Consider the following 57,007-nt stretch of genomic DNA (forward strand, 5'->3'; position numbering starts at 1 on the left):
GATGATAGTGAGTTGTATTTCTTGCGAAAGTAGGTAGTCTCCGGGCTCTCCATAAAAGACAAACCTCTTGGACCTAACCGTTCAAGAGGTTTTTGTTTATCTGTAGCCGAGAAAATAAAACCTCGGTTTTTAGGCCGAGGTTTTGAGTTAATCAGTTTTTGAGCGCTTCACACTGCGAATCTTTCTCTTTAGGTTTGGCGCCAATCTTTCAAGAGCGTCGATGGTATTGAATACGGAAACCTTTCCTTTTAGAGAAAGAGAGCGGAATTTCTGAAGAAGCAGATCTTCTTCTAATCCGGGAATATGCCTCTCCTCCGTGATGATGTAAAGAACATCAAAGCCAATGGAAGACAAACGAGGCATACGGTAAATTCCGGGATCAGCTAACCCTTCCTCAAATCGAATATAAGCGTCAATAGGAATTCCGAGGAGCTGAGCAATTTGAATCTCGCTGTAGCCCAGCCGCTCTCGTTCCTCTTTGAGGCGATTGCCGATTTCCTGTCTTTGTTTAGTGCTCGTGAGGGCCATATTAAACGTTGAATAAGAAGTTCATGATGTCGCCATCCTGAACAACGTAATCCTTACCTTCTACGCGGAGTTTTCCGGCTTCTTTGGCGCCTGCCTCACCTTTGTACTGTACGAAATCATCGTAACTGATGGTTTGAGCGCGGATGAAACCTCTTTCGAAGTCCGTGTGAATGACGCCTGCAGCCTGCGGTGCTAAATCGCCTTTATGGATCGTCCAAGCTCTTACTTCTTTAACGCCGGCAGTGAAGTATGTCTCCAGTCCGAGAAGCTGATAAGCGGCTCGTATGACACGATTCAGACCAGGCTCGTGCATACCGATATCTTCAAGGAAAATTTGTTTTTCTTCATCCGGAAGATCGGAAATTTCTGCCTCAATCTTGGCGCATACAGCAACCACAGGAGCTTTTTCCTCTACACCGACTGCTTTAACTTCTTCAAGAAGGGCATTATTCTCAAAGCCGTCCTCTTCTACATTGGCAACATACATGACCGGTTTCATCGTCAAGAGACACAGCTGCTTGATGACAGCTTTCTCGTCTTTAGAGAGGTCCACGCTTCTTGCCGGTTTTCCTTCATTGAGGACAGGACGAATCTTTTCTAAAACAGTGACGAGTTTCAGAGCCTCTTTGTCACCGCCGGAACGAGCCTGCTTAGTGTATTTATTCAGCTGCTTATCCACAGAAGCAAGGTCAGCTAAGGCAAGCTCCATGTTGATTACAGAGATGTCTTCGAGAGGGTCGACGTGGCCTGCGACGTGGACGATATTATCGTCATTGAAACAGCGAACGATGTGAGCAATAGCATCGCATTCACGAATATTGGCCAGGAACTGGTTTCCGAGGCCTTCGCCTTTGCTTGCACCTGCAACTAAACCTGCAATGTCTACGAATTCGACCGTTGCCGGGACAATTCTTTGCGGAGAAACAATTTCAGCTAACTTTGCTAAACGAGGGTCAGGTACTTCAACAATACCGACATTAGGCTCAATCGTGCAGAAAGGATAATTCTCTGCCGCAATTCCAGCTTTTGTTAACGCGTTGAATAATGTGGACTTACCAACGTTAGGTAAGCCTACGATTCCGCATTTCAAACCCATCTTTATTCCTTTACAGTTTTGAGCCACGCATCAAGTTCTGACTCATTAATGACTTTAACGCCGTTTTTAAGCAGTAAATCGGAAGTGATTCCGTTTCCGTTAATTAAGCAACCGGAAAACGTTCCGTCGTAGATTTTTCCAAATCCGCAAGACGGACTTTTAGACTTTAAAACAGCAAGTTGGATGCCGTAATTCTTGCAGATATTCAGAGCCTCGTGGGCTCCTTTTAAGAAAAAAGTTGAAAGAACCTGTCCGCTTTGCGTTAAGACTTCGCGATCTCTTGAAATTTCAGCCGGTTGGCGGGGACAAGGGAGACCGCCCAAAACTTCCGGGCAGACTCCGACGAGATTAAATTTTTCTTCAAGGGCTATAAGCTGCTCTTTTGGCAAAGGTTTTGAAGTTTTGTCGTAACGTACCTTGCGGCCCAAAAGGCAGCTACTTACGAGGATCGTTTTTTTCATTAAGAATTGACATAGCACGGGAAAAATCTCTCTCAACAATTTCATCTATGCAGCTCAAGGCCTTTTTGATTGCTGAAGAGATAAGTTCCTGATCTTCTTTCGGGGGACGAGATAAAACATAGTCAGCAACAGGAATTTGAAGCTGCCTGTCCCGCGGGTGGCCGATACCGATTCTTAGACGAACAAAGTCGGAGCTGCCGAGGCAGGAAACAATACTTTTGAGACCGTTGTGTCCTGCAGAGCCTCCGCCGATTTTTAATCTGGCCGTTCCCGGGAGGAGATCAAGCTCGTCATGCGCGACAAGGATTTCCGAAGGAGTTATTTTGTAAAAAGCGCTGACAGCCGCAACTGCTTTCCCTGATAAATTCATCAGGGTGGAGGGTTTTAGAAGGATGACTTCCACCCCTCCGATCCTAGCCTTTGCAACATCACCAAAAAATTTCCGATCCGCCTGAAATCGTGCCCCGTACTCATTAGCAACTTCATCAACAAAATGAAATCCTGCATTATGTCTTGTGCCTTTATAGGCGTCTCCGATATTCCCCAGCCCGACAATCAGACGGATACTTGTATTGCTCATTTGTATGCTTTCTTGTTCCCTTTGCCTTTGCGTGAAGGTTTCTCAGAATCTTTTCCTTCCTTTTTACTCGGATAGGATTTCGGAGAGCCTTCCCGGTCGTATCTTACTACGCACTGGCGTCCTTTGATGAAGGCATCCCTCAGAGCGTAAATAACATCCTGAGCGACATTCTCATCAACTTCAACAAGCGAGAATCTGTCTGCAATATCAATTGAACCGATCAACTTAGAAGGTATTCCGGCTTCATTAGCGATCGCGCCGACAAGGTCCTGAGGACGGACTCCGGCATCACGACCGGCTCCGATGAAAAGACGCACCATACCTTGAGAGAGCTCGCGTGGACCTCTCTCTTTGCGCGTACGTTCGCCTCTTTCACCTCTGTCGCGTCGGTCTTCTCGAGGCGCTTTCTTCCAAGAAAGATCATCAGGAAGTTCGATTTCGGATACATCCTTCCAATTTGCTTCATTCGCAAATTTCACGGCTGCAGCGGCCACGTCGAGGATATCAAATTCGTCTGCGAGGTTTTCAACGACAGAGCGATACTTGCCTAAGTCGGACTCATTAACCAGAATTTCGTGGATGGAACTTCTTGTAAGATCCAGTCTCTTTGCGTGTACGTCGGTAGCAGTCGGAACGGACAGTAAAGTAATTTTTCTCTTTGTTAAGCGTTCAATGTTCTTGAGCAAACGGCTTTCGCGAGGTTCCAAAATCGTAATCGCAGTGCCTTCTCTTCCTGCGCGTCCGGTTCTACCGATACGGTGGACGTAAGTTTCAGCAGAAGACGGAATGCCGAAATTAATAACATGAGTCAGGTGATCAATGTCAATTCCTCGTGCAGCGACGTCGGTTGCGACGATAACGTCAACCTGTTCTGCTCTTGCGCGTTTCATCACGCGGTCGCGCTGTGCCTGGTCTAAGCCGCCATGGAGAGGCTCAACGCTGTAGCCTCTGCCGCGGAGGGATTCAGCAAGCTCATCGACTTCGTTTCGTGTACGTGCGAAAACAATGGCAAGTCGAGGACTTTCAATATCCAAAATTCTGCCCAATGCAGCGGTTTTGTGATTTCGTCCGACGATGTAGGCAGACTGTTTAACCTTCGGCTGTTCTCCTTCCGGAACTTTTTCTTTCGGAATGAGGATATGGAAGGCATCATGCAAATGGTTTTCGGCAATCTTTGCGATTTTCGGCGGCAAGGTGGCTGAGAAAAGTGCGGTCTGACGTTTTTCCGGAAGAGCTGCAAAGATCGCTTCCAGATCTTCCGCAAATCCCATATCCAGCATTTCGTCGGCTTCGTCCAGCACGACCGCTTTAATTTCAGTCAGGTTAAGTGTTCCTCGCCGGATATGGTCAAGAGCTCTGCCAGGTGTTGCTACAACGATCTGAACACCTCTGGAAAGAGCTTTGATTTGGCGAGAGTAATCTTGTCCGCCGTACACCGGCAAAACGTAAACGCCTGAGCTTCTGGCAAAGCTATTGATAGCTTCTGAAACTTGAATACAAAGTTCTCGGGTAGGTGTGAGAATCAGCACCTGAGGTTTGCCGGGCTCGGTATCCAAACAATAACGCTGAATCAGCGGAAGAGAGAAGGCAGCAGTTTTTCCGGTACCGGTGGCAGCCTGACCCAGAACGTCTCTCCCTTCTAAAAGAACAGGGATAGCTTTCGTTTGAATTGGGGTCGGTTCTTCAAAACCTAATGAAGAAAGGGAATTAACAAGATTTTCTGAGAGCCCTAACTCTAAAAAAGGATTGGCGGACAATTATCTACTCCGAACTTGTGCATTATTAAGTGACTGCACATTATGGATAAAAAATACGCCGCAGACTTCTGCGGCGTACATTTTGAGCAACCTAAAGCTTATTAAATTAAGCCTTTTCTGCGCCTTCCTCAGCGGATTTCTCTGCAGTAGCAGGAACAGCGTCAGCCGGTACGGCAGGAGCTTCGTCAGAGGTGCTTTCTTCAGCAACGACAACAGCAGAAGCAACTGTCGGATCTTCTTCAGGCTTCAGGACGGCTGTGACGCCTTCCGGAAGAACGAGGTCAGAAACGTGAACCGGTTTATCAACTGTAAGACCGGAGAGGTCGACTGTGATGAATTCGGGCAGCTGGTCGGGCAAGCAGGAAACCAGAAGCTCTGTGAGAGCGTGGTTAACGTTGGTCTTATCAACTGTAACAGCCGGGGATTTTTCCTCACCGACGAAATGCAGCGGTACATTCATGCGGATCTGTTCATCAGCGGAAATACGCTGGAAGTCGATATGCAGAACCTGCGGTTTGTACGGATGCATTTGGAAAGAACGAAGCAGGACACGTTCGGACTTACCATCGAGGACCATCTCAAGGATGGAGGCATGGAATTTTTCCTTGCGGAGAGCGTGGAAAATTTCGTTGTGATCAAGTTCGATAGGGGTAGCAGCAACCTTACCACCGTAGACGATGCCAGGAAGCTTTTCCGCACGGCGAAGGCGGCGGCTCGCACCCGTACCTTGCGCTTTACGTGTGACAGCAGTGAATTTCATTTAAATAAACTCCAAAAATAAAACTGTCAGCCGCGACCAGCCGACAGTGGGGTATCTATTCGGCAAACAAACTGCTTACCGAGGACTCGCAAGCAATGCGAGAAATTGTTTCGCCCAGAAGAGAAGAGCAGGACAACTGTCTGATCTTCGGGCAGTCAAGTGCATCTTGACGAAGCGGGATTGTATCAGTAACGACCACTTCATCGAGAGCAGAATTTGTAATTTTTTCTACGGCGTTGCCGGAGAAAACGGGGTGTGTTGCGTAAGCAAGCACTCTCTTGGCGCCGCGGGCTTTAAGAGCATCTGCAGCATGGCAAAGGGTTCCCGCAGTATCAACGATGTCATCGACGATCACGCAAGTGCGACCTTCGATTTCTCCGATGATGTTCATTACTTCAGATACGTTGGCTCTGGGACGGCGCTTATCAATAATTGCGAGATCGCACTCCATGCGTTTGGCGACGGCACGTGCGCGAACGACACCGCCGACGTCCGGAGATACGACAACCAAATCAGAATAGTTATGCTTCCACAAATCGCCTAAAAGGATCGGGCTGGCATAAATATTGTCTACCGGAACATCAAAGAAGCCCTGGATCTGGTCCGCATGAAGGTCCATCGTCAGAACTCGGTCGATGCCTGCAGCCTGGAGCATATTGGCAACAACTTTCGCGCTGATAGCTACACGAGTTGAGCGGGGACGTCTGTCCTGGCGTGCATAGCCATAGTAAGGAATAACTGCAGTAATACGAGCGGCGGAAGCTCTGCGGAGCGCGTCGACCATAATGACTAATTCCATCAAATTGTCATTTGTCGGCTGGCAAGTAGGTTGGATGATGAAAACGTCGCGGCCGCGAACATTTTCATTTAATTCGACCTGAACTTCCCCGTCAGAGAAGCGGCTGACCGTTGCACGGCCAAGAGGAATATTGAGGTGTTGAACTACAGCTTGTGCTAATTTCGGGTTAGCGTTGCCTGAAAAGACCATCAGGCTGTCTGGAACCATTTGGACCATGATTGTGCTCGATCAACTGAGTGAAAAAACGCAAAAATAAAAGACGAGAAGCTCGTCCGAAAATTGGCAGGGGAGGAAGGAGTCGAACCTTCGCGTGCCGGGATCAAAACCCGGTGCCTTAACCACTTGGCTACTCCCCTACGTACAGCAGACCTAAATCAGACCCAGTCGTAAAGCGGGTGAAATTTAAGACTCCTGAATGCCCATTGTCTCCAACCTATGGGTAGATTAGAAATCAAACGCACTTCTGCGCCCGATTTTACCGCGTAAAACACTGCTGAACCTGAGCCGGTCATTCGGGCTTTTCCTAACTGCTTCAAGCAGTTAATCGCCTCTTTCACTGAAGGACAGATATCTGCCGCCACAGGTTCGAGATCGTTGTGCCCGAAATCTAGCGGCAGGCGAAGCAAAGCCGCGCTAGAGGAATTCGTAATTCTGATGGAATCCGTGTTTCTTGTCAAATTAGGACTTTTGAACACTTCAGCGGTAGGAACACTCATGCCGGGAAAAACAACAGCCCCCTCGAAATCGTCAATAACGACAGGCCTCAGGACTTCTCCGACACCTTCAGCAAAAGCTGTCTGTCCGAAGATAAAAAAGGGGACATCAGCCCCAAGCGTGACAGCCAGATTTAAAAGTTCGTTACGCTTTTTGTTGATGTTCCACAATCTATTGAGCGCAATCAGACAAGTCGCTGCGTCGGAGGAGCCTCCGCCCATGCCCGCTCCGTCGGGTATGTTCTTGCGGACAGTAATGCGGACGCCCAAATTCGGGGCAAATTGCTGCATGAGCTTTGCTGCTCTATAACAGAGATCTTTTTCCAAGGCCCAGCGGGTGTCACCTTCTCGAATGATTTTGGGTTCATTGAGAACTTCAAAATCAAGATAATCGCACAAGTCGATCATGCTGAAGACAGATTCCAGCAGGTGCATACCGTCCGGTTTTCTGCCGACGACATGCAAAAACAAATTAAGCTTTGCCGGGGCGGGCAGATTCAAGCAGCATTTCACGGCTCTCTCCTTGGCAGGATTGTCAGCGTCACTCGAGAATCGGTCGAGGGTACGTAGCCTTCGGCTCTAATGCGCAGCGCTCCTCCCTTATCTTCGGATTTCACATTCCAGTCGTAGGAATTGAAGTCATCCGCGTTTTTATCGTTTTTAAGCCAAGCCAGAAGGCGGTCGAGACTTAAAGGTATTCCAATGACCTGATTAACCAGGGCAGATGAATTTCGTGCCTTGTAAGTTTCATTATCGGAGTTAACCAGTGTGCATTCTTCCGGCGTTTCTTCGATGGAGGCGATTTTGGTTCCGAAAGGTCCGTTTATGTTCAGAACCTTTTTCTCAGGCAAAACGATCAGCCGAAAAGATCCGCTGTGTCTGTCCACCGAGATTCCGGATTTAGAGGCAACCGAGAATCGTCCCGTCCACACCTCTGCATTTTGAGGGATGAGAGTAGTACAGGAGCACAGTACAAGAAGGCAGAGAAGCGCTAGGAAATTAATTTTGCGCATTTGGCATCTTTAGGCATTTTTTCAATGTGGTGAGCTCTGTCGCATCAGGCCAAAGCTTTTCGGCTTCTTTCAGAACTTCGGCAGCTTTGCGTTTATTGCCTTGTGCCCAATAAACCTCAGCAAGGTGCAGATAAATATCGAGCTCTTTCTGAAGTTTTAATGCATCGTTCAAATACTCAACTGCTTTAGCGTATTTTTTCTGCTTGAAGGCCAGCCAGCCTTTGGAGTCCAGAATGTACGGATTCCTCGGATCAAGCTGATAAGCCTGGTTGATGTACCGTTCTGCCTCCTTGATGCGTTTAGTCTGCTCTAAGAGCGTGTAACCAAGCGAGTTATAAGCGTTGGCAAAGCCCGGATCGATTTCTATGGCTTTCTTTAAGTGGAATTCCGCCGTTTTAATGTCGTCAAGCCGCTCGGCAAGCAGGGCAGCTTCGTAATGAAGCGCTTTTGAATAAGGCGTGGTGATTAGCGAAGCATTCAGGGCATCAAAAGCGGCTTTCTCTCCATTTGTTTCCAGAAGGATGCGTGCCTTAAACAACGCTGCTTCCTCGACGATGGCAGGTTCCTGATCCTCTTTTATCGTCTTGAGCGCTTTCAGGGCGTCATCCCATTTAGATTCTCGAGAATAAATATTTGCCGTCTGAAGTGCTGAGGCAGCCGATAACTTTCCTTTGACTTTAGAAGCGTAGTCCAAAGCTTTTGGCAGCTCTTTTTCATCAGCGGCAATATCACTCAGCAGCAGATAGGCGCGTGAGAGATTTTCATCGTCCGGATTGTTTTTCAGGCGTTCTACGACAGACTCAAGAATGGATTTTGCCTTCTTGGTGTCGGAAATTTGCACATAGCTAATTGCAAGGGCAATCAGGTAGCGATCATCATCCCTGTATTCCCTTTCCAAAGAGTCTAGAGCAGAGAAATTTTTTGTCTGGAAAAGCAGCTGTGAATAGGCGTCGCGAATACGAACGGCTTTCGGATTTTTCTTTAAGTACCGAGCTAAGATTTGCTCAGCCTCTTTTGGATTGGTCCGAAGCAGGGCACTTCCGTAAGTTAAAGCGGTTTCTTCATTCTCAGCGAGTTTGAAAGCGTTTTTAGAGTATTTTTCCGCGGCGGCTACGTTGCCGTTTAAAGCCTCTAACCGAGCCAACCCAAGCTGAGTTTGATAGAGTTTGGAATACTTTCCGGTAACCGTTCGGAAAAAGGATAAAGCCTTTGCCTTGTCCTTCATTAAAGCCAGCTGGGTCTGGAGTTTAATAATCTCAGCTCCTCTGTCTTTAGATTTAGCTAAGAAGGCCCCGGCGGTCCCGGCGACTTTATCCAGCTCGTTGGAAACAATGCCGCTGGCAATAAATGCTTCCTGGGCTTTGGGGTTGTCAGGAGAGAGCTTGATCCACTCGGAGACGGCTTTTTGGAATTCTTTCGGAGCGTTTAAGGCAAGCGCGATTTGTGCAGCGCGCTCGGCAATTCTCGGATCGCCGGTTTCTTCAGCGAGCGTAAGGTAGGTCTGGTAAGCCGCACCGGGCTGACCTCTCTGGAGGGCAATTTCGCTTGCGATAAGCTGAAAAAGAATGCGGCTCGTCAGATTGACTTCGGGGATTGACGGGTCGGCAGACGCACTCTCATTTTCTTTGGCGGCAGATTGTTCTGCCGTAGTCTTCGCAGGGGCGGCCGCCTGAGGTGTCGCTGCGGAATGTTCTGCGGCAATCGTTCGGTTCCCGGACAAAGGAACACCAAGCGCGATTAATAACGCCGAAACGAGAATAAATTTCAATTTGCCGGACACACCAAACACCATTTCTCAGAAAGAAGTTATTGATTCGGGAAGTGTAGCCGAAACAAAAGAAGGCTAGCCTTTTCGCTGCAGCTTTGTTCCCAAAAAGCAAAGAACTCGCCTCCGTTGAGAGGCGAGTTCAGATCGGCTAATAAAAAAGCTGTTAGGAAGCCGTGCGCTTCGGAAGAAGCGGCTTAGTCTGACCTTCTAAACCGACGAGCGAGAGAACCGTCATGAGGGCTAACTGCGGGCCGAGGTAAGAATCGGTCGAGTCATACCATTCCGTCAGGCTGTGGTTGTGTCCTTCGGATCCGCCGCCACCGATCGTGGTTGCGGGGATGCCTAGGCTAAGCGGAACATTTTGATCGGTACTTGCGCAGTCATAGGAGCGTAGCTCAATGCCGACGGCCTTCATTGCGCCGCGTGCGGCTAAAAGGACAGGGCTGGAGTCGGGCTGGTCTCCGGCAGGACGATGTCCGATCGGATCAATAATGACTTTAATCTTATTTTCTTCGGAAGCGTTCCATCGTTTGTTTTCTTCTTCGCAAGCTTCGGTCAGAAGCGGAAGGACCTGATCGACAATTTTGTTCAATTCATCATTGTTGATTGAGCGAGTGTCGATTTCCATCGTGGCTTTTGCAGCGATGGAGTTAACAGTAGAACCTCCGACGACGGTACCGACAGTGAAAGTCGTTTTCGGAGTCTCAGGGACATTGAGGTCGGCAATTTTTGCAATGGCACGGCCTAATGCATGCGTGGCACTGGGGATTCCGAATGCGGCCCAGCTGTGACCTCCCGGACCTTCGTAGGTGACACGAAAACGGCGGGAACCGGTGGAGCCGTGAAGAAGCTGAGCAACGCAGGCAGAGTCTACGGAAATGAAGCCGTCAATGTGCTCCTCCTTAGAAGAGAACAAGTATTTTCCTCCGCGCAGGTCTCCGTTGCCTTCTTCTCCTACGCTTCCGATAAAGAGCAGATCGCCCTCGGTCTGGATATTGAATTTCTGAAGGGTGCGCAGCACTTCTAATACGACAGCTAAGCCGCGGGCGTCATCCGAAATTCCGGGGGCATAGTATTTTGTTCCTTCCTGTCGAACCTTTACATTTGTTCCGGCAGGGAAGACCGTGTCGAGATGGGCGCCTAAAACTAAACGCGGACCGTTTCCTTTACCCGGACGAGTGCCGATCACATTGCCTTCCTTATCAATGCGAACATTAGTCAGGCCTAGCTCGCGAAGCCTGTCTGCAAAGTAAGCGGCCCTGACTTCTTCATGAAAAGGAGGAGCTTCGATCTCTGTCAGAGCGATCTGGTCAGCCATAGTGAGCTGCTCTTCTTCCTTAATTTGCTTCAGAGCATCTTTGACGACGGGATTGTTTTCCAGGATTTTGAAAGTTTCATTGACACTTTCGGGAAGAGGCGGCAGAACCGGGGCTTCTTTTGGCAATGGACCGGACATGTAAGCTCCTAAAAATAGAGAAATGAGCTTTCGATAATAGCGGTAAGTGGGTGATTTAACAAGAAATATCGCGTTACAAAATCTTCGATCTATTTCTAAATGTTAATTATTTGAAAAATATAAAGAAAATATTAAAAATACGAAGTAAAGAATCGCTTTAATCCCAAAATGAATTTTTAAGGTTGCGAAACCCTCTCAATTACTCTATCTTGCTCAGACAAACATTTTTAGGAGTAAAACTCATGTCTTTAGTAGGAACACAGCTTCAGCCCTTCAGCGTCGAAGCCTTCCAGGGCTTCGAATTCAAAAAGATCACAGACGCAGACCTGAAAGGCAAATGGTCCGTGGTTTTCTTCTACCCGGCTGACTTCACTTTCGTTTGCCCGACCGAGCTCGAAGATCTGGCTGACAACTATGAAGAGTTCAAGAAGATCGGTTGCGAAATTTATTCCGTTTCTACCGATACACACTTCACACACAAAGCCTGGCACGATTCTTCCGAAGCCATCAAGAAGGTTGAATTCCCGATGCTCGGCGACCCGACAGGTCAGATGACTCGTAACTTCGGTGTCATGATCGAGAGCGCTGGTCTTGCTCAGCGCGGTACTTTCGTGATCAATCCTGAAGGCCGTATCGTCATTTGCGAAATCCATGACGAAGGCATCGGCCGTGACGCTAAAGAGCTTCTCCGTAAGGTTCAGGCCGCTCAGTTCGTGGAAGCCAACCCCGGAATGGTTTGCCCGGCCAAATGGAAACCCGGTCAGAAGACCTTGAAGCCTTCCATTGACTTGGTTGGCAAGATCTAATTCTGAAGTTATTCAGCGTTAAATGAAGAAGGGGCCGCATCTGCGGCCCCTTCGGTGTTAATGCCTCTTTTATTGAACGGTTTTGGCGAGGGCGTCTTTCTCCAGTTGAGCCGCTACGGCCTTGCAGACCTCGCCGTCCTTCCAAGCCCAGGCCCGGAATAAAAACTGGCGGTATTCTTTTTCCTCCGCAGTTTGTTCCGCCTGATTTTCGTCTAGGTTTTGCGCATAAATAAAGTGCAGAACGAAGCCTTCTGCCGTTTCTTCCAAAACAATCTTTAACTGAGACTCAGTCCCCGCAGCCGTTGCATCAATCGTGGTTGTTATGGATTTTTCCGGATCAAGTTCGTGATGTTCAACAATTGTTTGACCGCCGTTTTGTCCGGAAAGTTTGATTTCCAGGTCGATCCTTTCCTTTTCTTCAACGGTTTCACTCTTTAAGGGCTTGCTGTCAAGGAAGAAGTCCAGGTATTCATGTCGATTCAGATAAGCTTTCTTGAGCGCTTCCCAAACCTGTTTACGGGGCACGCCTGCCAATTCAGGATCGATGTCGCACAAGGCGATGCTGTGTTGAAAAACTTCTTTTAAAGCCATGACGTTAATGTTCCTTTTTTGCTGAGAGAGCCGCCTGTTCTTTGCTGCGCTGGATGCGTTTTTCGAGCCAGATACTGTATCGAGACATAATCAGGCTGAACACAAAATAAATGATGGCAATAAATAGGTAGCCTTCCAAGAAGAAGTTGCGCCAATTGGGATCACCCAAAGCAAGACGCAGGCTGCCGGTTAAGTCATACATGGAGACGATTGTCACCAGCGACGTATCCATGAACGTCGAAAGAAGATTGTTCACGAACGCAGGTATGACGGTGACCAATGCCTGCGGGAGAATAACCGAAGTGTAGATTTGGTACTTAGAGAGCCCCAAGGATGCGGCCGCTTCATATTGTCCTTTTGGAATCGTCTGAAGTCCGCCTCGAATGGTCTCAGCCATGTAAGCCGCCTGGAAAAGAACGATACCGATCACAATTCGCCAAAATGCATCGATCCTAAAACCGGGCGGAAGGATCAGCGGAAAAATAAAGGATGCGACAAATAAAACAGTAATTAGAGGGACTCCGCGCACGAGCTCAATGTAACCGATGCAGAGCATTCGGATCGCAGACATTTTGGAGCGTCGTCCGAGTGCCAGCAGGATGCCTAACGGCGTAGAGGCCGTCATGCCGAAGAGCGTCAGGATAATAGTCAGCGGCAGACCGCCCCAGTAGTCTGGGTCGATTTTTGACAGACCGAAGCAGCCGCCCAGCATCAGAACGAAAAATGAGCCTAAGGCGAGGACCCAGCCCGCGGTCAGAATTTTGCAGCCGGTGCGGTTCCAAAGCTGAGGAAAGGCCGAGATGATCAGCATCAGGATGACGCCGCCGGTCGCTGCCGCGGCTCTCCACTGCTCGTCATAAGGGAAGCGACCGAATAAAATCAGGCGCCACTTCTCTGTCACGAAGCCCCAGCAGGCGCCGTCGTGGTTATTCATACAAGCTTTAAAGTCAGCTCTGAAAATGGCATCTGAAACGCCCCATCTCCAGGCATACCATCCCGCAGCTCCGATTAAGAGGAACAAACCGATAGTAACGACGGACGCAATCGGAGAGTAAAAAAACGACCTCCACAGATTTGCAGGAAAAGCGCTTTGAGGTCTCTTCATCGGCTTCCCCTAATGACAATTCTGTTGATGCTGTTCATTACTACAGAAATCACCAGATTTAGGAACAGATAAACAGACATGATGATCACGATGACTTCGAGGGCCTGTCCGTTGAGGTTGATGGTTGAATTTCCGATCGAAACTAAATCCGGATAACCCACCACGACAGCCAGGGAAGAGTTTTTTGTTAGGTTCATGTACTGGCTGGCCAGAGGCGGAATAGCCAGTTTCAGAGCCTGGGGAAAAATGACATAGCTGATGGCTTCTAGGCGTGTCATCCCAAGCGCTTCAGCGGCATGCCACTGGCCTTTCGGCACTGCTAATACGCCTGCACGGATAATTTCAGCAATTGAAGAAGAAGTAAAGAATGTCAGCCCGATCCACAGCGCCAAAAACTCAGGAGAAAGAGATGCTCCCCCTTCAATGGCGAAGCCCTGCAGTTCCGGTTTAGACCATCCGCCGAAGAATCCAAAACACAGCCAAGCAATTCCGCCCACGGCAATTGCGCCGGAAAGCGATAAAACCGTTGAGATCAAGCCGGTATAAATTTTGAGGAGGAGGGGACGCGCGACGAAGAAAGCTAAAGCGGCAGTCAGAAAGGACCAAGCGCAGGCGACGGCATTGGACCGCGGTACGGCAAATTGAAGTCCCGCCTTAGAGAGGAGTCCCCAAGAGCCGAATTTCACCGCTTCCATAGAATCCGGAAGCAGCTCGGTGATGATGAGGTAGATCAGGAGAAGCTGTACGATGAGCGGGATGTTGCGGTAAAACTCGACGTGCGCTGCACCTAAAAATTTCAGAAGCGGATGTTTTGACAACCGCATAAGGCCGATGATGACGCCAAGGACCGTCGCCGTAATGATGGAAACGACGGAAACTTTGATGGTATTGAGCAGTCCGACAAGAAAGGCTTTGAAATAAGCTTCCGTAGAACTAAAAGAGATGAGAGACTCACCTATTTCAAAGCCTGCCTGTTCATGGAGAAAGGCGAAACCGGAATGAATATTTCTGGCTGCGAGGTTGGCAGAAATATTGAAGATGAAGCTGCCGAAAATAATGGTGAGGACCACAAGTATGGCGGACTGCCATATAAAGGCCTTACGTTTTCTGCTTGCTTCCCTTTTGAGCCATGCGGCGTCACCGTGCGGGTGATTCATTATCTTGTACTAATTTGTTTTTGATACTGCGGAATTGCGGCAGGAATACAAAATTCCATGCCGCAATTAAATATAAATTAAAAATGGAATCGGTTAGCGGACGGGAGGAGCGTAGAGAATGCCGCCGTTGGTCCACTGATTATTGATTCCGCGAGGGAGAGCCAGCGGAGTCTTCGGTCCTAAGTTTCTTTCAAAACTTTCACCGTAGTTGCCGACCTGCTTAACAATGCGGTAAGACCAGTCTTTATCCAGGCCGAGGAGTTTGCCCATATCTTCACCGGAGCCGAGGAGGCGCTTGACGTTCGGATCTGTCGAAGTTTTACGGAGCTCATCGGCATTTGCCTGAGTGATGCCTTTTTCTTCGGCTTCGATGAACGCATTGAGCACCCAGCGGGCAATCTGGAACCATTCGTTATCACCGCGGCGGACGGAAGGTCCGAGAGGTTCCTTAGAGATAACTTCAGGCAGAATCACATAATCATCGGGGTTAGCAACTTTCGTTCTTGCGCCGGCCAAGTCACTCATATCGGTTGTGTAAACCTGGCATCTGCCAGAGAGGAAAGCACCTTGAGTCGCTTCAGTAGTGTCAAAAAGAACGGCTTTGTATTTCATGCCGTGAGACTTGAAGTAATCGGCGACGCTGGGCTCGCTGCTGGTGCCGGACTGAACGCAGATTGTGGCTCCGTTCAGTTGCTTAGCGGATTTTACGTTTAATTTTTTAGGAACTAAGAAGCCCTGACCGTCGTAGTAGTTGGTTCCCACAAAGACTGCACCTAAAGAAGCATCGCGAGTCAGGTTCCAGGTTGTATTTCTGGCGAGAACATCAACTTCACCGGCCTGAAGAGCGGAGAAACGCTGCGGGGAGTTCAGGGGGACGAATTTCACTTTATTGGCGTCGCCGAGAACAGCGGCGGCTAACGCACGGCAATAATCGACGTCTAAGCCGGTCCAGTTGCCTTTGCTGTCTGCATTAGAGAAGCCGGGCGCAGCAGTATTGACACCGCACACGACAACATCGTTGGCCTTAACTTTATCCAAGACCGGACCTGCAAAGGCAGGGGCGGCAAGAGAGAGGGATACGGCCGCTAAGGCGCCGGCCAGAATGGTTTGATTCATTTGAGATTCTCCGGTTGGAAAGATGATTAATTTTTAACACATTGAAACCCGCTTCAACCGTCTTTGAGGGAAAACTTGTGGACAGACGCCTTCATCGCGTCGGAATTACGAATAGATTGCCCATTTTTAGACGGTCGGGAGATTAATTCGCCTTAAAAGGTACAAACTGAGACGATCACACAGGGGACTTGTTATGGAATACAAGGATTACTACAAAATTTTAGGCGTGGATCGCTCGGCTTCGGAAGCCGATATTAAGAAGGCCTTCCGAAAGCTGGCACATAAATATCACCCGGATGTCTCCAAAGAAAAGGATGCTGAAGCTAAGTTCAAGGATGTGAACGAGGCCTACCAAACTCTGTCCGATCCGGAAAAGAAAGCAGCTTACGACCAGCTCGGTCAGCGCAGAGAAGGCAGTAGTTTTGAACAGCCTCCCGGATGGGGCGGTTTCGGTGGCGGTGCTTCGCACGGCTTTGAAGGCTTTGATTTTGGCGGTGGCGGATTTGATTTCGCTGATTTGTTCTCTCATATGGGAGGCGGCGCTCGTGCCGCACGTCCGCAGGCCGGTGAGGATTTGAACGCAGAAGTTCAAATTACTCCGGAACAGGCTTTTAACGGAACAACCGTGAGTATCTCTCTGCGCGAGCCGGAAGAAACAGCTGACGGTCGAGTGCGCCATGTTACTAAGACCTTGGAAATTAAGGTTCCGGCAGGCACGATCGACGGACAGAAGATGAGAGTGACCGGCAAGGGCGGCCCGGGTTACAACGGCGGTCCGAACGGTAACCTGTACATCACGATTAATATCATTGAGGAAGGCCGCTTCAAGGTTGAAGGAAGAGACGTCTATCAGACCGTTCCTCTGGCCGACTTCGAAGCTGTTTTGGGTGCCGAAGTCGTTGTGCCGACACTCTCGGGAGGGAAGATTTCCGTCAAGATTCCGGCCGGTGCCAAGGCTGGACAGAAGATTCGTATCGGCGGCAAGGGCTTCCCGAACAAGAAAGGACCGGCAGGCGATATGTATTTGGTGATCTCGATCGTTGTTCCGTCCGCTCCTTCTGACGAAGTGAAAGAGCTCTATCAGAAGATAGCGGAAGCCTCGAAATTCAACCCGAGAGAAAACCTGTAGGAGATAAACGATGAGTCAGATGATTGTTACGGAAGTGCAGACCACGTTCAGTCCCGAAGAACTGCAGGAAGTAAGCGGGCTGCCCGCGGAGATTTTTAATGAGATTAGGGATCTGGGCGCGCTGGATGAATTTTTAGATCACGGACGATATGTTTCCCGCAGTTTTGTGGTGATCCGCAAGGCCGCCAGACTGCGCAGAACCTTTGATCTTCAGAGTGATGCTTTGGCGCTGTTGATTCACTACATGGCCGAAGCTGATGCTTTGAAAGACAAGATCAGACATTACCAGCTTGGGAACATCAATCCTTACTTGTAAGAGGAATCTCTGAATCTTCTTATGTTTGGACGTTCCTTTTGGTAGGCTTATACGGGAAAGGAAAGAACAAACATGGATTTATCTTTAAAACTTTTATCTATCTTCGCTCTGATCGTGGCGGCCGCCTACTTCGCCATATCGGAAATCTCTCTCGCCGGTTCCCGCCGAGTCAGGCTGACTCAAATGGCCGAGAACGGTGACAAGCGCGCTCAGGAAGTCATCAATCTGCAGGAAAAACCCGGACCGTTTTTCTCTGTTATTCAAATCGGCATTAACGCGGTCGCGATCCTCGGCGGTATTGTTGGTGAAGCCGCTTTCACAGATGTGTTTGCCGGCCTGTTTAAATGGTTTGTTCCGGCTCAGTATTTAGAGACAACATCGTTTTTGTGTTCATTCCTCCTAATCACGATGTTGTTCATCATCTTTGCCGACCTCCTGCCGAAACGCATCGGTCTGACCAATCCGGAAAAAATTTCCGTCCGTTTGATCGGTTCCATGCAGGTCCTTATCAAAGTTTTGAAGCCTTTTGTTTGGCTGCTGACAGTTATTTCCAACGCTTTGATGAAACTGTTCGGACTGCCGACTCAAAATAAAAACAAGATTACGAGTGAAGACATCGTCGCAACAGTGGACGCAGGCGCGGCTGCCGGTTTGATCGCGCCGAGCGAACAGGCTGCGATTGAAAATGTGATGGACTTGGAAAGCCGTTTGGTTCCGAGCGCGATGACGGCACGAGAATATGTCGTTTATTTCACGCTGGATGAGAGCTATGAAAGTATTGCGAAGAAGATTGCTTCCAGCCCTCACAATAAATTCCCTGTATGTGATCGAGACATTGACCACGTTATCGGCTATGTGGACTCGAAAGATATCCTTCGCCGAGTCATTGAAGGAAAGACCTTTTCTCTTAAAGATCAGAACTGCATTTCTTCTCTTCCGGCTGTTCCCGACTCACTGACACTGTCGGAAGTTTTGGACCTCTTTAAAACCCAGCGCTCCGACTTTGCGGTGGTGCTGAATGAGTACGCCCTGACCGTCGGTGTGATTACCTTGAACGACATTATGAGCACCGTCATGGGAGAGTTCGTTTTGACGCCGGATGAGGCCCAGATTGTTCAGCGTTCCGACGGTTCGTGGCTGATAGACGGCGCGACTCCGATCGACGACGTTGAACGTGTGTTTGATTTCGGTCAGCTGCCGGAGGACGAAACTTATGAAACCTTAGCCGGCTTCATGATGTATATGCTTCGTAAGATTCCGAAGTTAACGGATCACATTGAGTACGGCGGTTATCGATTTGAAGTCATCGACGTCGAACGTCACAGAATCGACCAGATTCTGGTGACCAAAATCGGTTCAAAGGATGAGGAAAAGAAACCCGTACTTCCTGAGGGCTCATCTGAGCCGGATAAGGATGCCGCAGCGCCTGCGGACGAGGAGCATAAATAAAATGAGAACGGGCGACATATCTCCCGTTCTCATTCCAGTCAAACCTCTTCAGACGACCTAGGCTTCCGCTTTTTTAGCCGTTCTGGGGGATCTTTTGGCGCCGGCCGGTGCCTTCTTATCGCCGGTCTTTTCCTCGAACTTAAATCCGATTTTGCCCTTGCTGTCCGTGACCAGATAAGCCGAGAATTTTCGTTTTGTTCGGTTAGAGACAAAATCGTGCAGCAGATCCGTGGAGCCGGTGGAAAGAAGCTTACTCATTTCCTCGCGGCTGATCAGCTGCTGCAAGATGACTTTAGAACTGCGGAATGAGCACTTCTTCTTCGCATTCGGATCGAGGTGATCCTCGCAGACGTAGGCGTTTTCCGTCTCATAGACATTCTTGCCGCAGACAGGGCACTTTCCTACGGGCTCGGTTTTGCGCAGTTCTGCGAGATCGACAGTTTCACGTTCCGGCTTCTCTCCGAAATCAAAGTCGATTTTGAAATCAGGCGCCGGTCCGAGCTTGAGCACCGCGGAGAAGGGCCGTCCCATTTTGCTGATGAATCCGTCAAGCGGTCCGATCTGACCTTTCGTTAGCAGTTCATCAACTTCTTCAGGCGCAAAAGTTCTTCCGCCGGGATGTTTCGGAATGCTGTAATCGCACGACGTGCATGCAAATCGTCTGTAGTTTTCGACAATTTTTCCGCCGCACTTCGGGCAGGGAGCTTTCAGCGTCGCCGGGTTGCTCAGCGGAACTGTGTCGGCGCCGTAGCTTTTTGCCTGATCCACAATACTGCGGGTGAGGTCACCGATCTCTTTCATAAAGTCTTTGCGGGAAAGCTGTCCCTTTTCGATTTGAGACAGTTTGTATTCCCATTCACCGGTGAGTTCGGCCTCGGAAAGCGTTTCGATATTCAGGCCCTTGAGGAGAGTAAGGAGCTGGGAGGCCTTTGCCGTCGGGATCAGTTCACGTCCTTCACGAATTAAGTAGCTTTGAGCAATAAGCCCTTCGATAATTGCCGCGCGTGTAGCCGGGGTTCCGATACCTTTCTCGGACATTGCGTCACGCAGTTCAGCTTCTTCTACGGTTTTACCTGCGTTTTCCATTGCGCTCAGCAATGTTGCTTCCGTGTAGCGGGCCGGTGGTTTTGTCGCCAGTCCGAGCGCATCCGATTTGACGGTAAGCGGTGTTTCGCCCTTTGCAACCGGAACTAACTCGCTGCCGGAATCCTCGCTTGTGCGGCCGTAAACTTCGAGCCAGCCGGGGTGCTGCATGACTTTTCCTTCACTCACAAAGTGATAGCCCTCAACAACGGTCGTACGCGTCGTATTCAGGAATTGAGCGGGAGGATAAAAAACAGCGATAAAGCGTTTTGTTACGAGGTCGTAGATCTTCTGCTCTACTTCCGACAAAGTTCCTTTAGGGACTTGGCCGGTCGGAATGATGGCGAAGTGGTCACTGATCTTGGCATTGTTGAAGATTTTTTTAGTGAACACGACGTAGTTATCCTGCAGAGCCTTCTGTGCAAATTTGCCGAGAGAGGATGTTTGGGCGATGACGCCTAAAGTCTCTTTAACGGTCGGAAGATAATCTTCCGGCAATGCGCGGGCATCCGTACGAGGATAGGTGAGCAGTTTGTGCTTTTCGTAGAGCGCCTGAGCAATGGAAAGCGTTGTTTTGGCGGAGAAACCGAAGCGGGAGTTAGCCTCGCGCTGCAGCGTAGTCAGGTCGTAAAGGGCAGGGCAAGAAGAAGTGGAGGGCTTAGATGTTTCAGTGACCGTACCCTTCTTTCCTCTGACCGCATCGGCAATTTTCTGTGCTTCTTCAGCAGACCAAAGCCTTTCTGCTTTCAAGTCAGGATCCGAACTCTTTTTAAAAGCAGGATCAAAATATTTGCCTTCGTATACGCCGGCGCTGGCTTTGAAGTCGGCGTGAACCTCCCAGTAATTGCGAGGAACGAAGTTTCGAATCTTTTCTTCACGGTTTACAACGAGCGCGAGTGTAGGCGTCTGGACTCTGCCGACGGTCGTAAGGAAAAAGCCGCCGTCCTTACTATTAAATGCTGTCATGGCACGGGTGCCGTTGATACCCACCAGCCAGTCGGCTTCAGAACGACTCTTGGCCGCATCAGCGAGAGGCTGCATTTGTTCGTCCGTGCGCAGGTGCTTGAAAGCATCGAGGATCGCATTTTTTGTCATGGACTGAAGCCATAAACGGTAAATCGGCTTCTTGTTCTTTGCTGCTTCCATGATGTAACGGAAGATCAGTTCGCCTTCACGTCCTGCATCACAGGCGTTTATGACTTTATCGACCTCTTTACTCTTGAGGAGTTTTTTGAGGCCGTTCAATTTGGTTTCGGACTTTTTAATCGGAGCGAGGTCAAAGTGAGAGGGGATAACCGGGAGGTTTGCGAAGCTCCATTTGCCTCTTTTTACTTCGTACTCTGTCGGCTCCTTGAGCTCAAGCAGGTGACCCACTGCGGAAGCAACGATATAAGAATCTCCTTCGTAGTGGTCGCCGACCTTTTTTAAGCCGCCGATGGCCCGTGCGATGTCTCCTGCAACAGACGGTTTTTCGGCGATGACAAGTGTTTTGCCCATTTTTAATCCAATAATTATGTACTTATGTCTTTTTCTAAATTAGCACTTTTTCAAAGATGCGGTGATTTCTTTTCCGTTAATCAACATGTAACAGGTGTTTTAGTCTGTATATAAGTAGTTGCAGCGACGAGTATTATTAAAGGTTTACAGATAACAAATTGATTTTTGGAGCATAAAGTTGGCTTTACTTCCGATTCTTAAATATCCTGATCCGCGGCTTGCCACCAAGGCAGCAACGGTTACGGAGTTTGACGACAAACTCAAGCAGCTTGCCGCTGATATGGCCGAAACAATGTACAAAGCTCCCGGCGTAGGTCTTGCCGCCACACAAGTCGATCGCCATATTCGATTGATTGTGATTGATATCACCGAAGAGAAGAATGACTTGAAGGTCTTGGTTAATCCGGAACTTGTTGAGTCAAGCGAAGAGACCAAACCCTGGGAAGAGGGCTGCTTATCGCTTCCCGGTATTTACGATAAGGTCACCCGACCGGCTCAGGTAAAGATTAAGGCTCAGGACTTGGAAGGAAACTATTTTGAATTGGAATGCGACGGACTTTTAGCCGTTTGCGTTCAGCACGAAATGGACCACTTAGATGGCTTGGTTTTCGTGGATCATCTGAGCATGCTTAAAAAACAGCGCATTCGTCACAAGATTCGCAAGATGCGTCTGGAAGAGGAGCGGGCCGCAAAGGAAGAGGCCTAAGCTAGGCTTCCGCTTGCCACACGAGAGAGGCGATCGATCGCGTGATTGCCCCGAAATGGATCGGGGGCAAGTCGTGACCCATCCGCGGCAGGGCGAGAAATTCAGATTTAGGAATCAAGTCGGCGACTTCTTTTCCCGCCGCCAGCGGGAGGAGGGGATCGTCTTCGCCGTGAATGACTAACGTCGGAGCTGTGATCCGAGCGATGTCGCCCGACCGGTCTCCGCTTGCCAGAATCGCCAGAAGCTGACGTTCTCCGGCAGTTTGATCGATCTCATAGCGGCTCATCTCATGAAGGAGCTCGTGCCTTTCCTGCGCCGTGTACTCGTATGCCGGGCTCTTCAAAGTCATAAAGACCTTTTCGAGGTGTTTTTCCCTTCCTTCCTCTGTCGAGAGATCTCCCGAGTGCGTAAGAATGGAATAAATAGCGCGCAGTTTTCCGAGACCGGTCCGCGGATTTCCCGAAGCTGACATGATGGACGTGAGAGAAGCGACTCGGGAGGGGCGGATGGATGCTAAGGTTTGTCCGATCATGCCGCCCATAGAAGCGCCTACGACGTGCGCTCTCTGAAGACTTAACTCATCAAGCAGCTGAACCAGGTCAAGGGCCATGTCTTCGAGTAAATAAGGTGCCTGGACAGGAAGGCGCAGAAGCGTCCTGCCGATGGCAGCGGGAACGGACATAGACGTTTTCAGATGGGAAAAATGCTCAGAAAGACCGGCGTCCCGGTTATCCACGGTGATGACGCGAAGGCTTTTTTCAAGAAGCATGGAAATAAAGCTGCGGGGCCAGCCGGCAGCCGGCATTCCCAGTCCCATGATTAATAGGACTGCCGGAAGCTGTTTATCTCCGAACACCTCGTAGTGAAAGCGTCCCGTTTTTAAGTGAGCGAAAGGCATGAGTAAACCACCGAAAATAGTCAGCTTTGATTATGAAACATTCGGCTCCGTCATTACAATTTCAATTCTGATTCGGGTTAAGAGGACAATATGAGAGTTATTTTTGCAGGGACGCCGGAGTTTGCGGCCAAAGCTTTAGAGGCTTTAATTCAAAGCGAACATGAAGTCGTGATGGTTTTATCTCAGCCGGACCGACCTGCGGGCCGCGGCCGCAAGCTGAAAGAAAGCGCCGTGAAAGCACTGGCCAAGCAGCACGGTATTCCTGTTTACACGCCGCTGTCTCTCCGTGTCGAAAAAGGCGGCGAAGAAACGGCCGAAGTACTGTCAAAAATGCAGGAAGCGCAAGCGGACGTTCTTGTTGTGGCTGCTTACGGACTGATCATTCCTCAGTTTGTTCTCGATATTCCCTTAGGTGTCCTGCCTCAAAAATTCCCGACGCTGAAAGCCGTGAATATCCATGGCAGTCTTCTTCCGGAGTGGCGAGGTGCGGCGCCGATTGCCCGTGCGATTGAGCGCGGTGACAAAGAAACGGGGATCACGTTAATGCAGATGGATGCCGGACTTGATACGGGCCCGATGCTCATGAAGCGTTCCGTTCCGATCACCGATAAGGACACGGCCGGCGAACTTACAGAGGTGCTTGCCCGACTCGGAGCCGAGATGCTGATTGACTATCTGCAGGATCCGCAGGCCTATCCGCCTGTTCCTCAGCCCGAGGGGGCCACTTATGCATCTAAATTGGCCAAGGCGGAGGGCCAAATTGATTGGTCGGCTTCTGCCGACAAGATTGCGGATAAGGTCAGAGCCTTTAACCCCGTGCCCGGCTGCTTCTGCGTCTGCGGGGATGAAGTACTGAAAATCTGGATGGCTTTTGCCGAAGCAGAACAGAAAACAAGCCAAGCACCCGGGACCGTCATTGAAAGCAGTGCTAAAGGAATTTTAGTTGCCTGCGGGGAAGGCTCTGTTTTGCGTATTACGCGTCTGCAGAGGCCCGGAGGAAAGCAGCTGGATGTTCGTGACTTTATCGCCGGTCACGCTTTTTCCAAAGGAGAGGTTCTTAAATGAGTTCTGCTGCCTTAGCCGTTACTCTTACGCAGACGATTCCGCTTTGGATCGGCGTCAAGAAGGGCTTGTCGATAGAAAAAGTCCTCGAAGGGCTGCCGAAAGATTCTGAAAATCGAAGCGCCTGCCAAAGCGTTCTGTATACAACCGTACGTCAGAGGGCTTTGCTTCAGAAGCTTTCCTCGGATCTGATCTCGCGCGCGCCCGCAGACGAGGTACTCGCATTAATAGAGCTTGCGCTTGGACTGCTGTCCGAAGGGAAGGAAAAGCCATTTACCGTAGTCAATGAAGCCGTCGCAGCAGCGAAACATTCCCGCAAAATGGTAAAGGCGGCCAATTTCGTCAATGCGATCTTGAGGCGCTTCGGCAGGGAAAAGATTGAACTTTTAGCGAAAGCTGAAAAGCTGCCGTCGGTACGCTTTAATGCACCTGATTGGTGGATCCGCCGCTATGAGGCAGTGTTCGGATCGCAGACGCCGGAGATTTTTGCACTTCAGCAAAAACATCCTCCGATGACAGTTCGCGTCAACACAAGAAGCGTATCTGTGGAAGAGGCGCAGGCCAAAATGGAAAAGGCAGGGATTCCGACCGAGCGCGTCGGCAAATTCGGTCTGATTTTTCTTGCTCCGAGACCGGTAAAGGATGTTCCCGGTTTTCTTGAGGGAGAGGTTTCGGTGCAGGATGCCGGAAGCCAGCTGGCGGCCGAACTCCTCGATGCTAAGGAAGGAATGCGGGTCCTGGACGCCTGTGCAGCACCGGGCGGTAAGACGGCTCATATTTTGGAGCTGGCTGACGCGGATATGACAGCGCTTGAAATTGATCCTAAGCGTGCGTCACGGATTACTGAAAATCTGGAGCGACTGGGCTTAAAGGCGAAAGTAACGGTGGCAGATGCGGGTGATCCTAAAAAATGGTGGGACGGCCGCCCCTTTGATAGGATTTTACTTGATGCTCCGTGTACGGCGTCGGGGATCGTGAGAAGACATCCTGACATTCCCTGGTCAAGAAAGCCCGAGGATATTGCCAAACTTGCGCGAACTCAAGGAAAGCTTCTGGAGACAATGTGGCCCCTCTTGGCAAATAATGGCAGAATTCTATATGCCGTCTGCTCGGTTTTTCCCGAGGAAGGGCCGCGCGGGATCGAGGCATTTTGCGCCCGCCATCCGGATGCCAAACTGATTCCGATCGGACCGAAAGGTGAAAAACTTTTATCGCTTTCTCCCGCTGAGGGACCGCAGGAAACCGGTTCTGTTTGGCCCGGCACGCACGACGGATTCTTTTACGCTTTACTTGAGAAAATTTGATGTCCTTAAAGAAACTGCTGGCGATCACGCTCCTTGTCTTGGGCACTTCGATGAGTGCTCAGGCTTCGGACGTTGTCGTGCCCGTCGACCCGATTATCGAAGGACAGGAGATGCCGGCGAAGGGTTTGTACTTCAGCAGCAGTTTCGAATTCGAACTCAGTTCCGAAGTTGAGGACGTCCTCCAGAGAGGGATCACGCTTTATTTTGTGATCGAAGTGGAAGTGGAAAAGAAGCGATGGTACTGGTTCGATCGCCCTATTTGCGGCATCAAGGAAACCATCCGTTTGAGCTTTAATCCTCTTACCCGCAGCTACCGTGTTGCAATCGGCGGTATGACGCAGAGTTTTTCTTCTCTTGAAGGGGCGCTGAGATTCATTAAAACGATTAATAATCTATACGTCGGCACCTACCGGAATCTTAATCCGGAGGATTATGAAGCGCGGGCTCGTTTTTATTTAGATACTTCTAAACTTCCGCGGCCGTTCCAGGTAACGCTGAGAAAGGACGACGGCTGGAATTTGAATTCGGGATGGTTTGACGCCGAAATTAAAGGCGCCGGGGAGAAATAAATGTCCAAGTACTTCCGGCTTGGGCTGATCGCAGTGATCGGCGTGAGCTGTGTACTGCTCTTCCTTTTAGTATTGGCCAGCCAGAACAGTACATTTTTTGAAAAATACTACACACTGCTCCTTTGGCTTAACACCATCATCGCGCTGGTATTTCTCGGACTTGTTTGTGTTCTTTTGTACCGACTCTACCGCAGAGCTCAAAAGAAAAAATACGGCGTAAAAATCCTCTCTAAATTTGCCTTGGCATTGGGTCTGACCGGCGTAGTGCCCGGGATTTTAATTTTTGCGACATCCGTGCAGTTTCTCCATACCTCCGTCGAATCCTGGTTTGACGTCCGAGTAGAGCGCGCACTGGATTCCGGTTTGACTTTGGGCAGAGAGGTTCTGGAGAACTTTCAGAGTTCTCTGCGGCAAAAAGCGCATGCTATTGCCAATGAAATTTCGGAAACACCTCCGACGAATTGGATGACGGTATTGGATGCAGCTCGAGAACGCCAAGGGCTGCAGGAAGCCATTCTGGTTAACTCCGCCGGCAATTTCATCACGGTCAGTGCGAGCTCTTTTAGGAGCCTGGTTCCCAGTGTTCCGACAAATCGTGTGCTTCAGACAGTCCGGACAAGAGGTTTTTGGCAGCAAATCGACGATGAGGCCGGAGGAATGCAGAAAGCCCGGGTTATCGTGTCCGTGCCGTCGGTAGAGAGCATTGCGTCATTTGCTTATCGAACCGAGCAGCCCGACTATCTGAAGGGGCGCTCTTCAGTTCTGCAGCCAGCCGGCTCCGAGACCGTATTTTTAGAGGTCGTGGATAACGTTCCTCCTTCCCTGTCAACGAACGCCGACACACTTATGAACGGCTACAGGGATTACCAGGAAATGGTGCTCGCGCGGGCGGGGCTAAACAATATTTATCTTATTTCTCTGACGCTGGTGCTTTTGCTCTCCATGTTCGGCGCCATTGCTCTCTCCGTGATTATGGCTAACAGAATCAGCCAGCCGCTGATGATGCTTTTGGAAGGTACGCGGAAAGTTGCAGAAGGCAAATACGATTTGATTCCGGAAGTTAAAGCCGACGACGAAGTTGGTGAACTTGCTCGCTCTTTTAACCGCATGACCGAGCAGCTGGCCCAAACGCAGGCGGCCTTAGTCCGACGCGGCGCAGAGCTTGAACAAGCTAAGAGCTACTTGGAACGTATTTTGGCCAAGATGTCTTCCGGCGTTATTGTTTTGAACAATGAGAAGAAGATTATTTCGGCTAACTCCAGTGCTTCCAGAATTTTGGGTATTCCGCTGACAGATCGGCTGGGCTCGGAATTTGCTCAGGCTATTCCGGGCTTTGCGTCTGCGGTCGTTGAGAAATTGGTGGCGCAGACCGATGAACGAACGGATATTACGCTTCAGTGCGAATACCAGCGCCCCGAGAGCGCCGTGACAAAACAAAATCTTTTTGCGAGAGCCACGCGTCTTCCGATCGGTGACGGCCAGGGATATTTGATTGTTTTTGATGACGTAACCGCCCTTGTTTCTGCCCAGCGAACCGAAGCATGGGGAGAGGTCGCCCGCCGGCTGGCTCATGAAATCAAGAATCCGCTGACGCCGATTCAGCTGGCTGCCGAACGTGTAGAGATGAAGATCGGCGAAAAACTGGAGGGACGTGACAAGGAGATTCTTGAGCGGGCGACTCGCACGATCGTCAATCAGGTAACGGCCATGAAGCAGATGGTCAATGATTTTCGTCTCTATGCGAAGATCGGTGCGCCCCACTACGACAAGCTTGATTTGAAAGCATTCATTGAAGAAGTGGTGAAGTTTTATCAGGCGGCCGGTATCCACATTGATCTCATTCTGCAGCCCGGGCTTCCTGCCGTAGAAGCCGACCAAAATCAGCTTCGCCAGGTCTTCCACAATCTTTTGTCGAATTCCATGGAGGCGGTACCTGACAAAGACAAACTGGTGGTTACCATCCGAGCCTCAGTGGCAGAAGACGAGAACGGCGACGTGGACGGGGTAGAGCTGGACGTTGCAGACAACGGTCCCGGCTTTACCGATCAAATTCTCGAACATGCTTTTGAGCCGTATGTCACAACGAAGTCTTCGGGCACCGGGCTCGGTCTTGCGACGATTAAGAAAATTGCCGAAGAACACGGCGCGATGGTTGCAGCAGAAAACCGTAAGGATATCGACGGAAAAGTCTGCGGCGCAAGGCTTATCTTTGTTTTTCACCGTCTTTGGCACGAACAAAGCCGACCGAATTGATTTGGTTCGGTAAAATGAAAAGAATTGTTTTATTACAAATAGAAAAACATGGCAGTAATTTTGGTTGTTGACGACGAAATCGGAATTCGGGAACTTCTCTCTGAAATTCTTTCCGATGAGGGCTACGGAGTTCTTTTAGCAGAGAATGCAAGTGCAGCAAGATCTGCAATGACACAGCACCCGGATTTGGTTCTGCTTGATATTTGGATGCCGGACAATGACGGTGTCTCTCTTCTTAAGGAGTGGAATGCGACCGGCCAGCTTAACGTTCCGGTGATTATGATGAGCGGCCACGCGACGCTGGATACGGCCGTGGAGGCGACGAAATTCGGCGCAGTAGACTTTTTGGAGAAGCCTATTGCTCTGTCCCGATTGATCAGCTCGGTCAAAGAGGCGCTGGCTAAGAGCCCTCGTGAACCAAAGATCGGAGCTGCTGTTCGTCCGCAATACAACCGTGCCGAACCGGCGCCGGTTCGATCCGGCGTTCAGGCGCCTATTCCGGCTGCTCCGGCGCCGCTTCAGTCCCAGGAGAAATCCGGCAGTGCTTCCGGTTCCCAGCTTCTTGAGCAGGTGGATTTTTGCGCGCCGCTTAGGGAGGCAAGGGACCAATTCGAACGCATTTATTTCTTAAACCTTTTAAAACGCGAAAATAATAGTATTACGCGAGTGGCCAGTTTTGCAGGACTGGAGAGAACCCACCTGTATCGCAAGTTAAAACAGCTAGGAATCGAAGTCGGCAAAATCGGCAAAGCAAAAGAGTAGTTCTTTGCTTTGAGTAACTAAGGAGGAGAAATGCGGATTCTGATCATCGGAGCGGGAAAAGTCGGCTCCTCCGTCGCAGGCAACTTGGTGTCCGAGTCCAATGACATCACGATCGTGGACACTAATAAAGCCAAGATTGCCGAGATTCAAAGCAATTACGACCTCCAAGGGATTGTGGGTGACGCCACCTCACCGTCCGTTCTCGCTGACGCCGGCGCCGTCGACGCTGACATGATCATTGCGGTCACCGCAAATGATGAAACCAATCTTGCCGTGACGCTGATTGCAGAACAGCTTTTTAATGTTCCTTCCCGTATCGCACGCGTCCGTAATGACGAGCTCAGAGAGTATCCGGCGCTTCTTTCTACCTCGGGTTTTCGTGCGACCTCAGTGATCTGGCCTGAGGAAGCGATTACCAACTACATTGTCCAGCTGATTACTTACCCGGAAGCGCTCCAGGTGATTGAGTTTTCCGACGGAGACGTAGTGCTGATGTCGGTAAAGATCGTCAGCGCATCAAAAATGTGCGGACGTCCCGTCAGCGCACTGCAGGACGAACTGCCGAGGGTTAAGGTTCAAATCGTTTCCATCTATCGACAGAAGTACCGGTTGGACGACATTGACGGAAAAACAGTCTTAGAGGCCGGCGACGAAATTTTCTTCCTTACGACGAAGGCCTGTGCACACGCCGTTGTGAAAGCATTCCGAGTAAAAACGCGGCGTTCGGACCGCGTCATGATTGTTGGCGGCGGCAGCTTAGGGCTGCAGCTTGCCAAAGCGCTGGATCAGGTCGAGACCGTTTCAGGAGATGCTTACAACGTCAAGATTATTGAGTCGGATATTTCCCGCTGTCAGTTTTTATCTCAGAACCTTTCCAGCTCCGTTCTTGTGCTGCACGGCGACATGACTGACGAGAGCCTGTTTATCGACGAAGGTATTGCCAACACAGACCTTTTTGTCGCGGTCAGCAACGATGATGAAGACAATATTATGAGTTGTCTGCTGGCGAAGAAACTCGGGGCTCACCGCGCGATTACGCTGATTAACCGCACGGACTATATCGATTTGGTTGAAGGGACCAGTATTGATATTGCTTTCTCTCCGACGGAAGCAACGCTGTCGGATCTGCTGCGGCATATCCGTCAGGGCGACGTGTTGTCGGCCCATACGCTGCGCAGAGGAGGCGCAGAGGTGATGGAAATCGTCGCTCACGGCTCTGCTAAAAACTCAAAAGTTATCGGACGGCCGGTGGACAAGATCGCTATGCCTCAGGGGACGGCGATCGGATGCATTCTGCGAACGGTCGCCGGCGTTCAGGAAGTATTTATGGCGAACGAAGTACCGGAAGTGCTCGACGGAGACCAAGTGATTGTCTTTATGGGCAACAAGCGCCAAATTTCCGAAGTGGAAAAACTGTTCGCGCCTTCCGTAGGATTCTTCTAAGATGCAGCTGCTGCCGCCAGTCCTTCGCCTGATGCTGCTCCCCGTACTTAATGTTCTGGGACCGATCATCATCGGCTTTTCTCTGTCGATGCTGATTCCGCTGGCATTGTCTTTATGGAAGAAGGACGGAGCCTCTGCCGGTTTTGAAATTGCTTTCTGCATTACGTTTTTCACCGGGCTGCTGATGTGGCTTCTGACACGGCGCTACAAGCGAGAGCTGATTCCTCGGGACGGCTTTCTTTTGGTTACGATGGCCTGGGTTCTTTTGGCTTTAGCCGCAACGATCCCCCTTTACGTCAATATCGAAGGCATTTCCTTTGTGCATGCGTTTTTTGAGGCGACTTCCGGTATTACGACGACCTGCGGCACCATTCTCTCAGGGCTGGACAGACTGCCGCTCAGCGTGAATTTTTGGCGGTGCTTTCTTGCATGGATGGGCGGTATCGGAATTCTGGTGATGGCGGTAGCCGTGCTCCCTCTGTTGGGCGTCGGCGGCTCGCAGATTTTCCGGGCGGAAAGCTCCGGTCCGATGAAGGAAGGTCGGCTTACGCCTCGAATTGCCGATACGGCGAAGGCTTTCTACAACATTTATTTGGCGATCTCCGTGGCATGCGCCGTCTGCTATCACTTTGCAGGGATGGATTGGGACGATGCCATCATGCACACCTTTACCACGGTCTCTTTAGGCGGCTACTCCAGCCATGACGCGGGCTTTGCCTATTGGCCGGGCAGAGCTGTGGACTGGGTCTGTGTGGTTTTCTTATTGATCGGGGGCATTAACTTCTCCATGCACTTTATTGCGTGGAGAAAGCTGTCTTTGAAGGTCTATTGGAAGGACGTGGAGACCTGCGGGTGGATCGGAACGGCTGCCCTTATTTCGATTTTCGCATCCTTCATGCTGGTTTATTCCAAGACGTACACCAATGTCTACGATGCAATTTATTACGGCGTGACGAATACGGTTTTTGTGATCAGTACCAGCGGCTTTGCCAATACCAATTACGGCGAATGGCCGCTGGTCGTCCAGTTAATGATTCTTTTCGGATCATGTTTCGCAACCTGTGCGGGATCGACGGGCGGTGGTTTTAAGATGATTCGTGCGATTGCATTGGTGAAACAAGGCAACTTGGAATTTAAACGTATTCTTCACCCGCGTATGGTGCGTCCGCTGATCATCGGAAATAAGGTGATTGATAAGCAGATTATCTTCTCGGTGATGGCGTTTTTAATGCTCTACACCGTGATTGCGCTGGTTAGTACGATTGTGTTCCTGCTTTCGGGGCTTGACGGCTTGACGTCGTTTTCGGCTGCGCTGTCCTGTCTGAATAATTTAGGGCCTGCTTTAGGAAGTCTCGGACCGTCCTATAACTTTAGCTCCTTGTCTGATTTCCAGGTTTTGTTCTGCTGCTTCCTGATGGTTATCGGACGTCTTGAGCTTTTCACAGTTCTCGTTCTCTTTACCCGCGGGTTCTGGAGAGCCTAAAGTCCAAGATAAGAAAACGAAAAGGACGGTGAGAATCCGTCCTTTTGCTGCTTAAGAGGTCAGTCTATCAAACGCCCCACACCACAGGTGTGTCGTCCTTGAGGCTTAGTTCAAACATTTCCAGCAGCGGGTAGGCCCTTTGCGTGAAATAAACAGGCTGTTCGATCGAGGGCTTCTTTTCCTCATCTAAATCCTTGCCTTCCCTAAAAAGTTTGTCCTCGCGTTCACGGACCGCTTTTAAGTATTCTTTTTCCTTTTCCATCTCGGTCTTCAGTGCCGCGATGGCAGCCGGCAGCTCTTCAGGCGTGAGAACACCGCGGATGCCCAAGGGTTTTCCGATGACTTTGAAAACCTTATCAGCCGTTTCACGGAACATGTAAATTTCGCCTGCAGCATTGCTCTTAAACGTAACGATCGCCATGGTGACCTCAATGAGTGAAAGAAATATTTTAGATGGAATGCAGGCCTGAGGAAACCTGAGAGGCTTTAAATGAGCGACCGAAGGCACCGTCCATATAAAATGTCGTTATCTTTTACGAGGAAGTTTGAAGAATGGAGAAATTGCCCAAAGGGATCATCTTAGCGGCACACAAACCGATTGCCAGTGCCATGCTCAAGGCCGCAACCCAGATCATGGGGCCGATTGATCACTGTGCAGCAGCCGATATTGATTCCGACGCGGAAGAGAAAGACCAGTTCGAACATCTAAAGAAGGTTTGGGATTCGGTTCAAACAGATGAAATGATTATTCTTTTGGATATCGAGGGAGCAACGCCCTGCAACGTATTAAAGAAATACACCAGCGGGAAACGATGCATGGTTGTGTCCCCTTTGAGCTTTCCTTTGTTCTTTAAGATGCTTACCTATCGTTCGCTGAGTTTTGAAGAGCTGCGGGCAAAGGCTCAGGAGATCCGTCCCGTTATCTGTATTCCCGGAGAGTGCACCGATGAAAACCATTGAAGTAGAAGTCATTAATCGTCTCGGACTCCATGCTCGTCCGGCCGCCAAGCTTACCCAGAAAGCGAATGAATTCTTAAGTGAAATCAAGATTGATAAAGACGGCCGCGTTGTGAACGGAAAATCGATTATGGGCGTCATGCTTCTAGCTGCTTCTAAAGGCACGGTTTTAAAGATTAGCGCCGACGGAACGGATGAAGAGTCCGCTCTTCAACAGCTGAAAGAGCTTTTTGATACCAAGTTCGGAGAGCACGACTAATCATGAGTGAAAAGCTTGTGTCTCAACGACAGGAGCTGAGAGGGGTCGGCGTTTCGAGCGGTATCGGCTTCGGACACGCCAGAGTGATGCAGACTTCTTCTCTGCAGGTTCCCCGCTACTCGGTGACTGCCGAAGATGTCAGCAAAGAGGTGAGCCGCTTTAAGAAAGCGGTGGGCTCTGTCAGCAGAGAGCTCGATCAGATGATTCGGCGTTCTCCTAAAAAAGCGCCTAAAGAAGTTAAAACTTTTCTTGAAGTCTTCAAACTTCTGGTCAATGATTCAACGATGTTTGAAGACGTATCGGACCGGGTTAAAACTCAGCTCATCAATGTCGAGTGGGCGCTGCAAAAGCACCTGGAAGATACGCTGAAACTATTTGACAGCCTTACGGATGCCTACTTAGCCGAACGCAGCGACGATATCGTTCATGTTGTCCGCAGACTGCAGGAGGAGCTGACCGGAGAACGCCGCAAAATCCAAGAAAAAGTGCGTAATGCTCAGTCGGAAGTGATTTTGGTGACGAATGACCTTTCGATTGCCGACGTGATTTGGCTGACGGAATACGAAGAGCTGGATTTAGTCGGTATCGTCACGGAAAAGGGCGGTCCGACTTCTCATACGGCTCTTTTATCTCAAACGCTCTTTATTCCTGCCGTCGTGGGTGTGGCCGGAGCGGTCTCCGTTATTAAAAATAATGATCGTATTTTTGTAGATTCCAACAGCGGTCAAATCATCTGCAATCCGACATCTGCAGAAATTAAGGAGATCGAACGGAACGTCAAAGCTCAGGAAAAGAAGTATTCGCAGCTCTATCGTGCACGCCGCCGAGTGGCCGAAACGAAAGACAAGTTCCGAGTTACTCTGAAGGCCAACGTGGCCATGGTCTCAGGACTTGATGAGATTTTGCACCTAGGTGCTCAGGGCGTAGGTCTGTTTCGCAGCGAGTATTTATTCATGGGGCGGGACAATCTCCCGGACGAACGGGAGCAGATGGAAAGCTATCGAGAGCTGATTGACACGATGGCCGGGCGTCCGGTCACCATCCGTACGATCGACGTCGGCGGAGACAAGCTGCTCAATGCCGAAGCAAGAAAGCGCAACTATTTTTCAGGTGCGGAAAAAGAAGATAATCCTGCGCTGGGTTTGAGGGCGATCCGTTTTACCCTGGCGAATCCGAATCTTTTTATCACGCAGATTCGAGCGATTCTTCGAGCTGCTTACGGTGCGGACGTGCGCATTATGCTGCCGATGATTTCGAGTCTGCAGGAAGTGCAGGAAGCCAAACGATACATAGAACTTGCCAAGACGCAGCTCCGAGAAGATAAGCTCGACTTTAATGAATCCGTGCCGGTGGGCATCATGATTGAACTGCCCGCGGCCGTGATTTGTGCCGAGGAGCTCCTCAGCGAAGCAGATTTTGCCTCCCTAGGTACCAATGATCTCATTCAGTACACACTTGGCGTTGATCGCGGAAATCCTTCGGTGGCTCCGCTCTACGACGAATGTCATCCGGCAGTGCTTAGATTAATTCGTACGGCGGCCAAGGCAGCCCAAAAACTGGACAAACCGATTTCAATTTGCGGCGAGATGGGCGGACGCCGAGAGATGGTGCCTTTCTTCGTCGGTCTTGGCATTAACGAGCTCTCAATGGTGCCGATGCAGATACCGATTGTGAAGGAAATGATAAGGTCTCTGAAACGGAGCAGCTGTCAGAGGCTGACATTGAAGCTTGTAAAATCCCGAGACAGCGGGGAAGTTCGCAAGCTGTTGGATCAATTTACAGAAAAAGGAGCAGAGGAAAATGTCGGATAAGTCGAATGCCGTCACCGATGATGAATTTGTCGAGACGGATGAGTTATTAGCTTCTATTCCGGTGGAAGCAGAGGCAATGGATTTAGCCGAAGCCGACGGTTTTATGACGGCGGTACAGCTGCTCCCTAAAACGCCGGAAACCAAGGATTGGCTGCCGCATATTTTGTCGACGGTGGGAGCAAAGGACGCGGGGACCGGAAGTCCGGAGAGCGACAAACGGCTCAGAGCTTTGCTTCTCAAACGTTTCTATCAGATCGGAGACCAGCTGGCCGGAGCGGTACCGCTGGACCCCGTTTATTTTGAAGCAGAAGATGAAAAAGGCCGCCCTCTGACCGGCAAAGCCGCAATTGAAGCGCTTGAGCCGTTTGCATTGGGTTTCCTGGAAGCCGCGCAAACCTGGCCCGGCATCTTAGATACCAATTCGCGTGCCGTCGCTCGTTCTCTGCACGGTGTTTTACGCCATCTGCCCGAAGAAGCTTTGGGTGATTTTGCTCAGGTCAAGACTGTTCTCGACAAAGACGCACCTTTAGAAGACCTTCCCTCTGCTTTGTCCGATATGGTGAGCTGTCTAGCCGAAATCGCTCATGAAACAAAGGGGTATGACCTGCCGGAGCTGAATGAGCCGGAAGACGGAGAAGAGAAAGCCTAATTTTTATCGGAAGGCTGCTGTCTCGATAGATAGCCGATGATCGGAATCAAAACGAGAACCGGGACACCGAGCGCAGCCGTCAGGATAAAGAAGTTTGAGTATCCGAAACTCTCGACCAACACGCCCGAGAAGCCTGCAAGAAATTTCGGCAGGATCAGCATGATGGAAGAAAAAACTGCATACTGAGTTGCGGAGTATTGTACGTTCGTGAGTCCCGACAGGTAGGCAATAAAGGCAGCGCTTGCGAGACCTCCGGAGAGGTTGTCTGCGCTGACGGTAAATACCAGAAAAGGAAGGCTGTGGCCGATGCCTGCCAGCGCAGAGAAGAGCAGGTTGGTGCCGGCAGACAGCAGCGCCCCGATAAAGAGCGTTTTCAGAATGCCGATTTTTAGCACCACGATGCCGCCGATGAATGTTCCGACCAAGGTCATCACGACGCCGAAGATCTTAGAGACAGCGGCAACTTCTTCCTTGGTAAAACCCATATCACGATAGAAAGGGTTGCTCATCACACCCATCACAACGTCACTGATCCGGTATGTTGCGATCAGAAGCAGGATGGCAAGGGCGTGCCAGCGATACCGGTAGAAGAAGTCTGCAATCGGTCGAACGCAGACAAAGCCGAACCAGCCGATAACCTTAGCGATAGAACGAGGAAGTAAAGGATGGCGGAGGGTAAAGGCGTGAACGTGGTGACGCATTTCCTCCAGCTGACGCAGTTTAGATTTCTCATCGGAAGCGTTCGGCGACGGGGAGAGCAAAGTGGTTGCCAGACCAACGCCAATCGAAGCGGCCATGATGAGATAGGCCCAGGTCCAGCCGGTCTGATCATAGACGCCGGACGGAGCCGATTGGAAAAAGGCCGCCAGAGCAAAAGCGCCGGCGCCGGCCCAAATCATTGCAAGCCGATATCCGGTCTGATAAGTTGCCGCTAAAGCGCCCTGAAGATCAGCAGAAGCGCTTTCGATGCGGTAAGCGTCCAGAGAAATATCCTGCGTTGCCGAGCAAAATGCCGTGAGCAGCGCAAAGGCGACGATCTGAGGCATATGCGTCTGCGGATTAGAGAAGGCCATGCCGGCGAGCGAAATAATCAGCATCACCTGAGAGAGGGCGAGCCAAGCCCTGCGCTGACCTAAATGCTCGGATAACCAAGGGAGCTTGACGTTGTCGACAAGTGGGGCCCACAGCCATTTACAGCCGTAAACCAATCCGACCCAGGAGAGGAATCCGATCGTCTTGAGATCAATGCCAGCTTCGCGCAGCCAAAAGCCGAGCGTGCCCAGCACCAAGAGCAACGGCAGTCCCGCAGAGAATCCCAGAAAGAACATTCTGAGGCAAACGGGCTTGAGGTAAACCTTGAAGTCCGAAAATCGACTCTGCAGCTTTGAAGACTGAATCATGCGCTAATTTCCTTAGCGGATTTGACCCAGGTCCATTCACCCGGTTTCAAGCCTTCCGGAAGAGAGAGGTTTCCAAAACGAATTCGTTCCAGTGCGACGACACGATTGGACACTACAGCCATCATGCGCTTGACCTGGTGATATTTACCCTGCGTAATGCCGAGATCAATGACGAGTTCGGAGACTTTTTCGCAGCTGACGGCTTTCACGATATCCGGAGAGTCTGCGAGCTGCACGCCTTTAAGGAGCTGAGCGATCTGCTGTTTGGTGACCGGATGCTTAAGCGTGACACGATAGATTTTAGAGACGTGTTTTTTAGGATGCGTGAGCCGATGAATCAGTTTTCCGTCATCGGTCAGCAGAAGCAGTCCCGTTGTATCTTCATCGAGACGGCCGACAGGCTGGACTTTCCTCACACGCAAAGGCGGAGGCAGCAGCGAGAGCACACTCGGATGATGAATGGGCTTTAAAGAACATTCGTAGTGCTCGGGTTTGTTCAGCAGAATGATGGCTTTTTCAAAGAAAGGCCACTTAACTCCGTCGACTTCAAACGTAAGATTATCGGTCGGAATGTCCTCGTCAGGATCGGTCACGGCGATGCCGTTGACATGAAAACGTCCTTGAACGATAAGGCCCGTACATTCGTGACGGGTTCCGAACCCTTGGGAGAAAAGAATTTGTTCAGCAATCATTGCAAATTAAAGTCATAGACGACGGTAAGCGGGGCGTGATCGGAGAAGCGCTCGTCTCGATAGATATTGGTTTCTTTCGCGGCGGAAGCAATCGCCGGCGTTGAAAACTGATAGTCGATTCTCCACCCGACATTATTGATCCTGGCGCGTCCTCGGTTGCTCCACCATGTGAAGCGATCCGGGCGCGGGTCCAGGCGCCGGAAGACATCCTGCCAGCCTTCACTAAGCCGATCCGTGATCCACTGACGCTCTTCCGGAAGGAAGCCGGAATTTTTCAAATTACCTTTCCAATTTTTAATATCAATTTCTTTATGCGCGATGTTGAAGTCGCCGCACAAGACAACATTTCGTCCGTCACGCAGCAGCTCATCTAAGCGGCCTTTGATGACGTCAAGAAAGCGGAATTTTGCCTGCTGGCGTTCCTCAGAAGAGCTTCCTGAAGGGAAATAAATAGAGACGACGATTAAATTATTAAAGCGGGCTTCAACATATCGTCCTTCGCGGTCAAATTCTTCGTTGCCGAATCCGATAATGACTTCATCCGGTTTTTTCCGGGAAAGGATCGCGCAGCCGGAATAGCCTTTCTTTTCGGCGCAGTGGACGTAACGATAAAAAGTACCGTCCAAATTAATCTCGTCCGGTACTTCATTCGGCTGAGCTTTTAATTCCTGGATACAGACGATGTCAGCATCCTGTTTTGCTAGCCAGAGATGAAAGCCTTTATTGACAGCACTGCGGATGCCGTTGGTATTGATGGTGATGATCTTAAGCACTTGCCGGTCCATTTTTTCAGAATATCTAATCTTACCGCGGTCAAGAGAAATGTCGGTCTCCAAGAACCGTACTCTGAGGAAAAGAATTTCGAACCGATTGTTTTTGCGTAATATGCCTCGCTAGAATATCGGCCACTTAAGTCTTAATTTCTCGGTGACTTCATTATGTCCAGCATTCAGCATAAATTTATTGAGTTTTGTATTGAATCCAAAGTATTAAGGTTCGGAGAATTTAAAACTAAGGCCGGCCGCCTGTCGCCCTATTTCTTCAATGCGGGTTTATTTAATACCGGTGCCATGCTCTCAAAACTTGCGGACTTTTACGCCCGCACTTTGATCAAGGCCATGGAAGAAGGGCGTATCGAGTGCGACATGATCTTCGGACCGGCATATAAAGGCATTACCTTGGCCGCTGCAGTTGCCATGAGAATGGCTGAACTCGGATACGATCTGCCTTTTGCCTATAACCGTAAAGAAGTCAAGGATCACGGCGAAGGCGGAAATACCGTCGGAGCCCCGATCAAAGGTCACGTTGTGATCATCGATGACGTGATCTCTGCCGGTACGTCGGTCGGAGAATCCGTCAAAATCATTGAAGCCTGCGGCGCTCATCCTTCAGGTGTTCTTTTGGCTTTGGATCGCATGGAATGCGCCGGTACAGCAGAAAAAGTGGCGGACCGCTCGGCAGTAGAAGACGTCAAGGAGCGCTACGGCATGCCTGTCGTCGCAATTGCAGACCTGTCCGACCTGATGTCCTTCCTTAAAGAGACAAAGGATCCGGAACTCTCCGTCTATCAAAGCGCCATCTCTGAGTATCGTCGTAAATACGGCAGCAATCACTAAAAGGTGAAAAACAAACAGGACGGCGATGCCGTCCTGTCTGTCAATGAGAAAAAGGTTTACTGAGCCAGTTTCGCTCTCAGGATTTCATTAACCTGAGCGGGATTGGCTTTTCCTTTGGTGGCTCTCATAGTTTGACCGACCAATGCATTGAAGGCTTTTTCCTTGCCGGATTTGAATTCGGCAACCATCTTCGGATTAGCTGCCAGAACTGCATCAATCGCAGCTTCAATGGCGCCGGTATCCGAGATCTGTTTCAAGCCGAGCGATTCGATCAGCGCGTCGACATTGTCGCCTTTGTGCTCCCAGATGGCGGAGAAGACCGTGCGGGCACCCTTCTGATTGAGGGTTCCGTCGCTCATTCGATTGAGGATTTGGCCGACCTGTTCTGCCGATACCGGGCACTCTTCAATCGTGAGCTCGGCAGCGTTCAGCTTGGCCAAGACTTCGCCGCGGATCCAGTTCGCGACGGTCTTCTTATCTTTCACATTCGCAGCAGCCGTTTCGAAATAGACGGTGAGCGGACGGTGAGAAGTCAGCTGAATCGCATCGGCTTCGTTAATACCGTATTCCTGGATCAGACGGTTCAGAGCAGCGCCGGGCAGTTCCGGCATGGTGGCTCTGACCTCGTCAATCCATTCGTCCGAAATTTCCAGCGGCTGCAGATCGGGATCCGGGAAATAGCGATAATCCATGGAATCTTCCTTGGTTCTCATTTCTCGGGTTTCGTCATTGTCCGGGTCATAGAGGCGAGTGGCCTGAACCACTTTTCCGCCTTCGGAGATCAGTTCGATCTGACGGCGAACTTCATAGTCGATTGCGGCCTGCAGGAATTTAAAACTGTTGAGGTTTTTAATTTCGCAGCGGGTGCCGAATTCTTTCTGTCCTTTCGGGCGTACGGAAACGTTGGCATCGCATCTGAAGTTGCCTTTCTGCATGTCGCCGTCGCTCACGCCGATCCAAGTCACCAACTCATGCAAAGCACGGGCATAGGCCACGGCTTCGGCCGAGCTGCGCATCTCCGGCTCACTCACAATTTCGAGAAGTGGAGTACCGGCACGGTTCAAGTCGATGCCTGTCTTCCCGTGAACGATGCCATGAACGCTCTTACCCGCATCTTCTTCCAAGTGTGCGCGGGTCAGGTGAACGGTTTTTGCGTATGTTGTACCGTCGGGATTTTCTACCTGGATTGTCAGTTCGCCGCCGATGACGACGGGATGTTCGAACTGGCTGATCTGATAGGCCTTCGGAAGGTCAGGGTAGAAATAGTGTTTACGGTCAAAAACCGAACGGTTGGCGACTTTAGCGTTGATGGCCAAGCCGAAGCGGATCGCTTTTTCGACGGCTTCGCGGTTGAGCACCGGAAGGCAGCCAGGGAGGGCCAAGTCGATCGGGCATGCATGAGTGTTCGGCTCTGCGCCGAAGGCTGCAGACGCTCCGGAAAAGATTTTAGATTTAGTGGACAGCTGGACGTGTGTTTCCAGTCCGATAACAACTTCCCATTCCATTTTGTAATCCTTTCTTAGTATCCGGCGGGGACAGCCTTATGCCAATCGGTGACGTTCTGATAGGCGTGGGCAGTGCGGAGCAGACGAGCTTCCTTGCATTTCGGAGCAATCAGCTGGAGGCCGAACGGAAGGTTATCCGGGCTCATACCGCAGGGAACGCTCATGCTCGGAAGACCGGCGAGCGATCCGGGGACGGTGTAAAGGTCGCTCAGGTAAAGAGAAAGCGGATCGCTCTTGTCGTCGAAGCGGAAGGCAGCATCGGTGGAGACCGGAGCGGCAATCACGGCGCAGTTTTCTGCGAAGAGATGATCGAATTCTTCGGCGATCAGACGGCGAACCTGCTGAGCCTTAATGTAGTAAGCGTCGTAGTAGCCGTGAGAAAGAACATACGTGCCGATGAGAATACGGCGCTTGGGTTCGGGGCCGAAACCTTCGTCGCGGCTCTTCTTGATCATGTCGAGCAGGTCGGTGTAGTTCTGGGCACGGTGACCGTAGCGAACGCCGTCGAAGCGGCCGAGGTTGGAGCTCGCTTCTGCCGGAGCAATGATGTAATAGACCGGGACGCCTAAGTCGGCTTTTTCCAGTTTGATGTCAACGAGAACGGCGCCGAGGTCTTCATAAACTTTTAATGCGGCGTAAATAGAGTCTCTCAGCGCGGGAGCGGCTTTATCGATCCATGCACGCGGGACACCGATGCGCAGACCTTTGACTCCGTCATTCAGGCCGATTGTCAGGTCTTCCGGCGGCAGTTCAATGCTGGTGGAGTCGCGCTTATCAAAACCGATCATCTGAGAAAGGACCAGAGCGCAGTCTTCCGCTGTTTGAGCGATGACGCCGGCGGTATCCAAACTGGAGGCAAATGCAATCATGCCCCAGCGGCTGGGACGGCCGTATGTGGGCTTAATACCGGTGACGCCGCAGAAGGCTGCCGGCTGACGGATTGAGCCGCCGGTATCCGTTGCGGTCGCTGCTGGAGTCAGTCGAGCAGCCACGCAGGAAGCGGAGCCGCCGGAAGAGCCGCCTGGGACGACATGTTCGTTCCAGGGGTTGAAGGTTTTTCCGTAGGCGCTGTTGGCAGTGGTAGAACCCATTGCGAATTCATCGCAGTTCGTTTTGCCCAGGCAGACGAGTCCGGCTTCCTGAATGCGTTCTACAACGGTGGCGTCAAACGGACTCATGTAGTTTTCGAGCATTTTGCTCGCGGCCGTGCTCGCCCAGTTACGGGTGACAAAAATGTCTTTGTGTGCAATGGGAACGCCCGTTAAAGGAGAAGCCGTACCTTCTGCGATTTTACGGTCAGCGGCTTCGGCTTCTTTCAGAGTGACTTCCGGACGGACGTCCAGGAATGCATTTAAGGATTTTTTGTCCTCGATTTTGTCGAGATAAGCCTGAGCGATTTCTTTTGCAGAGACTTCTTTTTTAGAAAGAAGAGCGCTCAACTCTGCCACGGAGGCATGTGTAAGTTCTTTCATGCTAATCGATAACTTTTGGTACTAAGAATAAACCGTCCATTTCGTCGGGAGCGTTCTTCATATTTTCCTCTCGGCGATTGTGTTCGGTGACATCATCGGGACGGAGTCTTTGAACACCACCGAAAGGGTGAGGCATGGGAGCGACACCGGTTGTATCGACAGACTGAATCTGCTCGACCATGGAAAGAATGTCATTAAGCTCGCCCATGAGCTTCTTAGCACTCTCTTCGGACAAATCGATACGTGCGAGATCGGAGATGCGTCGCACGTCATTGATAGTAAGTGACATGGATTTCCTGCAAAAGTGGATGCCCCGAAAAGTCTTGTTTCTGCAAGTAACAAGAAACTCTTTCCCGGACTCTAAAATACCTTTTTTAGTCTATCATTTACGTTTGCCTTACGTGTTGCTAAAAGCAGTAAAGGCAGTTACCAAATATGTGCCAAAGAGAGGCGGCAAGGGGAATTTGATGTTCGGCAGTATTAGAAATTATTTTTCTAACGATTTAGCAATTGACTTGGGTACGGCAAATACTCTCATTTATTGCCGAGGCAAGGGAATGGTTCTCAACGAACCGAGCGTGGTTGCAGTCCGCACCGACAAAAGCAATTCGGGCAAACTCGACGTACGCGCAGTGGGTCAGGAAGCTAAAAATATGCTCGGACGCGTTCCCGGAAATATTGATGCTATTCGCCCGATGAAAGACGGTGTGATTGCTAATTTCACCGTTACCGAGCAGATGCTCAAAAGCTTTATTAAGAAAGTGCATACCCCGAGCATTTTCACTCCGCGCCCCCGCATTGTCATTTGTGTTCCCTACGGCTCTACTCAGGTTGAACGCCGCGCGATTAAAGAAAGCGCAGAAGCCGCCGGCGCCAAACAGGTTTATCTGATTGAAGAGCCGATGGCTGCCGCACTTGGAGCCGGTCTTCCCGTCAGTGAAGCCGCAGGTTCCATGGTTATCGATATCGGCGGCGGTACGACCGAAGTCGGCGTGATTTCCCTTGGCGGTATTGTTTACGCCTGCAGCGTTCGCGTGGGCGGCGACAAATTTGACCAGGCCATCATTGACTACATTCGCCGCAACTACGGCATGCAGATCGGCGAGCCCACTGCAGAACGAATCAAAAAAGAAATCGGTTCTGCTTTCGTTTCCAGCGAAGTCAGGGAATTTGAAGTCAAGGGCCGCAACTTGGCAGAAGGGGTGCCCCGTTCCTTCACGATTTCCAGCAACGAAGTACTGGAAGCTTTGACCGAGCCTCTGAATCAGGTGGTAGGAGCTGTTAAAAAAGCGCTCGAACAGACGCCTCCGGAACTCGGTGCCGATATCGCGGTTCGCGGTCTGATGCTGACAGGCGGCGGTGCACTGCTGAAAGACCTGGATCGCCTCCTGATGGAAGAAACCGGCCTGCCGGTCGTCGTTGCCGACGATCCTCTGAGCTGTGTTGTCCGCGGCTGCGGCATTGCACTTGAAGGCATCGGTAAGATCGAAGATTCTATTTTCTGCTTCGGTTAATCTGACCGATCAAAAGGTATGGTCGGGCCGTCAAAACACCTGAAGTTTAATGCGCCCCGCGCTTCTTCGTTCACGAGCTTCGGTTTTTTTGTCGCGATCTCGGTGTTGATGATGGTTGTCGACCATCAAATGCAGGTAATGGAGCCTGTGCGCTCTGGTTTTGCTTGGGTTGCAGACTGGATTCATAACGGCGTTGCCTCTCCGGCGCGCGGAGTCGATTTTGCCGACAGTTACCTGCGTTCCAAATCTTCCTTAATCGCTCAAAACGAAGAGTTGAAAAAGCGCCTCGCAGAAAGCGAGATGCAGCGTTACCGCATGGGTACGCTGAGCGAGGAGAACCGCGTTCTCAAAGAGATGCTTCAGCAGAAAACGCTGTATACGGCTAAAACCGGAATGTTTGAAGTTCGCCGCGCTCTTTTCGACGGTTTCACGCAGCGTTATCAAATTGACGGCGGATCCAACGACGGCCTCGAGGTTGGTATGCCGGTCGTGACAGAAGCCGGCTTGGCCGGTCAGCTCATTCACGTTGCCCCGAATTCCAGTCAGGTGCAGCTGATTCAGGATAAAAATCAGGAAGTGCCGGTTCTGTTCACCAATTCTCATGTGCGCGGCATTGTTCGCGGAAGCGGCGACGGCTCGACGCTTCAGAGCCGCGATCTCCCTTTCTCCGACAAGATTAAAGTCGGGGAGAAAGTTGTTACCTCCGGTCTTGACGGCATTTATCCGAAAGGAATTCCCGTCGGCGTTGTGACGAAAGTGGAGCCGGGCGACTCCGGCAGTTACGTCAACGTGACGGTATCTTCTCCTAAATCCATCGGTACCAGTGAATATGTCCTTGTCCTCTATGTGGACACTAAAGTTGAGCAGCCGGATCTCGATGAGGCGGAAGAAAGTGCTGGCGACGGTCAAGTCAGAAGGAAGCCGAAAAGATGAGCGAGTTCTCTAAGGGCTTCAAAAGCCGTCGTCCCAACAAGTCTTTTTACGACCCCGCGTTTGCATCGGGCTGGTGGGTATATGGAACTTTAATCCTGTCCTGGTGCCTGGATCTGCTGCCTCTGTCGCACCTGCCTTACTTTCCGAGCTTTTTAGTTCTGACGCTGGTTTTTTGGTCTATCCATCAGCCGAATCGCATCTATTATTGGCTGGCCTTTGTTTTCGGACTTCTGACGGACGCAGATACCGGCGCCGTGTTCGGACAGCACGCGCTGACTTACTGTATGGTGGTTTTCTTTACAGAATTGATGAGCGTACGCTTGAGCTGGTTAAGCAGTATTGCGCAGTCTATCTCGCTGATTCCGATTTTTTATATCCCCGCGCTTCTTTTGACGATCGAAGCATTTTGTTTCGGGAACGGCTTCGGGCCATGGTCTGTTTTTGCCCAAGGTTTGTTATGCGTCGTATTTTGGCCGGCTTGGTGCTGGCTCCTCGCACGCCGATGGGTTCCTAATTACGGGGCTTAATCCTCACCATGGAACGACGCAACCTCGAGCTGGAGCAGAAATTTAGAAAACAGTTCACGCGCAGATGCTGGTTTTTTCTGCTCGTGACGATTCTGCTTTATTTAATTCTTGCCAGCCGCTTTGCCTATCTGCAGATTTTCCAATACGACGAGCTCGTGACGAAGGCCGAAGCGAACCGTAAGACGGAGACGGCTCATCCGCCCCGCCGCGGGATCATTATGGACAAAAACGGGGAAGTTTTGGCTACGAATGACCCGATCTACACCTTGGAAATCACGCCGGCCAAAACCCCTAACTTTAATCAGACGATCAAAGAACTTCAGAAGGTTATCTCCATTTCCAAGGGAGACATTCGCAGATTCAATCGTCTCAAGGATGAACTGCCCCGTCTGAGTCCGGTTCCGGTGAAGACGAATCTGACCGATGAAGAAGTCGCTCGATTTACCGCTCAGACCTGGCGGTTCCCGGGCGTTGAAGTTCGTTCTCGCATGCATCGTTCTTACCCGGCAGGAAAGGACGCGGCGCACGTTGTCGGCTATATCGGCCGAATCTCTCAAAGAGATCAGACAAGGCTTGAAGAAAGCGGCCGCGGAAACGACTACACGGGAACGCTGAATATCGGCAAGACAGGAATCGAACTTTCATACGAAGACGTACTCCACGGTAAGCCCGGATTTGAACAAATCGAGGTACGTGCCTCCGGTCGTCCGATTCGTTCGCTTTCGATGACGCAGCCGCAAAGCGGCAATAATCTTGTGTTGACGCTGGACATGGGACTGCAGCGGGAGATCATGAAGGAGCTCGGAGATCGGCGCGGTACGGTGATCGTTATCGAACCGGCAACGGGCGACGTCTTGGCGTTTGTTTCCAATCCCAGTTTCGACCCGAACCTCTTTGTTGACGGAATCGACCAGGAGACGTGGGACAATCTTAATCAGGACGAAGATAAGCCGCTCATGAATCGTGCCTTGAGAGGCACCTATCCGATCGGTTCAACGTTTAAACCTTTCATGGCCTTGGCCGCTTTGGAAATGAAAGTCCGCGACCCCAAACGTGTGATCAATGACAACGGACACTTCCAGCTGGGAAATCATGTGTTCCGAGATTCCACTCGCGGCCGCGGCTACGGGCCGGTTGATATGCACCGTTCGATCGTCGTTTCCTCCGATGTGTACTACTACTCGCTGGCACAGGACATGGGCATCGACAGGATTCATGATTTCATGAAGCCGTTCGGCTTCGGGCAGATCACGGGCATTGATTTAGTCGGAGAGGCCCGCGGTATTCTTCCGTCGCGGGAATGGAAGCAAAGGCGCTTTAAGCAGCGCTGGGCCCAGGGAGACACGATCTCTATCGGCATCGGACAAGGCTATAACGCATTTACCATCCTTCAGCTTGCGCATGCCGTGGCGACACTGGCTAATGACGGCATCGTCATGAAGCCCCACCTGGTCAAGAAAATCATCAATTCAAAGACCGGCGAAGAAGAGATTGTGGCGAAAAATCCCGTCGACGTTATTCCGCTGAAAAAAGAAAACGTCAACTTTATTAAACGCGCCATGCAGGATGTGACGCAGAAGGGAACCGGCAGAGCGATTTTTGCCGGCGCTCCTTATACGGTCGGCGGCAAGACGGGAACCGCGCAGGTTCTCGGCATCAAACAGGGCGAAACTTACAACAAAAATAAAATTAAAGAACGTCACCGCGATCATTCTTTGTTTATTGCTTTTGCGCCGGTTGATAAGCCCAAAATTGCGCTTGCGATTATGGTCGAAAACGGCGGCTTCGGAGCGGCAGCGGCGGCACCGCTGGCTCGGAAGATCTTGGATTACTACCTGGTTGAACAGAACAAGGATAAAGGCGTCGCCGAAGAGACAGGAAAAGAAAAAGTGCAGCAGACTAAGGCTCGCAGCACAGCAGTGAAGAAGACGGCAAAGCCGGGTGAAAAAGCTCAGACGGCAGCCGCAGGTACGGTAAAGGGTAAAAAAGAATGAACGCACATACACGTGAACCTTTCCACATCCGTATCCTGAAAGGACTGCTTGGGATCATCTGGTCGATTGACTGGCCGTTGATGGTGATCGTACTGATTCTGAGCGCTTGGGGTTTTGTGGCACTTTATTCGGCCGGATACAGCTTTCCGTGGCGAATTGACGGTCAAATCCGCAACCTTGCGGCGGCCGGGGCAGCGATGATGCTCTTTGCGACGATGCCGCTCAAATGGACGAGAAATCTGGCTGCGCCGGCGTATGTTGTCGGACTCGTGCTTTTGGTTGCGACATTGCTTTTCGGCGTTAACACCAAAGGGGCAACGCGGTGGCTCGATATCGGTGTGATTCGCATTCAACCGTCGGAAATTATGAAACTGGCAACTCCGCTGCTGATTGCCTGGTATTTCCAGCTCCGCCTAACGGCCCAGGAAGGCGTTCTTAAATGGTGGGACTATTTGGTTGCTTTTGGCATGCTGGCGCTTCCGGTCGCATTGATTTTGAAGCAGCCGGACTTAGGTACCTCCATTCTTGTGCTGGCGTCAGGTTTTGCAGTGATTTTCTTTGCCGGTCTCAGCTGGAAGTTTTTGCTGCTGCTGGTTTCAGGCGTTTTGGTTGCGCTGCCGATAGTTTGGAATTCGCTTTATGACTATCAGCGACAGCGTGTGCTGACGCTTCTGGATCCGAGTTCCGACCCGCTCGGAGCCGGCTTCCACACGCTGCAGGCGATCATCGCCATCGGTTCGGGCGGAATGACAGGCAAAGGCTGGATGAACGGGACGCAGGCCCATTTGGATTTCATTCCCGAGCGCACCAGTGACTTCTTATTTGCTGTTTTTTCCGAAGAATTCGGTTTTTTCGGAGACATCTGTCTTTTAGGCCTTTACACTCTTTTGATTATGAGAGCGCTGTACATCGCTTCCGTGGCTAATACCGTCTTTGAACGTCTCTTGGCTTGTGCGATTGCAACGATCTTCCTCATTTATTCCTTCGTGAATATGGGAATGGTGAGCGGCATACTTCCGGTAGTAGGTGTCCCGCTGCCATTTATGAGCTATGGCGGAACGGCATTGCTGATTCTCGGAATCTGCTGCGGTCTGCTGATGAAAATCTCAGCACAGCGGCGAATCAAAGTTTCTCTGTACGGCGACGACTACCGTTCTTGATTGAACAAAAACGACTGAAGAGCTCTTATGAATGTAAGAATCCTCGGGGTGTGCGCGGCTGTCTGTGTGTTTCTTGTCAGCGGCTGCAGTACGCAGAAAAACAGCGGTAAATACTACGATCGAGACGGTCCTCCCAAGGATTGGGAGACCTTCGGCATGAGTCGTGCCGATGCCGTGCCCAAAGTTGAAAAACCGATCGCTGCGACAAACCGGCCCTATACCGTTATGGGGAAGAGGTATGTGCCGATGACCGGGGATAAGCCGCTGACTCAAGTCGGATACGGCTCTTGGTACGGCAAACAATTCCACGGAAAAAAGACTTCGACGGGCGAAATCTACAATATGTACGAAATGTCCGCGGCGCACACCACGATGGAACTTCCGAGTTACGCGCGGGTCACCAACCTGGAGAATGGAAAGTCCGTGATTGTGCGCGTCAACGACCGCGGGCCGTTCCTGCACAGCCGTGTTATTGACCTGTCTTACGCCGCAGCAACAAAACTGGACTACGCAGGAAAGGGAACTGCGCGCGTAAAAGTAGAACGAATTACTCGCGCACAGATTGCCTCCGGCAAGTGGAAGAAGGGAAGTCCTTTGTTGACGACGGTTCTCGCGGCAATCCCGAAGGATAAGAAGGAAACTTCGTCTCCCGTCGGGGAACGTAAAGATCCGGGAGAAGCGCTGATAGAAGCTTTAGCTACGCAGAGCGGCAACTTGATGGAAAGCCCGTCTCCGGTCACCGCGGATAAGGTTGAAATTGAAAAAGCCGCAGTGCCGAGTTCGGATCGCCATCTTATTCCTGAAGGTGTGTACACCGTTGCCGGGGCAGACAGTACGACGACACTGGGAACGTTCGAAAATGAGATTCGCGAGGAAGTTATCCACTCCATTAGGGAGCAAGCTTCCGACGAAAAACAGAAGCTCAAAGGCAGCGGGACGGTCCCTCTGGGGAACTATGCCGTGCAGCTCGGCGTGTTCCGCTCTGAGGCCAATGCTATTGCTCTGAAGAAGCGTTTCATCGAAACTCTCGGCGATAAAATAGGCTCCGAAGTCAGCATCCGCTCGACAAACGGTTTGTACAAAGTCGTTGCCGGTAAGTCCATGACCGAACAACAGGCCAAATCTGCTGTGGCGATTATTCGAGATGCGTTGAACATCAAAGCGTTTACTTTGAAGGAATAGAGTTCATGCTGGAGAAAATTTATAGCGAAGTAACTCGTGAATGGGATACTTCAGTGGAAGAAGCGCTTAAATCTTTTATCAGACTTCCGGCGCTTTCGCCCGATTTTGATAAAAAATGGGAAGATAACGGCGTTCTTCTAAAAGCCCTTGTGGAAGCGCAAGCTTGGGCAGAGAAACAAGGCATCAAAGGCCTTCGCTGCGAAATTATTAAAGACGACGGGCATACACCGTGCCTCTTTGTAGAGGTAGATGCAACTTCGGATAAAAAGTTCGAACGCTCCGTATTCTTCTACGGTCATTTAGACAAGCAGCCGCCCAACGAAGGCTGGGATCCTGATAAAAGTGCCTGGGAGCCTGTCATTCAAAACGGTCGTTTGTACGGACGCGGTGCCGTCGATGACGGTTATGCCTTCTACACCTCTTTGGCCGCAGTGAAGGCTCTGCAGACGTTAGGAATTCCTCATCCGCGCTGTGTCGGCTTGTTTGAAACCTGTGAAGAGTCTTCCTCCCGCCACTATGAATCCTATTTAAAAGAAGCCGAACAGAAGCTTGGAGATATCGGACTCGTGATCGCTTTGGACAGCTGCTGCGGTGATTACGACAGACTTTGGGTGACCTCGTCGCTCAGGGGCATGCTCGGAGGAACGATAGAGGTTCGAACCCTGAATGTCGGCGTGCATTCCGGAGAGGCAAGCGGAATCGTTCCGGAAAGCTTCATGATTGTTCGCCGCCTGCTGGATCGTATTGAAGACAGCAGGACCGGCGAAATTATCCCTAAGGTTTTCCAGACGAAGATTAGTGAGGAAATTCACAAACAAAATGTCGGTGTTGCGGAGAGCTTGGGCGATCGCATTTTTGCTTCCTATCCATGGCACGGAAAAACCGAGCCGCTGACAAAAGATGCCTGCGAAGCCTTGTTAAACCGCAGCTGGCGACCGGAATTAACGGTTACGGGTGTGAACGGAATACCGTCGGTTGAGAACGCCGGCAATGTCATGCGTCCCTACACCACAGTAAAGATCGGTATGAGACTTCCCCCCGATGTGGATGCAGAAAAAGCTTCCGCTGCGCTGGAGGAAATTATCACGGCCGAACCGCCCTTTAATGCCGATGTGAAGTACGTTCCTACCGTGGCAAGCAACGGCTGGTCTGCCAAAGCTTCGGCTCCGTGGATTACGAAAGCGTTCGAGAATGCTTCCGAGGCCTATTGGGGCAACAAACCCGCCTACATGGGGCTCGGGGCTTCCATCCCTCTGGTGAAACTGTTCTCGGAGAAATGGCCTCACGCTCAATTTATGGTGTCGGGTGCTTTAGGTCCGAACTCCAATGCACACGGTCCCAACGAGTCGCTGCATATTGAATACTGCAAGAAACAGACGGCCTCGGTGGCATATTTGATTTCGCAGTATGAGGAGTAATCAATCAAATGAGAAGAGATGTTGTGACCCAGGTCATTGTGGAGTATCCCAGCGGCTGCGAAAACTTTGCAACCCGTCTGGAGGCCGAACGGTTTATTAACGCGAATCTGGAGGAAGAGGAGCCTGTGGCTGTCTGGGTCGAAGAAGTCAACGGCAAAAAGAAATACGATCTCCATTTTGCGGAAGAAAACGGAGAAATCCACATTGTGGATTAAGGCTTGAGTGCAAGAAAAAACGCCGGTCGTCGGCGTTTTTTCTTGCAGAGAATCTAACGGCTTCTATTCTCGATTCCAGTTGCGGGCAAATTTCCGAAGGGAACCGACAATGTAGCCTGCCTGATAGGAGCGAGCCTGCAGAGCCTTGATGGCGCCTTCGATGTCAATTCTCGGAAGGCGTCCCTCAATGTAGTTTTTTATTTCGTCGCGAAGAACGTCTTCCGGCGGTCGTTGCTGCATCTGCGACATGACATTTAGAGCTGCTCGGGCTTCCGGAGGAAGTCCCTGCATGACTCTGTCTACATTTTCCTTGTTTGTCAGGCTCATATTCAGTCCGCTGCGGGAAGCGGGGGGCGCCCCGCTTCGTCCATCTACTATCCTAAGAACAGTTTATAAGCGGGATTGTTCGTTTCTTCAACGTAGGAATACCCGAGGTTCTTCAGGAATTCGTCAAAACGGCCGTAGTCCTCTTCAGGAACCTGAAGACCGGCCAGGATGCGGCCGTAGTCAGCACCCTGGTTTCGATAATGGAACATCGAAATATTCCAATTCGAACCTGAGGAGTTCAGGAACTTAAAGAGTGCACCGGGTCTTTCCGGGAACTCGAAGCGGAAGACGCGTTCGTTGGTAGCTAGTTTGGAGTGGCCGCCTACCATGTAGCGAAGGTGCATCTTGGCGAGTTCATTTTCCGTAATGTCTAATGCCGGAAGTCCCTGGTCTTCAAATAACTTCTTGATTTCGGCGGCTTCGCTTCGATGTTCGGTCTGGATGCCGACAAAGATCTGAGCATCGGTTGCGTCCGAAATACGATAGTTGAACTCTGTGACGTTGCGGCTGCCTAAGAGCGAAATAAGCGAGCGGAAAGAATTCTTCTTTTCAGGGATCGTGACAGCAAAAAGCACTTCGCGGTGTTCACCGAGCTCAGCGCGTTCTGCAACGAAACGCAGGCGGTCAAAGTTCATATTGGCGCCGGAAAGAACTCCGACGAAGGTCTGGTTCTTGCAGCCGTTCTGCTTGATGTAGTGTTTAATGCCTGCGACGGAGAGGGCACCAGCAGGTTCAAGAATGCTTCTCGTATCCTGGAAGACGTCCTTGATCGCGGCACAGACTTCGTCGGTGTCCACGAGCACGATACCGTCTACGAAATTCTTGCAAAGCTCATAGGTCTCCTTGCCGACGAGTTTGACCGCCGTGCCGTCGGAGAAGAGACCGACATCAGGAACTAAAGTTCTTTCTCCGTTTTTAAGGGACTGGTTCATGCTGTCCGAGTCATAGGTTTGGACGCCGAAGACCTTGATATTCGGGTAGAGCGCTTTAACGTAAACGGCGACGCCGGCAAGCAGTCCGCCGCCTCCGACGGGAACGAAGATCGCGTCAATATTGCCGTTGGCGTTTTGAGCCTGACGAATAATTTCCATTCCGACGGTGCCTTGGCCGGCAATCACATCCGGATCATCGAAGGGCGGTACGGGAGTCAAGCCTTCTTTTGCCTGAAGTTCTTCTGCGTAAGCAGCTGCGTCGCTAAAGGACTCGCCGAAGAGAACGACTTCGCCGCCTAATCTGCGGACCGTGTTGATTTTGAGGGCCGGCGCCGTAATCGGCATGACAATGACAGCTCTGCAACCGAGTTTGCTGGCGGCAAGGGCGACGCCCTGGGCGTGGTTGCCGGCACTGGCGGCAATGACGCCGCGTGCGCGCTGTTCCGGCGTGAGATTTGCCATCTTGTTGTAAGCGCCTCTCAGCTTGAAGCTAAAGACGCTCTGGAGGTCTTCGCGTTTTAAAAGGATTTTGTTTTCGGTGCGGGCTGAAAGGAGCTTTGCCTGCTGCAGCGGTGTTTCCTTGGCCACATCGTAAACATGGGCTTTGAGGATTCGTCGAAGATATTCTTGCTCTAACATGTCGACTGGGATATGAAAAGTGGTTGAAGATTACTTAAACATACCACCTCAACCCATTGAATTTGAAAAAGACGAGTTAGGTTTATTACTTGGATGAAAAAATCTTGCACAATGTAGATTCTGATAACCAGCCGTAAGCCGATACCAACGAAGAACCATGGCCGAAAAGATTGAACTGCAAAATCGTTTAAGAGAGATTCCTTATAACTACACCTCGTTTGCGGATAAGGATATTGTGACGCGGCTGCTTGGCAAAGAGGCCTGGCAGCTGTTAAACGAACTTCGCGTGTCGGGAAAGCCGGGACGATCCGCTCGAATGCTTTACGAAGTTCTGGGTGACGTTTGGGTCATCCAAAGAAATCCTTACCTTCAGGAAGACATGCTGTTTAACAAGAAACGTCGTGATCTTCTGATTGAGGCGCTTTATCACCGAATTAATTCGATTCGTGAGCAGCTCCCGACGCTCGATGAGGTCTCAGCGGGAAAAGTCGCAGCTCTGATGGAGACTGCACTGGTGATGATTGAAAAATTCAAGGGCTCCTTTGAGCGTTCCTGGGATCTTCGCCGACTGGTTATGAAGAAGCTGAAGAAACACACTCGCGCAGACAATATTCGTTTCGACGGTTTTTCGAGAGCCAGTCATGTAACGGATGCGACTGACTGGCGTGTCGAATATCCTTTCGTAGTCATTTATCCGGACTCTGAAGATGAAGTGCAGGGGATCGTTAAAGCGCTGATCGATCTTGATTTTGTGATTATTCCCCGCGGAGGCGGCACCGGGTATACCGGTGGTGCAGTGCCTCTGCATTCTCGCTCTGCTGTTATTAATACCGAAAAACTGAACCGCATTTCGGATGTAGAAATGCGCAAACTCGAAGGCCTCGATAAAGAAGTGGCGACGATTCAGGCCGGCGCCGGCTCCGTGAATAAGAAAGTTGCAGAGAAGGCCGCGTCCGAAGGCTGGGTTTTCTCGGTTGATCCGAACTCCAACTATGCCTGTACGATCGGCGGAAACATCGCGGAAAACGCCGGTGGCAAGAAGGCCGTCCTTTGGGGTACAACAGTTGACAACGTGTACTGGTATCGAATGGTTGATCCCGATGGAAACTGGCTGGAAGTGACACGCGTAAACCACAATCTCGGCAAGATTCACCTGCAGGAAGATGTGGTATTCGAAGCGGTGTGGAAACAAGGAAACAAGTCTCCGGAGAAGGCGCCGATCATCCGCAAAAAGACATTCCGTCTCAAAGGACCGAAGTTTAGGACGCCGGGCTTGGGCAAGGATGTAACGAACAAGTATTTAGGCGGTCTGCCCGGTCTGCAGAAGGAAGGCTGTGACGGCATTATTACCTCGGCCCGCTTCATTCTTCACAAGATGCCGGCCTGCACTCAGACCGTCTGTCTGGAGTTTTACGGTGCCGCCGGCAACGCCGGTCCGGCGATCTATCAAATCTCTCAGCTCTTTGATTCCCATCCTGAGGGCGTCATGCTTGCCGGTTTGGAGCACTTGGATGATCGTTATTTGCACGCGATTAATTACGCGCCGAAGAGCGGACGCGGAATTTATCCGAAGATGGTGATTGTCGGAGACATCATCGGCAACGATGACGCGACGATTTCCAAATACGTCGAGGAAGTTAAGAAAATCGCGATTGCCGGCAACGGCGATACCTTTGTGGCGAAGACGCCCGAAGCCCGCCATCAGTACTGGGCCGAGCGCTCTAAGACATCGGCGATCTCAAAGCACACTAACGCCTTCAAACTTAACGAAGACGTCGTGATCCCGCTGGATAAGATCGGCGAGTATACGGACGCCTGCGAACTTTTCAATATTTGCTGTTCCATTCGCAACAAGCTGGAAATGCTCAATGCGGTCGCCACGTATTTAGGCGGTCCGATCAAGCTCGGCAAACTTGCCGTTTCGTCCGAAGGCTACACCGAGAAAGAACTTTTGGCCCAAAAACTTCCGCTTGCCATGGCGCTGCTACGAAAAGTTCATGACGAATGGGAGTACGTCCTCAATCACCTTCACACACCGGCAAAAGAGGCGCTCGAAGCACTTGAGCAGCTCGGTCGCCGCTGTGAGGCGGAGCTGCCGGAGAATCTTGATGATTTAACGCTCCTGGATCTGGTCCAAAACCATTACTTGCGGATCTCCTGGAAGAAAGAAGTCCTTCGAGAACTCAACGATATCTACGCAGGCGATGCCTTTGAAGCAGTAAGAAGTGAGATCGTAAAGATTCACGATCGAGTGTTGAGAGGCCGAGTCTTTATTGCTCTTCATATGCACGCCGGCGACGGTAATGTGCATACCAATATTCCGGTGAACTCCGATAACGTGGAGATGATTAAGACCGCCAATGACGGCGTGGCCTATGTCATGGAAGTCGCTAAAAAGTTAGGCGGCGCGATTTCCGGCGAGCACGGTATCGGTATGACGAAGATTTCGTTTGTCGAACCGGGGCAGTTTGATGAGTTCTACAAATATCTGGATGAGGTTGATCCACACGGTCGATTCAACCGAGGGAAGCTGCGTCCGGAGGCGAATCTGTCGATTGCCTACACACCCAGCTTCAATCTGTTAGGGCATGAGTCCTTGATCATGCAGAAGAGCGAAGCCAAGCAAATTGCCGATGAGATTAAGACTTGTCTTCGCTGCGGCAAGTGCAAGCCTGTTTGCACGATGCATGTTCCAAATGCAAACCTGCTCTATTCGCCGAGGAACAAAGTCATTGCGACTTCGCTTCTTTTGGAAGCATTCCTTTATGAAGAACAAACCCGCCGCGGCGTTTCTCTGAAACATTTCACTGAGTTCGGAGACGTGTCGGACCACTGCACGATCTGCCAGAAATGCCAGAAACCGTGTCCGGTGAAGATTGATTTCGGACACGTCACCATGCTGATGAGAGATATGCTGCACGGTCAAGGCAAAGAACGTTTTGATCCGGCGAAAGCGGCCGGACTGAAGTTCCTCGAGCTGGAGAATCCTCTGGCCGTTCGTGCTATGCGCAAAGGCATGGTGGAATACGGCTTTAAGGCACAGCGAATCGCAGCAGACGCTCTGAAATTCACAGCAGCCAAGAGCCTGAAGCATCCCGGATTCAGTACCGGATGTCCGACTCTGCGTGAAGAAGTTATCCATTTAGTGAACCGAAAGCTCCCTGAAGACAAAGTTCATACCACGGCGCGCCGTCTGCTCGACATTGAAGAGTCTACTTACATCCCGGTGATCAAGAACAAGGAGATTGTCAGTCCCAAGTCCGGAAGGGAGTCCGTGTTCTATTTCCCCGGCTGCGGTAATGAAAAGCTCTTTAGTCAGGTCTCGATTGCAGTATTGGGAATGCTTTATGACATGGGCGTGCAGATCGTCCTTCCGCCGGGTTACCGCTGCTGCGGCCACCCGCAGAAGGGCAACGGATTGAGTAAAAAAGGCGACGATATCGTGACGCGTAATCGCGTGCTCTTCCACCGTGTTGCCAATACGCTCAACTATGCGGACATCTCCACGGTTCTGGTGAGCTGCGGCACCTGCCTGCATCAGCTGAAGGAATACAACTTTGAATCCATTTTCCCGGGCTGCCGAGTGATGGATATTCATGACTATCTGGCCGAAAAAGGGATTAGCGTGAACGGCGCCTACAACACCCGCTACATTTACCACGATCCTTGCCACACGCCGCTGAAAGAAGGTGTTCCTATTGAAACGGTCAATCGCCTGATTCATCCTAAGGACGGTTCTAAAGTGGAGCTGTCCGAGCGGTGCTGCGGAGAAAGCGGCACATTTGCGGTTTCTCGCCCGGATATCGCCAGTCAGGTGAGAACGGCTAAAGAGCTGAGTCTGAACCAAGCCGCGGACAAGCTGAAGGGGGATCGTTTCTCAGGCAAGATCAAAGTACTGACGGCATGCCCGGGTTGTCTGCAGGGTATGAACCGTTACTCTGAAGCGACACATACAACCGCCGAGTTTTTTGTGGTCGAAATGATGCGCTCTAAGTACGGCGACAATTGGCTGTACGAGACGGTGAACAAGCTGAAAGACGGCGGAATTGAGAAGGTATTGTTATGACGCAAAACTGCCCCCTTTGTGCTCCCGAAGGCGAGCACGCCGTAGTCGCAAACGACAAATTTCGAATTATTCGCGTGGA

Annotated in this window: 53 protein-coding genes and 1 tRNA gene (1 of these 54 cut by a window edge); 27 read left to right on the top strand and 27 right to left on the bottom strand. The window is 50.8% G+C overall.

All coding sequences use genetic code 11. The features are described 5' to 3' along the window. Window positions 1-147: 147 nt before the first annotated feature. The 12 genes from ACZND6_RS01870 to ACZND6_RS01925 form a co-directional block, all read right to left on the bottom strand. A complete protein-coding gene (locus tag ACZND6_RS01870) occupies window positions 148-528 on the bottom strand; it encodes a helix-turn-helix domain-containing protein (RefSeq protein WP_008810324.1) in 381 nt (126 codons plus the stop codon). A gap of 1 nt (window position 529) precedes the next feature. Continuing rightward, on the bottom strand, window positions 530-1,624 hold the full coding sequence (gene ychF, locus ACZND6_RS01875) for a redox-regulated ATPase YchF (RefSeq protein ID WP_008810323.1): 1,095 nt from the start codon (window positions 1,622-1,624) through the stop codon (window positions 530-532). Window positions 1,625-1,626: 2 nt separating this feature from the next. Next, complete coding sequence (locus tag ACZND6_RS01880; RefSeq protein ID WP_489524331.1) at window positions 1,627-2,085, bottom strand: 2-thiouracil desulfurase family protein; 459 nt, start codon at window positions 2,083-2,085, stop codon at window positions 1,627-1,629. Next, complete coding sequence (gene pth, locus ACZND6_RS01885) at window positions 2,060-2,665, bottom strand: aminoacyl-tRNA hydrolase (protein ID WP_489524332.1); 606 nt, start codon at window positions 2,663-2,665, stop codon at window positions 2,060-2,062. Before pth ends, ACZND6_RS01880 begins: the two co-directional genes overlap by 26 nt. After that, entirely contained in the window at window positions 2,662-4,422 is a 1,761-nt protein-coding gene (locus tag ACZND6_RS01890) for a DEAD/DEAH box helicase (protein WP_489524333.1), read from the bottom strand. Before ACZND6_RS01890 ends, pth begins: the two co-directional genes overlap by 4 nt. Before the next feature lie 106 nt (window positions 4,423-4,528). Beyond that, the gene (locus tag ACZND6_RS01895; RefSeq protein WP_489524334.1) at window positions 4,529-5,182 is read right to left on the bottom strand and encodes a 50S ribosomal protein L25/general stress protein Ctc; all 654 of its coding nucleotides are present in this window, start codon (window positions 5,180-5,182) and stop codon (window positions 4,529-4,531) included. A gap of 55 nt (window positions 5,183-5,237) precedes the next feature. Further along, window positions 5,238-6,188: a ribose-phosphate pyrophosphokinase gene (locus ACZND6_RS01900; RefSeq protein ID WP_008810318.1), complete on the bottom strand. Its 951-nt coding sequence runs from the start codon at window positions 6,186-6,188 to the stop codon at window positions 5,238-5,240. Window positions 6,189-6,261: 73 nt separating this feature from the next. Further along, a tRNA-Gln gene (locus tag ACZND6_RS01905) sits at window positions 6,262-6,337 on the bottom strand. Between the two features lie 18 nt (window positions 6,338-6,355). Beyond that, window positions 6,356-7,207: a 4-(cytidine 5'-diphospho)-2-C-methyl-D-erythritol kinase gene (gene ispE, locus ACZND6_RS01910; protein ID WP_489524335.1), complete on the bottom strand. Its 852-nt coding sequence runs from the start codon at window positions 7,205-7,207 to the stop codon at window positions 6,356-6,358. Further along, entirely contained in the window at window positions 7,204-7,707 is a 504-nt protein-coding gene (locus tag ACZND6_RS01915; protein ID WP_293737596.1) for a lipoprotein insertase outer membrane protein LolB, read from the bottom strand. The genes ispE and ACZND6_RS01915 overlap by 4 nt, the downstream gene beginning before the upstream one ends. After that, window positions 7,694-9,487, bottom strand: coding sequence for a tetratricopeptide repeat protein (locus ACZND6_RS01920; protein WP_489524336.1), 1,794 nt, complete (start codon window positions 9,485-9,487; stop codon window positions 7,694-7,696). Before ACZND6_RS01920 ends, ACZND6_RS01915 begins: the two co-directional genes overlap by 14 nt. Before the next feature lie 151 nt (window positions 9,488-9,638). Further along, window positions 9,639-10,931: a M20/M25/M40 family metallo-hydrolase gene (locus tag ACZND6_RS01925; protein WP_293737598.1), complete on the bottom strand. Its 1,293-nt coding sequence runs from the start codon at window positions 10,929-10,931 to the stop codon at window positions 9,639-9,641. Between the two features lie 242 nt (window positions 10,932-11,173). Between ACZND6_RS01925 and ahpC the strand changes: the two genes are divergently transcribed. Continuing rightward, entirely contained in the window at window positions 11,174-11,737 is a 564-nt protein-coding gene (gene ahpC, locus ACZND6_RS01930; RefSeq protein ID WP_300875911.1) for an alkyl hydroperoxide reductase subunit C, read from the top strand. A gap of 69 nt (window positions 11,738-11,806) precedes the next feature. Here the strand turns inward: ahpC and ACZND6_RS01935 are convergent, their stop codons facing one another. From ACZND6_RS01935 to ACZND6_RS01950, 4 genes are all read right to left on the bottom strand, one after another. Continuing rightward, window positions 11,807-12,328, bottom strand: a complete 522-nt coding sequence (locus ACZND6_RS01935) for a DUF1857 family protein (protein WP_293737600.1) — start codon at window positions 12,326-12,328, stop codon at window positions 11,807-11,809. 4 nt (window positions 12,329-12,332) lie between these two features. Beyond that, a complete protein-coding gene (locus ACZND6_RS01940; protein ID WP_489524337.1) occupies window positions 12,333-13,433 on the bottom strand; it encodes an amino acid ABC transporter permease in 1,101 nt (366 codons plus the stop codon). Then, on the bottom strand, window positions 13,430-14,590 hold the full coding sequence (locus ACZND6_RS01945; protein ID WP_489524338.1) for an amino acid ABC transporter permease: 1,161 nt from the start codon (window positions 14,588-14,590) through the stop codon (window positions 13,430-13,432). The genes ACZND6_RS01940 and ACZND6_RS01945 overlap by 4 nt, the downstream gene beginning before the upstream one ends. A 93-nt stretch (window positions 14,591-14,683) precedes the next feature. Continuing rightward, window positions 14,684-15,706: an amino acid ABC transporter substrate-binding protein gene (locus ACZND6_RS01950; RefSeq protein WP_293737603.1), complete on the bottom strand. Its 1,023-nt coding sequence runs from the start codon at window positions 15,704-15,706 to the stop codon at window positions 14,684-14,686. Window positions 15,707-15,899: 193 nt separating this feature from the next. Between ACZND6_RS01950 and ACZND6_RS01955 the strand changes: the two genes are divergently transcribed. From ACZND6_RS01955 to paeA, 3 genes are all read left to right on the top strand, one after another. Then, a complete protein-coding gene (locus ACZND6_RS01955; protein ID WP_489524339.1) occupies window positions 15,900-16,835 on the top strand; it encodes a DnaJ C-terminal domain-containing protein in 936 nt (311 codons plus the stop codon). Window positions 16,836-16,845: 10 nt separating this feature from the next. Beyond that, entirely contained in the window at window positions 16,846-17,151 is a 306-nt protein-coding gene (locus ACZND6_RS01960; RefSeq protein ID WP_370749131.1) for a hypothetical protein, read from the top strand. A 72-nt stretch (window positions 17,152-17,223) separates the two neighbouring features. Next, window positions 17,224-18,600 (top strand): polyamine export protein PaeA, encoded by a 1,377-nt coding sequence (gene paeA / locus ACZND6_RS01965; RefSeq protein WP_370749133.1) that lies wholly within the window; start codon window positions 17,224-17,226, stop codon window positions 18,598-18,600. A 57-nt stretch (window positions 18,601-18,657) separates the two neighbouring features. On the opposite strand, the gene ACZND6_RS01970 is transcribed toward paeA, so the two are convergent. Beyond that, window positions 18,658-21,180: a DNA topoisomerase III gene (locus ACZND6_RS01970; RefSeq protein WP_489524340.1), complete on the bottom strand. Its 2,523-nt coding sequence runs from the start codon at window positions 21,178-21,180 to the stop codon at window positions 18,658-18,660. A gap of 178 nt (window positions 21,181-21,358) precedes the next feature. On the opposite strand from ACZND6_RS01970, the gene def reads away from it, so the two are divergent. Next, complete coding sequence (gene def, locus ACZND6_RS01975) at window positions 21,359-21,886, top strand: peptide deformylase (protein ID WP_370749137.1); 528 nt, start codon at window positions 21,359-21,361, stop codon at window positions 21,884-21,886. A 1-nt stretch (window position 21,887) separates the two neighbouring features. On the opposite strand, the gene ACZND6_RS01980 is transcribed toward def, so the two are convergent. After that, on the bottom strand, window positions 21,888-22,784 hold the full coding sequence (locus tag ACZND6_RS01980) for an alpha/beta fold hydrolase (RefSeq protein ID WP_370749139.1): 897 nt from the start codon (window positions 22,782-22,784) through the stop codon (window positions 21,888-21,890). A gap of 90 nt (window positions 22,785-22,874) precedes the next feature. Here ACZND6_RS01980 and fmt point away from each other — a divergent pair, with 90 nt between their 5' ends. Genes fmt through ACZND6_RS02015 form a run of 7 tightly spaced genes read left to right on the top strand, consistent with a single transcriptional unit; the run spans window position 22,875 to window position 31,660 of the window. Beyond that, window positions 22,875-23,849, top strand: a complete 975-nt coding sequence (gene fmt, locus ACZND6_RS01985; RefSeq protein WP_370749141.1) for a methionyl-tRNA formyltransferase — start codon at window positions 22,875-22,877, stop codon at window positions 23,847-23,849. Then, a complete protein-coding gene (gene rsmB / locus ACZND6_RS01990; RefSeq protein WP_370749142.1) occupies window positions 23,846-25,150 on the top strand; it encodes a 16S rRNA (cytosine(967)-C(5))-methyltransferase RsmB in 1,305 nt (434 codons plus the stop codon). Before fmt ends, rsmB begins: the two co-directional genes overlap by 4 nt. Continuing rightward, the gene (locus tag ACZND6_RS01995; protein ID WP_370749144.1) at window positions 25,150-25,719 is read left to right on the top strand and encodes a DUF4390 domain-containing protein; all 570 of its coding nucleotides are present in this window, start codon (window positions 25,150-25,152) and stop codon (window positions 25,717-25,719) included. Before rsmB ends, ACZND6_RS01995 begins: the two co-directional genes overlap by 1 nt. After that, window positions 25,720-27,972, top strand: a complete 2,253-nt coding sequence (locus ACZND6_RS02000) for a sensor histidine kinase (protein WP_370749146.1) — start codon at window positions 25,720-25,722, stop codon at window positions 27,970-27,972. 48 nt (window positions 27,973-28,020) lie between these two features. Then, window positions 28,021-28,734 (top strand): response regulator, encoded by a 714-nt coding sequence (locus ACZND6_RS02005; RefSeq protein ID WP_370749148.1) that lies wholly within the window; start codon window positions 28,021-28,023, stop codon window positions 28,732-28,734. 30 nt (window positions 28,735-28,764) lie between these two features. After that, entirely contained in the window at window positions 28,765-30,177 is a 1,413-nt protein-coding gene (gene trkA, locus ACZND6_RS02010) for a Trk system potassium transporter TrkA (RefSeq protein ID WP_370749150.1), read from the top strand. A gap of 1 nt (window position 30,178) precedes the next feature. Then, complete coding sequence (locus tag ACZND6_RS02015) at window positions 30,179-31,660, top strand: TrkH family potassium uptake protein (protein WP_489524341.1); 1,482 nt, start codon at window positions 30,179-30,181, stop codon at window positions 31,658-31,660. 67 nt (window positions 31,661-31,727) lie between these two features. Here ACZND6_RS02015 and ACZND6_RS02020 read toward each other — a convergent pair whose 3' ends face one another. Then, window positions 31,728-32,081: a DUF1840 domain-containing protein gene (locus ACZND6_RS02020; RefSeq protein ID WP_489524342.1), complete on the bottom strand. Its 354-nt coding sequence runs from the start codon at window positions 32,079-32,081 to the stop codon at window positions 31,728-31,730. A gap of 131 nt (window positions 32,082-32,212) precedes the next feature. Between ACZND6_RS02020 and ACZND6_RS02025 the strand changes: the two genes are divergently transcribed. From ACZND6_RS02025 to ACZND6_RS02040, 4 genes are read left to right on the top strand one after another with little or no spacing between them, the layout of a single operon-like run. Next, window positions 32,213-32,620, top strand: coding sequence for a PTS sugar transporter subunit IIA (locus tag ACZND6_RS02025; RefSeq protein WP_489524343.1), 408 nt, complete (start codon window positions 32,213-32,215; stop codon window positions 32,618-32,620). Then, a complete protein-coding gene (locus ACZND6_RS02030; RefSeq protein WP_489524344.1) occupies window positions 32,607-32,876 on the top strand; it encodes an HPr family phosphocarrier protein in 270 nt (89 codons plus the stop codon). Before ACZND6_RS02025 ends, ACZND6_RS02030 begins: the two co-directional genes overlap by 14 nt. A gap of 2 nt (window positions 32,877-32,878) precedes the next feature. Then, window positions 32,879-34,687, top strand: a complete 1,809-nt coding sequence (ptsP, locus tag ACZND6_RS02035; RefSeq protein ID WP_489524345.1) for a phosphoenolpyruvate--protein phosphotransferase — start codon at window positions 32,879-32,881, stop codon at window positions 34,685-34,687. Further along, window positions 34,677-35,336, top strand: coding sequence for a UPF0149 family protein (locus ACZND6_RS02040; RefSeq protein ID WP_489524346.1), 660 nt, complete (start codon window positions 34,677-34,679; stop codon window positions 35,334-35,336). Before ptsP ends, ACZND6_RS02040 begins: the two co-directional genes overlap by 11 nt. On the opposite strand, the gene ACZND6_RS02045 is transcribed toward ACZND6_RS02040, so the two are convergent. From ACZND6_RS02045 to ACZND6_RS02055, 3 genes are read right to left on the bottom strand one after another with little or no spacing between them, the layout of a single operon-like run. Then, on the bottom strand, window positions 35,333-36,736 hold the full coding sequence (locus ACZND6_RS02045; protein WP_489524347.1) for an AmpG family muropeptide MFS transporter: 1,404 nt from the start codon (window positions 36,734-36,736) through the stop codon (window positions 35,333-35,335). The two genes, ACZND6_RS02040 and ACZND6_RS02045, sit on opposite strands and share 4 nt — an antisense overlap. Further along, a complete protein-coding gene (locus ACZND6_RS02050) occupies window positions 36,733-37,428 on the bottom strand; it encodes a pseudouridine synthase (protein ID WP_489524348.1) in 696 nt (231 codons plus the stop codon). The genes ACZND6_RS02045 and ACZND6_RS02050 overlap by 4 nt, the downstream gene beginning before the upstream one ends. Beyond that, window positions 37,425-38,201: an exodeoxyribonuclease III gene (locus ACZND6_RS02055; protein WP_370749158.1), complete on the bottom strand. Its 777-nt coding sequence runs from the start codon at window positions 38,199-38,201 to the stop codon at window positions 37,425-37,427. Before ACZND6_RS02055 ends, ACZND6_RS02050 begins: the two co-directional genes overlap by 4 nt. 165 nt (window positions 38,202-38,366) lie before the next feature. On the opposite strand from ACZND6_RS02055, the gene pyrE reads away from it, so the two are divergent. After that, on the top strand, window positions 38,367-39,044 hold the full coding sequence (gene pyrE / locus ACZND6_RS02060) for an orotate phosphoribosyltransferase (RefSeq protein ID WP_370749160.1): 678 nt from the start codon (window positions 38,367-38,369) through the stop codon (window positions 39,042-39,044). Window positions 39,045-39,100: 56 nt separating this feature from the next. Here pyrE and gatB read toward each other — a convergent pair whose 3' ends face one another. The 3 genes from gatB to gatC are packed head-to-tail and all read right to left on the bottom strand — an operon-like array spanning window position 39,101 to window position 42,310. After that, window positions 39,101-40,549, bottom strand: coding sequence for an Asp-tRNA(Asn)/Glu-tRNA(Gln) amidotransferase subunit GatB (gene gatB / locus ACZND6_RS02065; protein ID WP_489524349.1), 1,449 nt, complete (start codon window positions 40,547-40,549; stop codon window positions 39,101-39,103). A gap of 14 nt (window positions 40,550-40,563) precedes the next feature. Then, window positions 40,564-42,021, bottom strand: coding sequence for an Asp-tRNA(Asn)/Glu-tRNA(Gln) amidotransferase subunit GatA (gatA, locus tag ACZND6_RS02070; RefSeq protein ID WP_370749164.1), 1,458 nt, complete (start codon window positions 42,019-42,021; stop codon window positions 40,564-40,566). Window position 42,022: 1 nt separating this feature from the next. Then, on the bottom strand, window positions 42,023-42,310 hold the full coding sequence (gene gatC, locus ACZND6_RS02075) for an Asp-tRNA(Asn)/Glu-tRNA(Gln) amidotransferase subunit GatC (RefSeq protein ID WP_370749166.1): 288 nt from the start codon (window positions 42,308-42,310) through the stop codon (window positions 42,023-42,025). 178 nt (window positions 42,311-42,488) lie between these two features. On the opposite strand from gatC, the gene ACZND6_RS02080 reads away from it, so the two are divergent. From ACZND6_RS02080 to ACZND6_RS02115, 8 genes are read left to right on the top strand one after another with little or no spacing between them, the layout of a single operon-like run. After that, entirely contained in the window at window positions 42,489-43,535 is a 1,047-nt protein-coding gene (locus ACZND6_RS02080) for a rod shape-determining protein (protein WP_008810283.1), read from the top strand. Between the two features lie 18 nt (window positions 43,536-43,553). Further along, window positions 43,554-44,468 (top strand): rod shape-determining protein MreC, encoded by a 915-nt coding sequence (gene mreC / locus ACZND6_RS02085; RefSeq protein ID WP_370749168.1) that lies wholly within the window; start codon window positions 43,554-43,556, stop codon window positions 44,466-44,468. Then, window positions 44,465-44,995: a rod shape-determining protein MreD gene (gene mreD / locus ACZND6_RS02090; protein ID WP_489524350.1), complete on the top strand. Its 531-nt coding sequence runs from the start codon at window positions 44,465-44,467 to the stop codon at window positions 44,993-44,995. Before mreC ends, mreD begins: the two co-directional genes overlap by 4 nt. A gap of 8 nt (window positions 44,996-45,003) precedes the next feature. After that, window positions 45,004-46,989 (top strand): penicillin-binding protein 2, encoded by a 1,986-nt coding sequence (gene mrdA, locus ACZND6_RS02095; RefSeq protein ID WP_489524351.1) that lies wholly within the window; start codon window positions 45,004-45,006, stop codon window positions 46,987-46,989. Further along, window positions 46,986-48,149, top strand: a complete 1,164-nt coding sequence (gene rodA, locus ACZND6_RS02100; RefSeq protein ID WP_370749173.1) for a rod shape-determining protein RodA — start codon at window positions 46,986-46,988, stop codon at window positions 48,147-48,149. Before mrdA ends, rodA begins: the two co-directional genes overlap by 4 nt. A gap of 27 nt (window positions 48,150-48,176) precedes the next feature. Further along, on the top strand, window positions 48,177-49,331 hold the full coding sequence (locus tag ACZND6_RS02105) for a septal ring lytic transglycosylase RlpA family protein (RefSeq protein WP_370749174.1): 1,155 nt from the start codon (window positions 48,177-48,179) through the stop codon (window positions 49,329-49,331). A gap of 5 nt (window positions 49,332-49,336) precedes the next feature. After that, window positions 49,337-50,749, top strand: a complete 1,413-nt coding sequence (locus ACZND6_RS02110; protein ID WP_370749175.1) for a M20/M25/M40 family metallo-hydrolase — start codon at window positions 49,337-49,339, stop codon at window positions 50,747-50,749. An 8-nt stretch (window positions 50,750-50,757) separates the two neighbouring features. After that, window positions 50,758-50,964, top strand: coding sequence for a hypothetical protein (locus ACZND6_RS02115; RefSeq protein ID WP_293737503.1), 207 nt, complete (start codon window positions 50,758-50,760; stop codon window positions 50,962-50,964). 63 nt (window positions 50,965-51,027) lie between these two features. On the opposite strand, the gene ACZND6_RS02120 is transcribed toward ACZND6_RS02115, so the two are convergent. Both ACZND6_RS02120 and ilvA read right to left on the bottom strand, forming a co-directional pair. Then, a complete protein-coding gene (locus tag ACZND6_RS02120) occupies window positions 51,028-51,291 on the bottom strand; it encodes a hypothetical protein (protein WP_022099990.1) in 264 nt (87 codons plus the stop codon). A 47-nt stretch (window positions 51,292-51,338) separates the two neighbouring features. After that, a complete protein-coding gene (gene ilvA, locus ACZND6_RS02125; protein ID WP_293737504.1) occupies window positions 51,339-52,862 on the bottom strand; it encodes a threonine ammonia-lyase, biosynthetic in 1,524 nt (507 codons plus the stop codon). Window positions 52,863-53,019: 157 nt separating this feature from the next. Here ilvA and ACZND6_RS02130 point away from each other — a divergent pair, with 157 nt between their 5' ends. Continuing rightward, window positions 53,020-56,928 carry a DUF3683 domain-containing protein gene (locus tag ACZND6_RS02130; protein ID WP_489524352.1) on the top strand — a complete coding sequence of 1,303 codons (3,909 nt, stop codon included), beginning with the start codon at window positions 53,020-53,022 and terminating at the stop codon, window positions 56,926-56,928. After that, a protein-coding gene (locus ACZND6_RS02135; protein ID WP_293737506.1) for an HIT family protein crosses the window boundary here: on the top strand, window positions 56,925-57,007 show its beginning. 340 nt of this gene lie beyond the right edge of the window; 83 of the gene's 423 nt are visible here — the first part of the coding sequence; the start codon lies at window positions 56,925-56,927; the stop codon falls past the right edge of the window. Before ACZND6_RS02130 ends, ACZND6_RS02135 begins: the two co-directional genes overlap by 4 nt.

It is taken from the genome of Parasutterella sp. (assembly GCF_057870745.1).

Bases quoted from the DNA above. Each gene is read 5' to 3' on its own strand.
- ACZND6_RS01895 (WP_489524334.1), bottom strand. From the start codon at position 5,182: ATGAAATTCACTGCTGTCACACGTAAAGCGCAAGGTACGGGTGCGAGC.
- paeA (WP_370749133.1), top strand. From the start codon at position 17,224: ATGGATTTATCTTTAAAACTTTTATCTATCTTCGCTCTGATCGTGGCG.
- ACZND6_RS02000 (WP_370749146.1), top strand. From the start codon at position 25,720: ATGTCCAAGTACTTCCGGCTTGGGCTGATCGCAGTGATCGGCGTGAGC.
- ACZND6_RS01995 (WP_370749144.1), top strand. From the start codon at position 25,150: ATGTCCTTAAAGAAACTGCTGGCGATCACGCTCCTTGTCTTGGGCACT.
- ychF (WP_008810323.1), bottom strand. From the start codon at position 1,624: ATGGGTTTGAAATGCGGAATCGTAGGCTTACCTAACGTTGGTAAGTCC.
- ACZND6_RS02110 (WP_370749175.1), top strand. From the start codon at position 49,337: ATGCTGGAGAAAATTTATAGCGAAGTAACTCGTGAATGGGATACTTCA.
- ACZND6_RS02040 (WP_489524346.1), top strand. From the start codon at position 34,677: ATGTCGGATAAGTCGAATGCCGTCACCGATGATGAATTTGTCGAGACG.
- ilvA (WP_293737504.1), bottom strand. From the start codon at position 52,862: ATGTTAGAGCAAGAATATCTTCGACGAATCCTCAAAGCCCATGTTTAC.
- ACZND6_RS02025 (WP_489524343.1), top strand. From the start codon at position 32,213: ATGGAGAAATTGCCCAAAGGGATCATCTTAGCGGCACACAAACCGATT.
- ACZND6_RS02115 (WP_293737503.1), top strand. From the start codon at position 50,758: ATGAGAAGAGATGTTGTGACCCAGGTCATTGTGGAGTATCCCAGCGGC.
- pyrE (WP_370749160.1), top strand. From the start codon at position 38,367: ATGTCCAGCATTCAGCATAAATTTATTGAGTTTTGTATTGAATCCAAA.
- ACZND6_RS01950 (WP_293737603.1), bottom strand. From the start codon at position 15,706: ATGAATCAAACCATTCTGGCCGGCGCCTTAGCGGCCGTATCCCTCTCT.
- mreC (WP_370749168.1), top strand. From the start codon at position 43,554: ATGGTCGGGCCGTCAAAACACCTGAAGTTTAATGCGCCCCGCGCTTCT.
- ACZND6_RS01945 (WP_489524338.1), bottom strand. From the start codon at position 14,590: ATGAATCACCCGCACGGTGACGCCGCATGGCTCAAAAGGGAAGCAAGC.
- ACZND6_RS02045 (WP_489524347.1), bottom strand. From the start codon at position 36,736: ATGATTCAGTCTTCAAAGCTGCAGAGTCGATTTTCGGACTTCAAGGTT.
- ptsP (WP_489524345.1), top strand. From the start codon at position 32,879: ATGAGTGAAAAGCTTGTGTCTCAACGACAGGAGCTGAGAGGGGTCGGC.
- ACZND6_RS02020 (WP_489524342.1), bottom strand. From the start codon at position 32,081: ATGGCGATCGTTACGTTTAAGAGCAATGCTGCAGGCGAAATTTACATG.
- ACZND6_RS02120 (WP_022099990.1), bottom strand. From the start codon at position 51,291: ATGAGCCTGACAAACAAGGAAAATGTAGACAGAGTCATGCAGGGACTT.
- ACZND6_RS01880 (WP_489524331.1), bottom strand. From the start codon at position 2,085: ATGAAAAAAACGATCCTCGTAAGTAGCTGCCTTTTGGGCCGCAAGGTA.
- ACZND6_RS02130 (WP_489524352.1), top strand. From the start codon at position 53,020: ATGGCCGAAAAGATTGAACTGCAAAATCGTTTAAGAGAGATTCCTTAT.
- mreD (WP_489524350.1), top strand. From the start codon at position 44,465: ATGAGCGAGTTCTCTAAGGGCTTCAAAAGCCGTCGTCCCAACAAGTCT.
- gatB (WP_489524349.1), bottom strand. From the start codon at position 40,549: ATGGAATGGGAAGTTGTTATCGGACTGGAAACACACGTCCAGCTGTCC.
- ahpC (WP_300875911.1), top strand. From the start codon at position 11,174: ATGTCTTTAGTAGGAACACAGCTTCAGCCCTTCAGCGTCGAAGCCTTC.
- rodA (WP_370749173.1), top strand. From the start codon at position 46,986: ATGAACGCACATACACGTGAACCTTTCCACATCCGTATCCTGAAAGGA.
- mrdA (WP_489524351.1), top strand. From the start codon at position 45,004: ATGGAACGACGCAACCTCGAGCTGGAGCAGAAATTTAGAAAACAGTTC.
- ACZND6_RS01970 (WP_489524340.1), bottom strand. From the start codon at position 21,180: ATGGGCAAAACACTTGTCATCGCCGAAAAACCGTCTGTTGCAGGAGAC.
- fmt (WP_370749141.1), top strand. From the start codon at position 22,875: ATGAGAGTTATTTTTGCAGGGACGCCGGAGTTTGCGGCCAAAGCTTTA.
- pth (WP_489524332.1), bottom strand. From the start codon at position 2,665: ATGAGCAATACAAGTATCCGTCTGATTGTCGGGCTGGGGAATATCGGA.
- ACZND6_RS01915 (WP_293737596.1), bottom strand. From the start codon at position 7,707: ATGCGCAAAATTAATTTCCTAGCGCTTCTCTGCCTTCTTGTACTGTGC.
- ACZND6_RS01980 (WP_370749139.1), bottom strand. From the start codon at position 22,784: ATGCCTTTCGCTCACTTAAAAACGGGACGCTTTCACTACGAGGTGTTC.
- ACZND6_RS01925 (WP_293737598.1), bottom strand. From the start codon at position 10,931: ATGTCCGGTCCATTGCCAAAAGAAGCCCCGGTTCTGCCGCCTCTTCCC.
- ACZND6_RS01870 (WP_008810324.1), bottom strand. From the start codon at position 528: ATGGCCCTCACGAGCACTAAACAAAGACAGGAAATCGGCAATCGCCTC.
- ACZND6_RS02080 (WP_008810283.1), top strand. From the start codon at position 42,489: ATGTTCGGCAGTATTAGAAATTATTTTTCTAACGATTTAGCAATTGAC.
- gatC (WP_370749166.1), bottom strand. From the start codon at position 42,310: ATGTCACTTACTATCAATGACGTGCGACGCATCTCCGATCTCGCACGT.
- ACZND6_RS02105 (WP_370749174.1), top strand. From the start codon at position 48,177: ATGAATGTAAGAATCCTCGGGGTGTGCGCGGCTGTCTGTGTGTTTCTT.
- trkA (WP_370749150.1), top strand. From the start codon at position 28,765: ATGCGGATTCTGATCATCGGAGCGGGAAAAGTCGGCTCCTCCGTCGCA.
- ACZND6_RS02015 (WP_489524341.1), top strand. From the start codon at position 30,179: ATGCAGCTGCTGCCGCCAGTCCTTCGCCTGATGCTGCTCCCCGTACTT.
- ACZND6_RS01900 (WP_008810318.1), bottom strand. From the start codon at position 6,188: ATGGTTCCAGACAGCCTGATGGTCTTTTCAGGCAACGCTAACCCGAAA.
- rsmB (WP_370749142.1), top strand. From the start codon at position 23,846: ATGAGTTCTGCTGCCTTAGCCGTTACTCTTACGCAGACGATTCCGCTT.
- ACZND6_RS02005 (WP_370749148.1), top strand. From the start codon at position 28,021: ATGGCAGTAATTTTGGTTGTTGACGACGAAATCGGAATTCGGGAACTT.
- ACZND6_RS02030 (WP_489524344.1), top strand. From the start codon at position 32,607: ATGAAAACCATTGAAGTAGAAGTCATTAATCGTCTCGGACTCCATGCT.
- ACZND6_RS02050 (WP_489524348.1), bottom strand. From the start codon at position 37,428: ATGATTGCTGAACAAATTCTTTTCTCCCAAGGGTTCGGAACCCGTCAC.
- ACZND6_RS01935 (WP_293737600.1), bottom strand. From the start codon at position 12,328: ATGGCTTTAAAAGAAGTTTTTCAACACAGCATCGCCTTGTGCGACATC.
- ACZND6_RS01960 (WP_370749131.1), top strand. From the start codon at position 16,846: ATGAGTCAGATGATTGTTACGGAAGTGCAGACCACGTTCAGTCCCGAA.
- gatA (WP_370749164.1), bottom strand. From the start codon at position 42,021: ATGAAAGAACTTACACATGCCTCCGTGGCAGAGTTGAGCGCTCTTCTT.
- ACZND6_RS01940 (WP_489524337.1), bottom strand. From the start codon at position 13,433: ATGAAGAGACCTCAAAGCGCTTTTCCTGCAAATCTGTGGAGGTCGTTT.
- ACZND6_RS01955 (WP_489524339.1), top strand. From the start codon at position 15,900: ATGGAATACAAGGATTACTACAAAATTTTAGGCGTGGATCGCTCGGCT.